The sequence below is a fragment of the Oceanobacillus arenosus genome (assembly GCF_003369575.1).
GTDB classification, from domain to species: Bacteria; Bacillota; Bacilli; order Bacillales; family Amphibacillaceae; genus Oceanobacillus; species Oceanobacillus arenosus.
The window spans coordinates 241,171-298,841 of record NZ_PIOC01000014.1; the positions used below are offsets into that span (position 1 = coordinate 241,171).

General features: G+C 37.1%; 59 protein-coding genes, 1 other RNA gene and 2 other annotated features (2 of these 62 only partly in view). Of the genes, 7 read left to right on the forward strand and 53 right to left on the reverse strand.

Going from position 1 to position 57,671, the window contains the following annotated elements; translation table 11 throughout:
- The 16 genes from floA to gpr form a co-directional block, all read right to left on the reverse strand.
- On the reverse strand, nucleotides 1–571 hold the 5' portion of the coding sequence (gene floA, locus CWR48_RS09360; protein WP_115772966.1) for a flotillin-like protein FloA. Its footprint begins 425 nt before the window's first position; the window shows 571 of its 996 coding nt (coding positions 1–571); the start codon lies at nucleotides 569–571; its stop codon lies off the left edge, out of view.
- Between the two features lie 27 nt (nucleotides 572–598).
- Nucleotides 599–1,933, reverse strand: coding sequence for an NfeD family protein (locus CWR48_RS09365; protein WP_115772967.1), 1,335 nt, complete (start codon nucleotides 1,931–1,933; stop codon nucleotides 599–601).
- A 262-nt stretch (nucleotides 1,934–2,195) separates the two neighbouring features.
- Nucleotides 2,196–2,642, reverse strand: a complete 447-nt coding sequence (locus tag CWR48_RS09370) for a GatB/YqeY domain-containing protein (protein ID WP_115772968.1) — start codon at nucleotides 2,640–2,642, stop codon at nucleotides 2,196–2,198.
- Between the two features lie 15 nt (nucleotides 2,643–2,657).
- On the reverse strand, nucleotides 2,658–2,834 hold the full coding sequence (gene rpsU, locus CWR48_RS09375; protein ID WP_010650937.1) for a 30S ribosomal protein S21: 177 nt from the start codon (nucleotides 2,832–2,834) through the stop codon (nucleotides 2,658–2,660).
- 144 nt (nucleotides 2,835–2,978) lie between these two features.
- Nucleotides 2,979–3,650: a deoxyribose-phosphate aldolase gene (deoC, locus tag CWR48_RS09380; protein WP_245976775.1), complete on the reverse strand. Its 672-nt coding sequence runs from the start codon at nucleotides 3,648–3,650 to the stop codon at nucleotides 2,979–2,981.
- A 29-nt stretch (nucleotides 3,651–3,679) separates the two neighbouring features.
- Nucleotides 3,680–4,444 carry a 16S rRNA (uracil(1498)-N(3))-methyltransferase gene (locus CWR48_RS09385; RefSeq protein WP_115772970.1) on the reverse strand — a complete coding sequence of 255 codons (765 nt, stop codon included), beginning with the start codon at nucleotides 4,442–4,444 and terminating at the stop codon, nucleotides 3,680–3,682.
- 35 nt (nucleotides 4,445–4,479) lie between these two features.
- Nucleotides 4,480–5,421, reverse strand: a complete 942-nt coding sequence (gene prmA, locus CWR48_RS09390) for a 50S ribosomal protein L11 methyltransferase (protein ID WP_115772971.1) — start codon at nucleotides 5,419–5,421, stop codon at nucleotides 4,480–4,482.
- Between the two features lie 63 nt (nucleotides 5,422–5,484).
- Nucleotides 5,485–6,618 carry a molecular chaperone DnaJ gene (gene dnaJ / locus CWR48_RS09395; protein WP_115772972.1) on the reverse strand — a complete coding sequence of 378 codons (1,134 nt, stop codon included), beginning with the start codon at nucleotides 6,616–6,618 and terminating at the stop codon, nucleotides 5,485–5,487.
- A 352-nt stretch (nucleotides 6,619–6,970) separates the two neighbouring features.
- Nucleotides 6,971–8,812, reverse strand: a complete 1,842-nt coding sequence (gene dnaK, locus CWR48_RS09400; protein WP_115772973.1) for a molecular chaperone DnaK — start codon at nucleotides 8,810–8,812, stop codon at nucleotides 6,971–6,973.
- Between the two features lie 30 nt (nucleotides 8,813–8,842).
- Complete coding sequence (grpE, locus tag CWR48_RS09405) at nucleotides 8,843–9,397, reverse strand: nucleotide exchange factor GrpE (protein WP_115772974.1); 555 nt, start codon at nucleotides 9,395–9,397, stop codon at nucleotides 8,843–8,845.
- A gap of 128 nt (nucleotides 9,398–9,525) precedes the next feature.
- Nucleotides 9,526–10,557: a heat-inducible transcriptional repressor HrcA gene (hrcA, locus tag CWR48_RS09410; protein ID WP_115772975.1), complete on the reverse strand. Its 1,032-nt coding sequence runs from the start codon at nucleotides 10,555–10,557 to the stop codon at nucleotides 9,526–9,528.
- 90 nt (nucleotides 10,558–10,647) lie between these two features.
- Entirely contained in the window at nucleotides 10,648–11,808 is a 1,161-nt protein-coding gene (gene hemW / locus CWR48_RS09415) for a radical SAM family heme chaperone HemW (RefSeq protein WP_115772976.1), read from the reverse strand.
- A gap of 441 nt (nucleotides 11,809–12,249) precedes the next feature.
- Nucleotides 12,250–14,058, reverse strand: a complete 1,809-nt coding sequence (gene lepA / locus CWR48_RS09420; protein ID WP_115772977.1) for a translation elongation factor 4 — start codon at nucleotides 14,056–14,058, stop codon at nucleotides 12,250–12,252.
- Nucleotides 14,059–14,148: 90 nt separating this feature from the next.
- Nucleotides 14,149–14,460: a hypothetical protein gene (locus CWR48_RS09425; RefSeq protein WP_115772978.1), complete on the reverse strand. Its 312-nt coding sequence runs from the start codon at nucleotides 14,458–14,460 to the stop codon at nucleotides 14,149–14,151.
- 12 nt (nucleotides 14,461–14,472) lie between these two features.
- Nucleotides 14,473–15,648: a stage II sporulation protein P gene (spoIIP, locus tag CWR48_RS09430; RefSeq protein ID WP_115772979.1), complete on the reverse strand. Its 1,176-nt coding sequence runs from the start codon at nucleotides 15,646–15,648 to the stop codon at nucleotides 14,473–14,475.
- 102 nt (nucleotides 15,649–15,750) lie between these two features.
- Nucleotides 15,751–16,848 carry a GPR endopeptidase gene (gene gpr / locus CWR48_RS09435; RefSeq protein ID WP_115772980.1) on the reverse strand — a complete coding sequence of 366 codons (1,098 nt, stop codon included), beginning with the start codon at nucleotides 16,846–16,848 and terminating at the stop codon, nucleotides 15,751–15,753.
- Nucleotides 16,849–17,255: 407 nt separating this feature from the next.
- Here gpr and rpsT point away from each other — a divergent pair, with 407 nt between their 5' ends.
- The gene (gene rpsT / locus CWR48_RS09440; protein ID WP_115772981.1) at nucleotides 17,256–17,522 is read left to right on the forward strand and encodes a 30S ribosomal protein S20; all 267 of its coding nucleotides are present in this window, start codon (nucleotides 17,256–17,258) and stop codon (nucleotides 17,520–17,522) included.
- 41 nt (nucleotides 17,523–17,563) lie between these two features.
- Here the strand turns inward: rpsT and holA are convergent, their stop codons facing one another.
- Entirely contained in the window at nucleotides 17,564–18,577 is a 1,014-nt protein-coding gene (gene holA / locus CWR48_RS09445; RefSeq protein WP_115772982.1) for a DNA polymerase III subunit delta, read from the reverse strand.
- A gap of 335 nt (nucleotides 18,578–18,912) precedes the next feature.
- Here holA and CWR48_RS09450 point away from each other — a divergent pair, with 335 nt between their 5' ends.
- Entirely contained in the window at nucleotides 18,913–19,047 is a 135-nt protein-coding gene (locus tag CWR48_RS09450; RefSeq protein ID WP_115772983.1) for a YqzM family protein, read from the forward strand.
- 223 nt (nucleotides 19,048–19,270) lie between these two features.
- Here CWR48_RS09450 and CWR48_RS09455 read toward each other — a convergent pair whose 3' ends face one another.
- The 11 genes from CWR48_RS09455 to CWR48_RS09505 form a co-directional block, all read right to left on the reverse strand.
- Nucleotides 19,271–21,568 carry a DNA internalization-related competence protein ComEC/Rec2 gene (locus tag CWR48_RS09455; RefSeq protein WP_115772984.1) on the reverse strand — a complete coding sequence of 766 codons (2,298 nt, stop codon included), beginning with the start codon at nucleotides 21,566–21,568 and terminating at the stop codon, nucleotides 19,271–19,273.
- A 14-nt stretch (nucleotides 21,569–21,582) separates the two neighbouring features.
- Nucleotides 21,583–22,149 (reverse strand): ComE operon protein 2, encoded by a 567-nt coding sequence (locus CWR48_RS09460; RefSeq protein WP_115772985.1) that lies wholly within the window; start codon nucleotides 22,147–22,149, stop codon nucleotides 21,583–21,585.
- 143 nt (nucleotides 22,150–22,292) lie between these two features.
- Nucleotides 22,293–22,895, reverse strand: coding sequence for a helix-hairpin-helix domain-containing protein (locus CWR48_RS09465; RefSeq protein WP_115772986.1), 603 nt, complete (start codon nucleotides 22,893–22,895; stop codon nucleotides 22,293–22,295).
- Nucleotides 22,896–23,049: 154 nt separating this feature from the next.
- Nucleotides 23,050–23,799 carry a class I SAM-dependent DNA methyltransferase gene (locus CWR48_RS09470; protein WP_115772987.1) on the reverse strand — a complete coding sequence of 250 codons (750 nt, stop codon included), beginning with the start codon at nucleotides 23,797–23,799 and terminating at the stop codon, nucleotides 23,050–23,052.
- A 5-nt stretch (nucleotides 23,800–23,804) separates the two neighbouring features.
- On the reverse strand, nucleotides 23,805–24,161 hold the full coding sequence (rsfS, locus tag CWR48_RS09475; protein ID WP_115772988.1) for a ribosome silencing factor: 357 nt from the start codon (nucleotides 24,159–24,161) through the stop codon (nucleotides 23,805–23,807).
- Between the two features lie 266 nt (nucleotides 24,162–24,427).
- Nucleotides 24,428–25,000 (reverse strand): bis(5'-nucleosyl)-tetraphosphatase (symmetrical) YqeK, encoded by a 573-nt coding sequence (yqeK, locus tag CWR48_RS09480; protein ID WP_115772989.1) that lies wholly within the window; start codon nucleotides 24,998–25,000, stop codon nucleotides 24,428–24,430.
- The gene (locus tag CWR48_RS09485) at nucleotides 24,987–25,556 is read right to left on the reverse strand and encodes a nicotinate-nucleotide adenylyltransferase (protein ID WP_115772990.1); all 570 of its coding nucleotides are present in this window, start codon (nucleotides 25,554–25,556) and stop codon (nucleotides 24,987–24,989) included. Before CWR48_RS09485 ends, yqeK begins: the two co-directional genes overlap by 14 nt.
- 38 nt (nucleotides 25,557–25,594) lie before the next feature.
- Complete coding sequence (gene yhbY, locus CWR48_RS09490; RefSeq protein WP_115772991.1) at nucleotides 25,595–25,885, reverse strand: ribosome assembly RNA-binding protein YhbY; 291 nt, start codon at nucleotides 25,883–25,885, stop codon at nucleotides 25,595–25,597.
- Nucleotide 25,886: 1 nt separating this feature from the next.
- Complete coding sequence (gene aroE, locus CWR48_RS09495; protein ID WP_115772992.1) at nucleotides 25,887–26,732, reverse strand: shikimate dehydrogenase; 846 nt, start codon at nucleotides 26,730–26,732, stop codon at nucleotides 25,887–25,889.
- 13 nt (nucleotides 26,733–26,745) lie between these two features.
- The gene (gene yqeH / locus CWR48_RS09500) at nucleotides 26,746–27,843 is read right to left on the reverse strand and encodes a ribosome biogenesis GTPase YqeH (protein ID WP_115772993.1); all 1,098 of its coding nucleotides are present in this window, start codon (nucleotides 27,841–27,843) and stop codon (nucleotides 26,746–26,748) included.
- A gap of 2 nt (nucleotides 27,844–27,845) precedes the next feature.
- A complete protein-coding gene (locus tag CWR48_RS09505; protein ID WP_115772994.1) occupies nucleotides 27,846–28,361 on the reverse strand; it encodes a YqeG family HAD IIIA-type phosphatase in 516 nt (171 codons plus the stop codon).
- Nucleotides 28,362–28,764: 403 nt separating this feature from the next.
- Between CWR48_RS09505 and CWR48_RS09510 the strand changes: the two genes are divergently transcribed.
- Together CWR48_RS09510 and sigK are read left to right on the forward strand one after the other, a co-directional pair.
- Nucleotides 28,765–28,911 carry a sporulation histidine kinase inhibitor Sda gene (locus CWR48_RS09510; RefSeq protein WP_115772995.1) on the forward strand — a complete coding sequence of 49 codons (147 nt, stop codon included), beginning with the start codon at nucleotides 28,765–28,767 and terminating at the stop codon, nucleotides 28,909–28,911.
- 311 nt (nucleotides 28,912–29,222) lie between these two features.
- A complete protein-coding gene (sigK, locus tag CWR48_RS09515) occupies nucleotides 29,223–29,927 on the forward strand; it encodes an RNA polymerase sporulation sigma factor SigK (protein ID WP_115772996.1) in 705 nt (234 codons plus the stop codon).
- Nucleotides 29,928–29,979: 52 nt separating this feature from the next.
- Here the strand turns inward: sigK and mtnN are convergent, their stop codons facing one another.
- The 18 genes from mtnN to cymR all read right to left on the reverse strand — a co-directional run bounded on the left by mtnN (nucleotide 29,980) and on the right by cymR (nucleotide 46,974).
- Nucleotides 29,980–30,669, reverse strand: coding sequence for a 5'-methylthioadenosine/S-adenosylhomocysteine nucleosidase (gene mtnN, locus CWR48_RS09520; protein WP_115772997.1), 690 nt, complete (start codon nucleotides 30,667–30,669; stop codon nucleotides 29,980–29,982).
- 27 nt (nucleotides 30,670–30,696) lie between these two features.
- The gene (locus tag CWR48_RS09525; RefSeq protein WP_170140731.1) at nucleotides 30,697–31,374 is read right to left on the reverse strand and encodes a YrrS family protein; all 678 of its coding nucleotides are present in this window, start codon (nucleotides 31,372–31,374) and stop codon (nucleotides 30,697–30,699) included.
- A 73-nt stretch (nucleotides 31,375–31,447) separates the two neighbouring features.
- Nucleotides 31,448–31,705, reverse strand: a complete 258-nt coding sequence (locus tag CWR48_RS09530) for a hypothetical protein (protein ID WP_115772999.1) — start codon at nucleotides 31,703–31,705, stop codon at nucleotides 31,448–31,450.
- Nucleotides 31,706–31,868: 163 nt separating this feature from the next.
- Entirely contained in the window at nucleotides 31,869–32,345 is a 477-nt protein-coding gene (gene greA, locus CWR48_RS09535) for a transcription elongation factor GreA (RefSeq protein ID WP_115773000.1), read from the reverse strand.
- Between the two features lie 128 nt (nucleotides 32,346–32,473).
- Nucleotides 32,474–33,115 (reverse strand): uridine kinase, encoded by a 642-nt coding sequence (gene udk, locus CWR48_RS09540; RefSeq protein ID WP_211316729.1) that lies wholly within the window; start codon nucleotides 33,113–33,115, stop codon nucleotides 32,474–32,476.
- On the reverse strand, nucleotides 33,099–33,767 hold the full coding sequence (locus CWR48_RS09545) for an O-methyltransferase (protein ID WP_115773001.1): 669 nt from the start codon (nucleotides 33,765–33,767) through the stop codon (nucleotides 33,099–33,101). Before CWR48_RS09545 ends, udk begins: the two co-directional genes overlap by 17 nt.
- 41 nt (nucleotides 33,768–33,808) lie before the next feature.
- Nucleotides 33,809–34,927 carry an endolytic transglycosylase MltG gene (gene mltG / locus CWR48_RS09550; protein ID WP_115773002.1) on the reverse strand — a complete coding sequence of 373 codons (1,119 nt, stop codon included), beginning with the start codon at nucleotides 34,925–34,927 and terminating at the stop codon, nucleotides 33,809–33,811.
- Nucleotides 34,928–35,144: 217 nt separating this feature from the next.
- The gene (locus CWR48_RS09555) at nucleotides 35,145–35,429 is read right to left on the reverse strand and encodes a DUF1292 domain-containing protein (protein ID WP_115773003.1); all 285 of its coding nucleotides are present in this window, start codon (nucleotides 35,427–35,429) and stop codon (nucleotides 35,145–35,147) included.
- Nucleotides 35,430–35,443: 14 nt separating this feature from the next.
- Nucleotides 35,444–35,857: a Holliday junction resolvase RuvX gene (gene ruvX, locus CWR48_RS09560; RefSeq protein WP_115773004.1), complete on the reverse strand. Its 414-nt coding sequence runs from the start codon at nucleotides 35,855–35,857 to the stop codon at nucleotides 35,444–35,446.
- The gene (locus CWR48_RS09565) at nucleotides 35,858–36,124 is read right to left on the reverse strand and encodes an IreB family regulatory phosphoprotein (RefSeq protein ID WP_115773005.1); all 267 of its coding nucleotides are present in this window, start codon (nucleotides 36,122–36,124) and stop codon (nucleotides 35,858–35,860) included.
- Between the two features lie 176 nt (nucleotides 36,125–36,300).
- Nucleotides 36,301–38,943 carry an alanine--tRNA ligase gene (alaS, locus tag CWR48_RS09570; protein WP_115773006.1) on the reverse strand — a complete coding sequence of 881 codons (2,643 nt, stop codon included), beginning with the start codon at nucleotides 38,941–38,943 and terminating at the stop codon, nucleotides 36,301–36,303.
- Between the two features lie 54 nt (nucleotides 38,944–38,997).
- Nucleotides 38,998–39,211 (reverse strand) — a binding site (T-box leader).
- A 51-nt stretch (nucleotides 39,212–39,262) separates the two neighbouring features.
- Complete coding sequence (locus CWR48_RS09575) at nucleotides 39,263–40,336, reverse strand: AI-2E family transporter (RefSeq protein ID WP_115773007.1); 1,074 nt, start codon at nucleotides 40,334–40,336, stop codon at nucleotides 39,263–39,265.
- A 47-nt stretch (nucleotides 40,337–40,383) separates the two neighbouring features.
- Entirely contained in the window at nucleotides 40,384–40,566 is a 183-nt protein-coding gene (locus CWR48_RS09580) for a hypothetical protein (protein WP_211316730.1), read from the reverse strand.
- Nucleotides 40,567–40,696: 130 nt separating this feature from the next.
- On the reverse strand, nucleotides 40,697–43,018 hold the full coding sequence (gene recD2, locus CWR48_RS09585) for an SF1B family DNA helicase RecD2 (RefSeq protein WP_115773008.1): 2,322 nt from the start codon (nucleotides 43,016–43,018) through the stop codon (nucleotides 40,697–40,699).
- Nucleotides 43,019–43,037: 19 nt separating this feature from the next.
- Nucleotides 43,038–43,706 (reverse strand): tetratricopeptide repeat protein, encoded by a 669-nt coding sequence (locus tag CWR48_RS09590; protein ID WP_115773009.1) that lies wholly within the window; start codon nucleotides 43,704–43,706, stop codon nucleotides 43,038–43,040.
- Nucleotides 43,707–43,920: 214 nt separating this feature from the next.
- Entirely contained in the window at nucleotides 43,921–45,033 is a 1,113-nt protein-coding gene (gene mnmA / locus CWR48_RS09595; protein ID WP_115773010.1) for a tRNA 2-thiouridine(34) synthase MnmA, read from the reverse strand.
- 16 nt (nucleotides 45,034–45,049) lie between these two features.
- Nucleotides 45,050–46,189, reverse strand: coding sequence for a cysteine desulfurase family protein (locus tag CWR48_RS09600; RefSeq protein ID WP_115773011.1), 1,140 nt, complete (start codon nucleotides 46,187–46,189; stop codon nucleotides 45,050–45,052).
- 365 nt (nucleotides 46,190–46,554) lie between these two features.
- Nucleotides 46,555–46,974 carry a cysteine metabolism transcriptional regulator CymR gene (cymR, locus tag CWR48_RS09605; protein WP_115773012.1) on the reverse strand — a complete coding sequence of 140 codons (420 nt, stop codon included), beginning with the start codon at nucleotides 46,972–46,974 and terminating at the stop codon, nucleotides 46,555–46,557.
- Between the two features lie 151 nt (nucleotides 46,975–47,125).
- Here cymR and CWR48_RS09610 point away from each other — a divergent pair, with 151 nt between their 5' ends.
- Both CWR48_RS09610 and CWR48_RS09615 read left to right on the forward strand, forming a co-directional pair.
- Entirely contained in the window at nucleotides 47,126–48,409 is a 1,284-nt protein-coding gene (locus tag CWR48_RS09610; RefSeq protein ID WP_115773013.1) for a replication-associated recombination protein A, read from the forward strand.
- Between the two features lie 170 nt (nucleotides 48,410–48,579).
- Nucleotides 48,580–49,248, forward strand: coding sequence for an RsfA family transcriptional regulator (locus CWR48_RS09615; protein WP_115773077.1), 669 nt, complete (start codon nucleotides 48,580–48,582; stop codon nucleotides 49,246–49,248).
- Nucleotides 49,249–49,455: 207 nt separating this feature from the next.
- Here CWR48_RS09615 and ssrS read toward each other — a convergent pair.
- From ssrS to CWR48_RS20410, 4 genes are all read right to left on the reverse strand, one after another.
- Nucleotides 49,456–49,647: non-coding RNA, 6S RNA (gene ssrS / locus CWR48_RS09620), on the reverse strand.
- A gap of 108 nt (nucleotides 49,648–49,755) precedes the next feature.
- Nucleotides 49,756–51,525, reverse strand: a complete 1,770-nt coding sequence (gene aspS, locus CWR48_RS09625; protein ID WP_115773014.1) for an aspartate--tRNA ligase — start codon at nucleotides 51,523–51,525, stop codon at nucleotides 49,756–49,758.
- Nucleotides 51,522–52,808 (reverse strand): histidine--tRNA ligase, encoded by a 1,287-nt coding sequence (gene hisS / locus CWR48_RS09630; RefSeq protein WP_115773015.1) that lies wholly within the window; start codon nucleotides 52,806–52,808, stop codon nucleotides 51,522–51,524. Before hisS ends, aspS begins: the two co-directional genes overlap by 4 nt.
- Before the next feature lie 69 nt (nucleotides 52,809–52,877).
- Nucleotides 52,878–53,096, reverse strand: a binding site (T-box leader).
- An 82-nt stretch (nucleotides 53,097–53,178) separates the two neighbouring features.
- A complete protein-coding gene (locus CWR48_RS20410) occupies nucleotides 53,179–53,352 on the reverse strand; it encodes a hypothetical protein (RefSeq protein ID WP_170140732.1) in 174 nt (57 codons plus the stop codon).
- A gap of 108 nt (nucleotides 53,353–53,460) precedes the next feature.
- Between CWR48_RS20410 and CWR48_RS09635 the strand changes: the two genes are divergently transcribed.
- Nucleotides 53,461–54,504: an N-acetylmuramoyl-L-alanine amidase family protein gene (locus CWR48_RS09635; protein ID WP_170140733.1), complete on the forward strand. Its 1,044-nt coding sequence runs from the start codon at nucleotides 53,461–53,463 to the stop codon at nucleotides 54,502–54,504.
- A gap of 104 nt (nucleotides 54,505–54,608) precedes the next feature.
- Here the strand turns inward: CWR48_RS09635 and dtd are convergent, their stop codons facing one another.
- The 3 genes from dtd to CWR48_RS09650 form a co-directional block, all read right to left on the reverse strand.
- The gene (gene dtd / locus CWR48_RS09640; RefSeq protein ID WP_115773017.1) at nucleotides 54,609–55,055 is read right to left on the reverse strand and encodes a D-aminoacyl-tRNA deacylase; all 447 of its coding nucleotides are present in this window, start codon (nucleotides 55,053–55,055) and stop codon (nucleotides 54,609–54,611) included.
- A gap of 37 nt (nucleotides 55,056–55,092) precedes the next feature.
- Nucleotides 55,093–57,294, reverse strand: a complete 2,202-nt coding sequence (locus CWR48_RS09645; RefSeq protein WP_115773018.1) for a RelA/SpoT family protein — start codon at nucleotides 57,292–57,294, stop codon at nucleotides 55,093–55,095.
- Between the two features lie 195 nt (nucleotides 57,295–57,489).
- A protein-coding gene (locus tag CWR48_RS09650) for an adenine phosphoribosyltransferase (RefSeq protein WP_115773019.1) crosses the window boundary here: on the reverse strand, nucleotides 57,490–57,671 show its final stretch. It continues 334 nt past the right edge of the window; the window shows 182 of its 516 coding nt (coding positions 335–516); the start codon falls outside the window, past its right edge — the gene reads right to left on this strand; its stop codon occupies nucleotides 57,490–57,492.

Below are 57,671 nucleotides of genomic sequence, written 5' to 3' on the forward strand. Positions count from 1 at the left end.
TATGTGTCTCCGAACTACCGATTGTACTTACTACCCCTTCACCAACACGGGCAATAACTGTCTCTTCACCAGCACCACCGACAAGTCGATCAATATTGGCACGAACAGTAATTCTCGCTAGTGCTTTCACTTCAATCCCATCCATTGCAATTCCTGCAATGAATGGTGTTTCGATTACTTTTGGATTTACACTCATTTGAACTGCTTCTAATACGTCACGTCCCGCTAAATCAATGGCAGCGCCACGTTCGAATGGCAGGGCAATATTTGCTCGGTGTGCAGCGATTAGAGCATTTACAACCCTATCTACATTTCCACCTGCTAAGTAATGGCTTTCTAATTGATTCGTTGTCACATTTAATCCAGCTTTATGTGCTTTAATAAGTGGATTGATTACTCTGCTTGGAACAACCCGACGTAAACGCATCCCAATTAAAGTGAATATACTTACCTTAACCCCTGCCGCTAATGCACTAATCCAGAGTGCAACTGGTACGAATGTAAATAATATCGCTATTGCAATAATAATAACAGCAATAATAATTAACGGTATAATCGTTTCTAAATTCATCCAAATTCCTCCCATATGATCTATTTTTTAGATAACTTCTTTCACAACAACCCGAATTCCCTCTGCTTTTATGACTTTTATCGGTTTGTCTTTGTCAATAAAACTTCCTTCTGTTACAATATCTATCCTTTCATCATTAAACAATCCAATGCCAGAAGGACGCAATGGTGTTACTGCAACACCTTCTAAACCAATTAATTCTAAACGACCTACAGATGATACATAGCCAAGCTCTGTTGTTGTCTGATCCCGCAAAATAATATGTTTAAAAACACCTTTATCCAGACCAATTCTTCTAAACAAAATTACACCAACAATGATTGCGACAATAAAGGCGATTGCTATACTCATCGCCATATGGCTAATACTATAGCCCGACATGAACAACGACCCTAATATTGCAGCAGTTCCTAGTAAGCCAACAATTCCACCGGGTATAAAGAGCTCAAGGATAATCAATCCAATACCAAGAAGGAGTAATATTACTGCTTCCATTCCTGCTAACCCTGCGACAATATGTCCATAGAAAAATAATAGTAGTGCAATAATCCCCATTATTCCTGGAACCCCAAAACCAGGTGAATATAATTCAACGATAAGTCCTAAGCTAGCTACAGATAACAGGATTGGAATTACTATCGGATTCGTGATGAACCTTGCAATTTCATCCGCAATCGTTGGTTTTATTTCCACAATAGTTGCGCCAGATAAACCTAGCTCATGTAATAGCTCCACCCTATCATTGACAATTCCATCTGCATAACCTACTTCCAATGCCCGATTTGGTCCCAATGTTAGATACTCCCCACTAGGTGCGTCGTATTCTGGAAGATCAATAGTAGGATCTGCCATTGCAGCTGCATAAAGCGGATTTCTTCCCTTCGATTCTGCAGCACTTCGCATCGCAGCAAGCCAGGCAGATTGTGCTTTATCATTAGCAGCATTTCCATCACTCGTGATGACACCTCTCGCCCCCATTGTTGCATTAGGCTTGAAGTATATATAATCCATATGTAACGCGATGTATGAACCAGCAGAAAGTGCTTCATGTACAATGAAGGATGTTGTAGGGATGTCAATACTCTGTAGCAGTTCACCAATTTGTCCCGCTGAATCGACTCTGCCTCCGGGTGTATCAATTTCGAAAATGATATGATCTGCTCCTGATTCAATCGCTTCCTTGACAGTTCGGGTTAGAAATCCTTCTAATCCACGCTCAACTTCTCGTTCAATCGGGATTACATAGACTGTTTTTCCACTATCATCATCATTTTCCGCCTGAATTAAAATTAAGTTCGTTTGAAATGCCATGAAAGTAACCGCAATTATTAGAATACTCATTGTAATTCTTTTACCTGGCATTATTTATCACCCCCTTTTTGCTTCTGCTTAACTAATATTACGAACAAAATATGAAATGGTTTCATTTTTATTAGCATAAGAACAACTTTCATCATTGAGGGCATGATGAATATGCAGGTAAACTACTAACACTATCTAGATAGTATCATAATCAACCGGTCAGCGAAACAAATAACAACATATTCAGTTGAACGAACAATTACATACGGGATAAAATAATGAAAAGGTCCTTATTAATTACAATAAGGACCTTTTCATAACGTTAATTTAATTGTTGTAATACAAGTTCATTTATTTGAGAGCCATCTGCCTTACCTTTTACCTTAGGCATAACTGCGCTCATCACTTTACCCATATCTTTCTTGGATGTAGCATTAACTTCCTGAATCGCTTGCTGAACAATTACTAATAAATCTTCCTTAGTAAGTTGTTCGGGCATATATGCTTGAACAATAGTAAGTTCATTTTCAACCTTGTTAACAAGATCATCGCGTCCAGCTTTTTTAAATTCATGGAGGGAATCTTTACGTTGTTTAACCTCTCGTGACAAAATTGTTAATTCTTCATCTTCTGAAAGTGTCGCTTTACCTAGATTGATTAATTCATTTTGTATGGAAGCTTTGACCATACGGATAACACTGAGGGTCTCTTTGTCTCTCTGTTTCATCGCTTGCTTCATATCTTGATTTAATCTATCAAGTAATGACATTTAAATGCACCCTCTTTAGAATTTACGTTTTCTAGCTGCCTCAGATTTCTTCTTACGTTTAACGCTAGGTTTTTCATAGTGTTCACGCTTACGATATTCCTGTAGTGTACCGCTTTTTGACACACTACGTTTAAAGCGACGAAGAGCATCTTCAAGAGACTCGTTTTTACGAACGCGAGTTGTATTTGACATGCTAATTTCCCTCCCTCCGAAGCATAAAACAAGATTATACAGACATATGCATTCAATTATCATATGCCTGTTTAAAGTATAATATATTCTTACTTATAGGTCAACAAAATATTTTGATAGCAATTATTCTGAAAGAAGCAAGGATCAATAATCAGATGAATCCCCGCTGCCATTCACAATTGCAATTCCTGCACTAGCACCAATTCTAGTGGCACCAGCAGCAATCATTGCTTTTGTTGCTTCAAGGTCACGAACACCTCCAGATGCCTTTACACCCATCTCAGTTCCTACTGTTTCACGCATTAATTTAACATCCTCGATCGTTGCACCGCCACCAGAAAAACCAGTGGATGTTTTTACAAAATCTGCGCCTGCTGCTTTTGCTAATTCACACGCTTTAACTTTTTCATCGTCCGTTAATAGAGAAGTTTCGATAATTACTTTGACAAGTGCCTTTTCTTTTGCAGCGTTAACTACTGCAGCAATATCTGCTTCCACAACATCATAGTTAGCCGATTTCAGTTCACCGACATTGATAACCATGTCAACTTCATCTGCACCGTCTTTAATCGCTTGTTCTGTTTCAAATACCTTTGTATTCGTAGATGATGCACCTAATGGGAAACCAATAACGGTACATACTTTAACAGATGTATGTTGCAACTCTTCATGACAATATGGAACCCAGTATGGATTCACACAAACTGAAGCAAATTCATATTCTTTTGCTTCATCTACAATTTGTTTAATTTTTTCTTTTGTTGTTTCAGGCTTTAATTGTGTATGATCGATATATTTTGCTAATTTTTTGTCCAATTCCTTCATTCCCTTCTATTTAATTCAAATTATACATTATTACCGTTCAATTCCTCAAAATGATAGGATAAACTTGCCAATACATATAATGAAGCCGTTTCTGTTCGTAATATTCTTGGCCCAAGCCTTACAGAATTAAAGCCGTACTGCTTTAATTGCGCTGCCTCCTGATCAGAAAACCCACCTTCTGGACCAATACAAACGAGAACACGTTGTTTAGGAGCAATCCGATTTACGATTTCAGCGAATGACTGATGTGCCTCCACCTTTGCTTCTTCTTCATAGGCAAAAATTTTCACATCATAGTTTGTTGATTCATTGATTAACTCTAGTATCGTTAATGGTAACGTAACTTCTGGAATTTTATTTCGATGACTTTGTTCACTCGCTTCTTTTACAATTTTCGCAAAACGAGTCAATTTCTTTTCTGTTTTCTTCCCGTCCCACACAACAATAGAACGGTCCATTTTAACTGGGATAAACGCATGTGCACCGAGTTCTGTCCCTTTTTGTAAAATCAGTTCAAATTTATCGCCTTTAGGTAATCCTTGCGCAATTGTGACGTCAATCGGCAACTCCACTTCTTCATGTTTCCATTCAATCACAATGGCGGCAACATAATGTTGATCAAGCAATGTGATTTCACAAATCGCTGCGCTGCCGTTTTCATGATTACAAATAATTTGATCGCCGACCTTATTACGCATTACACGGGTAATATGATGTGCGTCATCACCTTTAATCCTTACTTCATTACCTTCCCAATCTGTTTGCGGAATAAAGTAACGCTGCATAGTCTGCACCTACTTTTAATCAATTCAATACGATATTAGAGGGTTTTCTTCGCAATAATGGAAATCCAATCTTCCATTTCATTAATTGCAAGAATCTCAAAGCCACTCTCTTTCAGGCGATCAAATACAAGTTGTTTTTTACCTTGAATAATACCAGAAGTAATAAATAGACCTCCGTCTTCAAGGTTGTCCCATGCCTCATCAACAAAACGAACAATAATTTCCGCTAAAATGTTAGAAACGATAATATTTACCTTTTTATTTACCTGATCCAACAAGTTATTTTGCTTTGCAATGATTTTATTGTCTACTTTGTTGATTTTTGCATTAATCGTCGTACTTTTAATTGCAATGTCATCTAAATCGAATGCATGTACTTCACTTGCGCCAAGCAGTACGGATGCAATACTTAAAATACCGGAGCCACTCCCGACATCAATTACGGTATCTCCTTCTTTTAAATATGCTTCTAACGCTTGAACACTAAGTACCGTTGTTGGATGTGTACCAGTACCGAATGCCATACCGGGATCCAGTTCAATAATAATTTCATCACTATCTACTGGGGTATACTGTTCCCATGTCGGAGTAATGGTAATCTTCTCAGAAATCTTTGCCGGTTTATAATACTTTTTCCACGCAGTCGCCCATTCTTCTTCATGCACTTCACTTAATGTTACATGGTTTTGGCCGATATCTATATCGTAAACCAATAAATTATTAATCGCCTGTTTAATTTCTGCGACAGTTTCTCCTAAGAAACTATTCATTGGCAGATACGCCTTAATTCGTACCCCTTCATCTGGAAAATCATTTGGATCTAGTTCATAAATCTCTCCAAACGGGGTATCTTCCATATTCACTAATTCTAATGGCTCTTCAATTACAAGACCACTTGCACCTGTTTCATGTAAAATATTAGAAATTGGCTCAACTGCTTCATTTGTTGTGTGAATACAAATTTCAGACCATTTCAAGCTGCTTCCTCCTTTCATAATGATGGTTCATATATGTAGACGACGTTGCGATTGCAACGATCGTTAATCATTATTTTTAAATGCGTTTTTAAACTTTTGGAAGAAAGAACCATCTTGCTCATCTGTCGACTCATTCCCACCAATTTCATTGAATTCACGTAATAATGATTTCTGTTTATCAGTTAAGTTAGTAGGTGTCATTATTCTAACTTTAACATATTGATCCCCTTGACCGCGTCCACGAACATTTGGCGCACCTTTTCCTCTTAAACGGAAGGTTTTACCAGTTTGTGTTCCTGCTGGCACTTTAAGCTTAACTTTTCCATGGACAGTTGGCACTTCCATTTCATCTCCAAGTGCTGATTGCGCAAAGGTTATAGGTAATTCACAATAGATATTATCCCCATCACGTTCATAAAATTCATGGGATCTAATTTGGATTACAACAAATAAGTCTCCTGCTGGTCCACCGTTCAGACCCGCTTCCCCTTTTCCTGAAACACGAATTTGTTGTCCTTCGTCGATGCCCGCTGGGATATTAATGTTGATCTTCTTATTCTTTTTAATTCTTCCACTACCACCACATGTATTACATTTTTCAGGAATAATTTTACCTGTTCCTTGACAATAATGACAGACTCTTCGATTTACTACTTTCCCGAATGGTGTGTTCTGTTCTTGGTTCAATTGACCTGAACCATTACAGTGTGAACATGTTTGTGCTTTCGTACCTGGCTTTGCACCAGTACCGCTACAAGTATCACAGTTCTCCTCTTTCGGAATATTAATATCAACCTGTTTTCCAAAAATTGCTTCTTCAAAATCTAATACCATTGTATATTGAAGATCTGCACCTTTCGCTGGGGCATTTGGATCACGTCTTCTTCCACCACCGCCGCCACCAAAGAACATATCAAATATATCACCAAATCCACCGAAGTCTTGTGCTCCACCAAATCCGCCAAAGCCTTGACCACTTGCGCCAGCATGACCAAATTGATCATATTGTGAACGTTTTGTATCATCACTTAACACTTCATATGCTTCTTTTACTTCGATAAATTTTTCTTCTGCGCCTTCTTCTTTATTAACATCTGGATGGTATTTTCTTGCTAGCTTTCGATATGCCTTCTTTATTTCTTCCGGTGTTGCATTTTTTTCTATTCCGAGTACTTCATAATAATCTCGTTTACTCAACTTTCATCACTCTCCCGATACACGATTGCATAAGTTTAATAATAGCATCTTTTATTCATTTAAAGCAAATGAGGTATAAACTTGGATTTTATCCAGCTTTAAAGGGTCGATCAATGACGCACCTGTTAGCTATGAATGCCATTCGAGAAAAAAGTCAAAGTCAAGAGAATCCTGACTTTGACTCATTCATAGCTTAGGAAATTATATAAATATTAGTGTGGATCATCTTTAACTCATTATTTGCCATGTACAGAGCAAAAGCTAAAGCGTTGGCGCTATTTTACTCACCTTATGACAATCTAAGTCAACATTGAATCGCCTATGCTTTTGTTCTGTTCATCAAAAGTCGATGTTATTTATTATCTTTATCGTCATCGACTTCTTGATAATCTGCATCAACCACATCATCATTTTGTGAAGCTGAATCATCTTGTGCGCCCTCAGCGTTTTGTTGTGCTTGTTGAGCTTGTTGTTCATATAGCTTCACTGATAATTGTTGTACTTGCTCTTGTAATGCTTCTTTTTTCGCTTTGATTTGCTCAACGTCGCCAGACTCTAATGCTGTCTTTAACTCCGTTTTCGCCGCTTCAGCTTTTTGTTTGTCATCTTCTGAAACTTTATCAGCTAAATCTTTAATTGTTTTATCTGTTGTAAAGATTAATTGATCTGCTTCATTACGAAGATCAATTTCTTCACGACGTTTCTTATCATCTTCTGCATTTTCTTCAGCTTCTTTAATCATCTTTTCTACTTCTTCATCTGATAAGCCTGAAGATGATTTTATTGTAATGGATTGTTCTTTGTTTGTTCCTAAATCTTTCGCACGAACATTAACGATACCATTTGCATCAATATCGAAGGTTACTTCAACTTGAGGTACGCCTCTTGGTGCTGGTGGAATATCCGTTAATTGGAAACGACCCAAAGTTTTATTATCTGATGCCATTTCACGTTCTCCTTGAAGGACATGAATATCTACAGCCGTTTGATTATCAGCAGCAGTTGAGAATACTTGTGAATGACTTGTTGGGATCGTTGTATTACGTTCGATTAATTTAGTAAATACAGAACCCATTGTTTCAATACCTAATGAAAGTGGTGTAACGTCTAATAATAATACGTCCTTAACATCACCTTGAAGTACGCCGCCTTGAATTGCTGCACCTAATGCAACTACTTCATCCGGATTTACGCCTTTGGAAGGTTCTTGTCCAAGTTCACGTTTAATTGCTTCCTGTACAGCGGGAATACGTGTTGAACCACCAACTAAAAGAACTTTATTAATTTCGCTTTTTGAGAGTCCAGCATCTGATAATGCTTTACGAGTTGGAATCATTGTTCTTTCAACTAATTCTCCTGATAATTCTTCAAATCTCGCGCGAGTTAGTGTTAATTCTAAATGTAATGGTCCTGCTTCCCCAGCAGTGATAAATGGTAATGAAATTTGCGTTTGAGAAACACCTGATAGATCTTTTTTCGCTTTCTCAGCAGCATCTTTCAAACGTTGTGTAGCCATTTTGTCTTTAGAAAGGTCGATCCCGTTTTCTTTCTTAAATTCTTGTACCATATAATCGATGATTACTTGGTCAAAATCGTCTCCACCTAGGCGATTATCACCTGCAGTTGCAACAACCTCAAATGTACCATCACCAATATCTAAGATTGATACGTCAAAGGTACCACCACCAAGGTCATATACTAAAATTGTTTGATCTTGATCTGCCTTATCAATACCGTAAGCTAAAGCCGCTGCAGTTGGCTCGTTAATGATACGTTCTACTTCAAGACCCGCAATCTTACCAGCGTCTTTTGTTGCTTGACGTTCTGCATCATTAAAGTATGCAGGGACAGTGATTACTGCTTTATCAACTTTTTCACCAATATAGTCTTCTGCATATGATTTGATATGTTGTAAAATAATTGCAGATACTTCTTGTGGTGTATATTCTTTATCTTCTATTTTAACTTTATAATCTGTACCCATATGACGTTTAATTGATTGGATTGTGTTCGGGTTTGTGATTGCTTGACGTTTCGCAACTTCCCCGACTTGTCTTTCGCCATTTTTGAATGCTACAACAGATGGTGTTGTACGACTACCTTCTGGAGTAGGTATTACAACGGCTTCTCCACCTTCAATAACAGATACACATGAATTTGTTGTTCCTAAGTCAATACCAATAATTTTACCCATAATCCTGTTTCCTCCTTGACTACTGCCTCATTATTTATTTACTTTTACCATTGCAGGTCGTATTACTCGGTCTTTTAACAGATACCCTTTTTGTAATTCTTCTACAACAGTATTTGATGCAATACTTTCATCTTCAATCTGCATTACTGCATGATGTAAATTAGGATCGAACTCTTTTCCTTCTGTTTCAATGGGTTCTACACCTTGTGACTTCAATGCATCCTGGAATTGGCGATACACCATCGTTATCCCCTCAACCAAGTTAGAAGTTTCTGGTGTTGTTTCCACCTTTAATGCTCGCTCGAAATTATCGAGTGCCGGCAAGAGATCCACAACGACATCTTGTGATTTATATTTACGATCCGCATCTTTCTCTTTTTGTGAACGTTTCTTATAGTTATCAAACTCTGCTTGTAATCTTAGCAAACGCCCATATACTTCATCTTTTTCTTGCTTTAACGCTTCAATTTGCTTATTGGTTAATTCCTGATCGTTCATAGATTCTTCTTTTTCATCTGAAACAGCGTCAATCACTTCTTCCTGTTCCAAGGCTTCATCTTGTATTTTTTCTTTGTTTTCTTCCAAATTTGCCACCTCCAAAATCACTAAGTAAAACTATAACACGAATAATCATCGAAATAAAATTTCACCGCAAAAAAGTGGTAGGCGGGTTTGCTCCCACCTTACCGCAGTTTTCGTTATGGCATTATTTCTTATTCATCTAATTGATACCATTTGTATAGAGCATTTGTCATTTCCATTGAAAGACCATCTAATAATGAAATCACTTTTCGATATTCCATTCTTGTTGGACCAATTAAAGCAATGGTTCCCATTTGATCATTATTCAATTGATAGGAAGCAGTGATAAGACTTAAATCTTTAATTGCCTCAACTTCGTTCTCATTGCCAATCGTAACTTTGATCCCATGCTGCGAATTTCTTAGAAGGTTAACCACTTCATTTTCATTTTCCATCATCGTGAAGAAGGTACGTATTTTACCAACATCATTAAATTCTGGTTGCATTAAAATATTTGATTTACCGCTTATATATAACTTAACCGGATGATCATAAACGAAGATTTCTTGTAAATATTCATATGAACGATCATAATCGCGAATATACATTTTCATCAATTGTGCAACCTCATGATGAAAAATTTCATTCAAGCGGACAATTGGTACACCTGTTAAGCGGTCATTTAAAATATTTACCATTTTCTCCATATCTGATGGATTAATCACAGTTGGCACTTTAAATGATCGATGCTCCACATGCCCTGTATCTGTAATTAAAATAGCTACAGCAGTTTGTGGAGATAGTGTAACAATTTGTAATTGCTTCAGCTTTGTTTCCATTAACTCTGGTCCTAAAATAATGGATGTATAATTCGTAAGCTCAGATAGAATCTCCGCTGACATTTGAACGATTTGTTCAAACTCATAAAAACCTTCTTCAATAATGCTTTTAATGATTTTCACATCTTTATGCAATGGATTTGGAGCAATTAAATGATCTACATAATAGCGATATCCCAATTCAGAAGGGATACGGCCTGATGAGGAATGTGTTTTTTCTAAAAAACCCATCTCTTCTAAATCTGCCATCTCGTTTCTAATTGTCGCAGCACTATATGGTATTGTTCCTTTCTTGGAAATTGCTCGTGAGCCGACTGGATGAGCCGTCTCGATGAATTCATCAATAATAACCTGTAATATCAATAGCTGCCTTTCTGTCAACATGATGTTCACCTCTGTTAGCACTCGAGTGACTTGAGTGCTAATACTATTATTATAGTATCAAATTCTCGTTTTTAGGTCAATAATCTTGACCTAAATCCCTACTAAGTCGGAATCTTCTAACATAAATTTCTCGAACACTTGATTCGCTAATAACATTCCTTTGTCTGTTAATTGGATTGTTGTTTCTGACTCCTTTAGTAACTCATGGTCGACAAGGTCCGTAATCTCCAGCTTGTACAATTTTTCTGGTGGGAAACCATATTTCTGTGTAAAAGATTGTTTATTGATCCCAGCTATTTTTCTTAATCCTAAAAACATTTCTTCCTCTAATTTTTCCTTCAGTGTAATTTCTTCGGTTTGTAATATTGGTCTTCCACTAGTCATTGCTTCTTTCTTGTATGCTGGCAATGGTCTTAAATTCGTTATCCGCTGATCCGGTAAGTATCCATGCGCCCCCGCGCCAAAACCATAATAATAGCCGTTGCTCCAATAGGTTAAATTATGTTTACTTTCATATCCTGGTTTCGCAAAGTTACTTATTTCATATTGGCGGACACCATTTGCTTTCATCGTTTGTTTTAAAATTTCATACATGGTTATTTCATCATCTTCTGAAGGACGGTGGAGTAGTCCTTTCTTATGGCGCTGGTAAAATACTGTCCTTGGTTCGATTTGAAGGCCGTATGTTGCATAATGCGGTAAATTAAATGCGAGTACCTCATCCAATGATTGTTTAAATTGATCTACCGTCTGATTGGGCAAAGCATAAATCAGATCTAAGCTAATATTGGAAAACTGATGTTTTGTTAATAAATCTACCGTATGATACACATCACTGACACGATGTATTCTTCCCAATTCCGTAAGTAATTTATCATCCATAACTTGTACACCAAAGGAAATACGCGTTATACCAAAGTCTTTCAGTAATTTTGTTTTTTCATCATCGATGTCTCCTGGGTTTACTTCAATGGTGAACTCTTCACAGCTCGCAATATCAAATTTCGTATCAATAATCGTGAGCAATGAACGTAATTGCTGTAAATTAAGCGCAGATGGCGTTCCCCCGCCAATGTAAATTGTTCTTATTTTATTCTTTGTTCCTGCAATATTCGTATTGATTTCATTTGCCAATGCCTCTATGTACTCTGTGGCGAGTTTTTCATTATAAAAGTATTTAACAAAATCACAGTAATGACACATTTGCTGGCAAAACGGAATATGAATATAGACAGATTGTACCTCGTTCATATATTTTTGCTCCTTACATATATACTTAGATAGCTTCGTCATCCATAAATAAAATATTAATCATATCGATTGTCGTTATTTAGAAAAAATGCGACACAACTTGTGGTGTGACTGCTCATTGGCCAGTCGCTCCAGAAATACACTACGCTGGGGAAAGTGCAAAATCTATCACAAAGAATAACTATCGCTAACAATCGAATTTGAGCGTGACAAAAGATTGGTATTAAAGATTGAATAGCAACTACTGTCCAAAATTGAAATCATAATTAACGATTGTTCGCAGTATATCCCAAATAAATGCTATACTCATTATCTTTTTTTAACAACATGTCTCATTGACGGGACATGTAACTTCTAAATCATTTTTAGGAAAGCCCTTTATAAATAGAGTACGGGGGAGCTTTAGCAAATGAATGCTTGTAAGCTCCCCCACAAATTGATTTAATCATCATTCATTTGTAATACAGCCATAAATGCTTCCTGTGGTACTTCTACAGAACCGACCATTTTCATTCGTTTCTTTCCTTCTTTTTGTTTCTCTAATAATTTACGCTTTCGAGAAATATCTCCACCATATAATTTCGCGGTTACGTCTTTTCTGACTGCTTTAATAGTAGACCTTGCTACAATTTTATTGCCTATTGCTGCTTGAATTGGTACTTCAAATTGTTGTCTAGGTATTAGTTCTTTCAACTTTTCAACAATTTGTTTTCCGCGGTGGAATGCGAAGTCGCGGTGAACAATGAACGATAACGCATCAATTGTGTCACCATTAAGTAAGATATCCATCTTCACTAGATTTGACCGCTGATAGCCAATCATCTCGTAATCGAAGGATGCATATCCCTTCGTATTCGATTTCAATTGATCAAAGAAATCATAAACAATTTCTGATAGTGGAATATTATAAATAACATTTACACGAATATCATCCAGATATTGCATATCAACAAAAGTGCCGCGTTTTTTCTGTGAAATTTCCATTACCGCACCAACATATTCGTTCGGTACCATGATGGTTGCTTTTACATACGGTTCGCGAATTTCCTGAATGGATTGTGGATCCGGCATACTTGCGGGATTATCGATTGTGATCGTATCACCATTCGTTGCCACTACTTCTAATATTACACTTGGTGCAGTCGTAATTAAGTTAATATCAAATTCACGTTCGATCCGCTCTTGGATTATTTCCATATGGAGTAATCCTAAGAAACCACATCTAAATCCAAAGCCTAATGCTTGTGATGTTTCTGGTTCATATTGTAATGCTGCATCATTTAATTCCAATCGTTCAAGCGCTTCTCTTAAATCATTATAATCATTGGAATCGACTGGATATAATCCGCAATATACCATTGGATTTAATTGGCGATATCCTGGAAGTGCTTCTGTAGCTGGACGACTTGCATTTGTAATCGTATCGCCAACATGGGTATCACTAACATCCTTCATCGACGCAGTAATATAGCCAACATCCCCAACCAATAATTCGTTTCTCGGTGCGATTTTCGGTGTAAATACCCCCACTTCATTCACTTCGAATTCCTTACCTGTCGCCATCATTTTAATTTTATCGCCGACTTTTACAGAGCCCTCTTTAATACATACATAGGCAATTACACCACGGTATGAATCATATAAAGAGTCAAACACTAGCGCTTTCAGTGGCTCATCTGGATCACCTTTTGGTTCAGGAACAACCTCAACGATGCGCTCTAAGATTTCATCTATTCCAATATTTGCCTTAGCTGATGCTAAAATAACATCATCCTTATCAATACCTAAAATATCTTCAAGTTCCTGCTTCACCCGCTCTGGATCTGCACTTGGTAAATCAATTTTATTAATAACAGGAATAATTTCCAACTCATTTTCCATTGCAAGGTACACATTCGCCAATGTCTGTGCTTCAATTCCTTGCGCAGCATCGACAACTAGGATTGCTCCTTCACATGCAGCAAGACTTCGTGACACCTCATATGTAAAATCGACATGTCCAGGTGTATCGATTAAATGGAAGATAAATTCTTCGCCGCTCTTACTTGTATATTGAAGCTGTACAGCATTTAATTTAATTGTGATGCCTCTTTCACGCTCTAAATCCATTGCATCAAGCAGCTGTTCTTTCATTTCTCGTTTCGTTACGGTTTGTGTATTTTCCAAAATTCGATCTGCAAGTGTCGATTTTCCATGATCAATATGTGCGATGATCGAAAAATTACGTACATTACGATGCTTATTCCCCATTCTTGCTGTTCACTCCTACATGTTATTTCAAGGATAATTAATATGATGATTATAGCAATAGAATCAAGGATATTCAATGATAATAATCCGCTAAAAAAATATTTGAGCAATTTGATAAAGAACCTCGACAACAATTTCATAGAACCCTGTTACTGCTCCTTCAAGAAATGAAGCAACTTTAGGGATAAGATGGTCCTGTTTACCCATCTCCATTATATTTCCAGTTACTACTTCACTCACAACCTCTGACTCCGTTACAATGGGTTCTTGCTTTATTGTTGTTTGTTCAATGTTTTCAGTTGTTTCGTTGTTCATAGTAATCAGATTTCGGTCGGTACCATATAGTGTGCCAGCGAGAAAAAAAACAGCAAGTAATAGGATAACAATAAATGTGCGTACCATCGATTCTACCTCCTATTGGGCTGCATTTACTGCTTCCGCATCCCAGTAATAATCACTAAACACTTCTGCTACAGCGTCTGCTGAACGATACAATTCCTCTAATGTATTGTCCACACCACCAAACTCAATTAACATTGCATTGTCCGTTAAATCCTGATTATAGACGCCATTACTACCGGGACCTCCCTTAGAAAGTACGCCTCTACTTAAACCAGGATATTTCTTTTCTATCAATTGATCCAGTTTTGTAGCTAATTCAGTGTTTTTATTGAAATTCTTACTATCACTTCCGACTACAAAAATGATTCTCGCATAGGATTCACCATTAATTTCCTTCGTCGTAACCTCTCGTCTTTGTGAGTCACGATGTAAATCAAATACATATTCGATTTCCTTATTCGACGCAACTGCCGCTTCCACCACTTCTCGGGATGCATCATAAGATTGCCAATACTCCATTCCTTTTTTGTTCAATATCAGACCAATATCCGTATTGTCTACTTGGGCGCCAACCCCTTTTGCTTCAAGTGCTTTCGCAAGGCGGTCACTGACATTGGTAATATTTACCTCCTGGTGAAAGGCACTATCCGAATTGGCTACATCTGGTAGATAAGGTAAGAAGGATTCACGATTATGCGTATTGTAAATGTAAACGACGTCACGATTACCGGTAGTAGGTGCGGAACTCGACGTGTCTTTCTCAATTTCCTCCCCTTTTGTAGTATCCTCATCAATCACAGCTACTCTGTCTTGTAGAATCTCCTCTAAAGGTGCAGAAGACTCGATTGGAAAATTCGTATAATCCGTTCCTACTCCAGCAATTAATGTGTCTTGATCAAATGAAGAGAAACCCGGGATTTCATTTCTTAGTAAACTCCGCGGATCATTTGGCTTTAAGCTCGTTGCAACCTGAAAGAGAATGGTTGAAAGACTTGGCAACTTACTCTCCTCTAATAGCGTTTGTTTGAATGCTCTATTTTCCATACCAATTAAATTCATAAAGATAGAGGAATCGATATCACTTGTGAAATTTGCAATTGTTTTCGATGAAAATCGGTATGTTGGTTGTACCGTTGTAAGTAAACCAATGACCACAAAAAGAACGACAATACTGATAAGATATATTCCACCTTTTTTATAGAAAAGCTTCCCATTATTATTTTGGTACTGCTTCTTTTTTAACTGCATGATTCCACCCTTTCTAAAAATCACCCATATTAAAATCTATGAGTGACGGTTAAAAGGTAGAACTAAAAACATTATGAATGATGATTATTTAATAGAGCAGCGTTATCTTGTGTACGATGCAAAATTTTCGACATCCACCTTTTGGTGAAGTGCCGCATTAATCCCGTTTGCTATTACATTTGACATATCAATCATGAAGCCGTCCACCTCTTTAGGTGTAACCATTAAATTATGTCCAATTGGGGTTAATACCTCATCGATTAACTTTCTTTTTTCGTCTTCTGATAGAGTTCCGACAATTCCTAGAAAGGTTTTTCGCTTATTTTCATCAGGAAGATCTTCTTCTGTAAACTTTTTCTCACCAAATGATAGCCCAGCTGGTGCGAGTGATTTGGATGGTCGATCCTTCTCATTCCATTCCCTTCCGAAATGCTTTAGGATGAAATCTATCGTATCACTAGTAATTGTAACGGCATCGACAACGGTAGGAACTCCAATAGCAATCACCGGGATACCAAGGGTTTCAATGCTGATTTCCTTCCGCTTATTACCCACACCTGATCCTGGATGAATTCCAGAATCAGATAGCTGAATCGTTTCATTGACACGTTCGATTGATCTTGAAGCAAGTGCATCAATCGCGATGACAAAGTCAGGATTGAATTTCTCAACAATACCATGGATAATATCACCTGTTTCAATTCCCGTTACCCCCATTACACCAGGAGTAACCGCAGCCACCGGTCGATATCCTTCACTTACCGTTTCATAATTAAGTTTAAATAAGTGGCTTGTGACGAGTACTTTCTCTACTGTCATTGGTCCAAGAGCATCTGGGGTCACATTCCAATTCCCGAGACCGACAATTAATCCGGTACTATTCTCTGCGATGTTATTTTTAGCTATTAATTGTTCCAGTTCCTTTGCCAAGATTCTAGCTGCAGCCTCTTGTCTCGCAGTATCTTGTTTCTTTACACCATCCGCATAAATCGTAATGTATGTACCTTCTTTTTTACCTAATAATTTTGCACCTTCCGCATCAATCTCGACATAGGAGATCCTGACATCCTGCTCTGCTCTTTCTTTAAATGTTACACCTTTAATCTGGCTCTCCTGTTTTTCTTCCGACTCCACATACATATCTCTTGCTTCTACCGCCAAATCTGTTCTAACTTGGTATGCCTTGTTTCTATCTTCCATTTCTAACGCACTCCTTCGTTTTATTATTTGGCTCAATTCCTAATGAATGTTGCACTTACCGTATCTGCTAAATATACCGCGAAATTACTTAGGATGATTCTTGTTTGCCGAAATGCGGCAGCGAAAATCAACTAATGCAGTCACCTTAAAACATGTTGGCAATCGGTTTACTAATATAGCAACAAGTATTTTGAAAACAGCCTATTGTTAATCTTAGAATGGTCAACTTAGGAAAAAACATACAAATTCATCGATTAAATGATAAAAGTATTGAAATCATGAGGTTCCTTTGGTAAAATAACTTTTGTCCACTTTAATGTAATTGCATATATTCCTAGTTCGTACTAGCGAATATTTATCTATGCTAAAAATTAATTTGAATTATTTCCTTTTTAGGAGGTGAAAAAATGGCTAATATTAAATCAGCAATCAAACGTGTTGAAATTAACGAAAAGAAACGTGTGCTAAACCAATCTAAAAAATCAGAAATGCGTTCAGCAATCAGAAACGTTGAAAAATTTGTTGAAGCAAACGACGTTGAAAGCGCAAAAGTTGCATTGAAAAATACAACGAAACAAATTGACAAAGCTGTTCAAAAAGGACTTATCCATCAAAACAGTGGTAACCGTCAAAAGTCTCGTCTAACTAAGAAAGTTAATAACTTAGGCGCATAATAAAAAAAACGATCCGTTATTGGATCGTTTTTTTTTGCTTATTATTTGATTAAATCAAATAATAAAAGTTCAAATGCAAGCCCCTTCTCCATTTTCCCCTGCTTCATTGTCTGATCTGCATCTGCTAGCCTAATCATAATGTTTTCTAATTTCTCAGTAGAAAATTTATTTTCTCTGCTTAATGCAATTTTAATGACATATGGGTGGAGGCCCAATTGTTTTTGCATCTGAAATTGTGAGTACCCCTTTAATTTCAACAGCTTAACACGAAGAATTGTCCTGAACTGAAATGCGAGTAATCCAATCAAGGCAATCGGCTCTTCTTTCATCTTTTCAAGATCCTTAAAAATCGCGATTGCTTTATATAAATTTCTATCGATCACTGCATCAACGAGTCGTAGTGCTGAGCTGTTCGAAGTTGGAGCAATTAACTTCTCGGCAATTTCCATTGTTACGATTCCATTTTCCCCTACATATAAGGCGATCTTTTCCAGCTCTTCCTTTAATAAACGAAGGTTCGTCGAGAGCTCTGTTTCAAGCAAATCATATACGTCATTTTCTAGTGTAATTCTCAAATCATCTGCGAGCATTTTAATCCATTTGGCTACTTCTTTGTCCTTAATTGGCTCGCAATTTGCGACAACAGTATTTTTCTTCAATAATTTACTAATCTTTTTCCGTTCATCAATCTTTTCATATGGGGCAATAAGCACAAGAATTGAATAGTCCACAGGGTTTTCGATATACTTTGCGAACGCTTCTAAATCATGCTCAAATGGTAATTTATCTGGTTTTGCCTTTAAAAACACAGGGTTAGATGCGATGATTAGCTTTGTTCCACCAAAAAATGGATAGGTTTCAGCATCAGCGACTACTTCTTGAATCGACGTTTCTTCTAAATCATAAGTAAATAAGTTCACTCGATCGTTCTTCAAAATATTTGCAATCATCTGTGTTCGTAAACGGTCAGTAAAATATGCTTCCGATCCATACAAAAAATAAACAGGTGCGAATTGTTGTTTCTTTACTTGCTTCATTACTTCCATAAAAGACATTATTTTTCACCTCAAACGTGTATATCATTAATGGTAAAGCGGAACATCGAGAATAGCAAGCAATAATTAGCGGGAAGCCTTCTTCAACAGAAAGCTTCCCGCTAGTTTCTATATAAACGTTCAACAACAAGCCCTCGAAACGAGTTGTCAAACGAAATTTTATTAGGCATAGTTTACGCTAACTAAGTAAAAGTATCGCAGTTAAGTTTTACTATTAATGGGGAAATAATCGAAGTTAACCATTTAATACAGATAGAAAGAAATTCATTTTTCATTCAATGGTGGATTTTTTTTTGAATTTACTTTATACTATGATTGATATAGGAGGGGTAGATATGAACGAATTTGAGAAAGATCCACAATCCAAAGGAAATGACGTAGTAGATTCCATTCACGGATTTGTTTGGCCATTTCTTTTCTTTGTTTTCATTTTCGCAATTGGGGTAGTAATTAGCGTTGTTGGACATTAGATATCTCTACATAGGACGATTTATTTGAAAGGGACTGTAAGCGCAGTCTCTTTTTTAGTTGCTTTGGAAACTATAAAATTTGGACGTTGTGGATAACTTAATTACCGAGGATAGCCACGTCCTGTGGGGCGCAGTCCGTACACAGCTCAAACGGGCGCTTCAGCTTTTGTTCTTAATAAAATTCCCTTATACCACGTCCAGCTATTAATTACAACAATATATTCTATGGTAAGTACGTGAAGAATGTTCCCTTATTGTTCTTAAATCGATACTGGACTGCACCATCGGTATCTGTACGTAAGACTAAGCTTCCCACTGCCGCTAGGGAATCCAATACCTCTTGTGTTGGGTGTCCATACGTATTATTTTCTCCGACCGAAATCAAGGCGGTATTGGGATTCACCTTTTGCAAAAATTCCGTATCACTTGATGTATTGCTCCCGTGATGTGCAACCTTTAATACATCCACCGTTAAATCTGGATATGTTTCGATTATCTCTTTCTCCTGCTGTTTACCAGTATCACCAGTAAACAACCAGCCCTTTCCACCCAAAATCGTATATAAAACGAGGGAATTCTCGTTTCCAGATTGATGGTTATAATTCGGTGCAATGACATGAAATGGTTGCCCCTGAAGTACTACAGAATCATTTCGAGTCACACGTTCAATCCTGATATTTTGCTTTTCAAATAGCTGCATTTCTTCACCAGTCAGTTGATAAAAGTCACTGACAATAATCCTTTCTATCTTAAAGTCTTCTACCATATACGGAACACTTCCAGCATGGTCGATATCCTCATGTGTTAAAAAGATTGCGTCAATCTTGTTAATGCCTCTTGAATATAAATAGGGTTTAATAATTTGCTTCCAAACGGTATTGGTTGCTTGCATATCATCAAAGTTAAACCTTGCCCCAGCATCGATCATGATAACCCCTTTTCGGTAAGGGAGCTCAATAACAAACGCATCTCCCTGTCCAATATCAAGCATCGTAACCGTACCAATTGGTGATAGATACGGACGAATTGCAACCAAGCAGATTAGAATAGACAACATTATGCTAAGAAGAAAGGATTGCCTTAATTTTTGGCGTGCTAGCCGGTCCATGAATGTAAAAAATAATACAAAGTAAATGATCGTGAATAGGATCGAGACAGCGCCTATAATAAACGGATAATCCGCAATCCCATCAATCCACCAGACAAAGTTGACGACATTGCTATGGATGTAAACAAATACAGAATCAATAATGTGAAGGAATGATTTTGGCAAAAAGGATAGGGGCAGCAAAATATACATCAATGGAATTGCAAATATAGAAAAGTATGGAACGATGATGACATTTAGTACAATTGATAAGGGCTGGAGCATCGAGAAATAGGAAAATTGCAACGGAATAATGATCATTTGTGAAACAAAGCTCATTTGTAATGTTTGCATGAGCAAATGATTCGTATCCGCAAGCAAGTCCCTTGAAAGCAATAGGCCAAAGGTGACAATAAATGATAACTGAAAACCAACATGATAAATAATATATTTATCAACAAGAATGAGGATAATAAATGTAATTGAAAGTACATCTGTAATACTGAATTTCAATTTAAATTCATTGATCAATATAAATAGCATCACCATGACACATGCACGCCAAACAGAGGGCTCACCACCAGCAAGAATTCCATAAACAGGCAGGAAAAGCAAGACGATGAATTGTGCTTTTTCTTTCGTTACAAGATTGAGCTTGATTAACAAGAAATATAGAAGCGCGAGCAGCAGTGCGATATTCGAACCAGATATTGCGATAATATGCGATAGGCCCCAGCTTTGAAATAATGCTACCGTGTCCTCCGGTAATTGGGAATCATCACCAAGTACTAATGAAGTTAACCATGAAGATGTATCCACACTTACTCTACTCTCGACGAAAGATATTAAATCTGAACGGAGTTGATAAAAGCGATGGATAATGCTTGACCCTTGACAATCGATTGCATCTAAGGAGTTTACGATAACTTGATGGGTAATTCCTTTTGATAATAGATATGCTTGATAATCAAATTGTCCAGGATTTCGGCTTGCATTCGGAAGCTCCAACTTTCCTTCTATCATACAGGATGCTCCATTTTTTAACATATAGAGTTCATTTTTGAAATCTGCTTGTTTGGAATTTGGTTTAGGAAAGAAAAGGATAAGAAGATTTGTATTCATCCGTTGTTCATGGAATGAAAATTCTATTTTTTTATCTGTGACTGACATATCACTTTTAATGCTGCCGATGAATTGTTGATTAGTACGTGAATTTACGTCTTCCATATCTGCTTGCATGTCAAGTTGAGGAAGATAGGATAGGAAAAAGAGGTAGGTGGTTAAGGAAAGAAGAAAAGGGATTTTCCTTAACCGACCATCATAATATAAATAGCCTAACCAAAGGAAGAGGCCAATAAAATAGAATGGGCTAAATTGGATTGATAAACAGGCCATGGCTCCAGAAATTGCAATAAAATGCCAATATCCTCTCAATTTTCTAGACCTGCCTAATGATTAGAAAATAGCTTTTCAGCTTCTTTCTTGTATTCCGTTATTTCATCTTTATCGATAATCGAATCATCTAATTTCTCAATTAACTGTTCTACAAGTGCTGCTTTCTTTTGATAGTTCGTATCAACCGCTAAGTAATTTAACTTTACTTTCTTTGTTTCTACTCCAGCCTCCTTAAATAGCTCTACCGCATATGAATGATTATGATAATCTTCAGCATAGTAAACAAATTTGATACCACTTTGAATCAGTTGTTTACAGCATTGGAGACATGGAAAATGAGTGACATAGATGGAGGCATTTTCTGTCGGCACACCAAATTTTGCGCATTGTAATAATGCATTTGCCTCCGCGTGAACCGTTCGTACACAGTGACCATCAATGACATAGCAGCCCTCATCAATACAATGCACACTGCCTGATACACTACCATTATATCCACCAGCGATAATCCGATTATCGCGAACGATTGTAGCACCAACCATCAATCTCGTACATGTGCTTCGAAGTGCTAATAAATGACTTTGCGCCATAAAATACTGATCCCAAGAGATTCTTCCCATATGATTACTCCCCTTTACATTGTCCCTATTAGTTTACATGCTATTGTGAAATTCCGTCAATTCGTGAAGGAAATCCAATCCATTCTTTCTTATACAAAGACTAATTGCTATACGATTATTGTTTTTACTAAGAACTTTTTTACTTATGGCACCTGGAGATTATCTTTCATATTCTCTAACGTTTTTTCGCCAATACCAGATACTTCAAGTAGATCTTCAACCGTTTGGAAAAATCCATGTTCATCGCGGTAAGCGATAATCGCTGCTGCTTTTGATGGTCCAATTCCATTTAAGCTTTCGATTTCCTCTTGAGTCGCATAATTTATCCTTATTTTTCCCGAATCATCACTTGTGCCACCTACCATCGTTGCCTGCTCGCCGATCTTTGGTATGACAAGGACCATTTCGTCTTGAACTTTTTGTGCAAGATTTACTCCAGTTTGATCTGCATCTGTCATGAACCCTCCCGCCTTTTGAATCACATCAATAACACGAGAATCGATATTGATTTCATAAACGCCTGGTTTAACTACAGCACCTTTCACATCTACGATTGCAATAGTGGTGTCACTCACTGTTTGTTCTGTTTTAAGCAAATCTCCACCTGTTTCTGCATCTACAGTAGTGATTACAGCGTTCAATTCCCCACCATCCTCTATTTCATCGTCATTTGTGAAGATGAGAAATAAAATAATGATAACGCCAACTATAATAAGAAAGGCATACTTCTTGAGTATTTCTATCATCTGGAGTCACTTCCTTTTACATCATTGATAAGTAATTGGGGATAGCACCGTTGAAGTTATGGGGTAATCGAAGACAATACTCGCTACTAATTACTATTATTCGACAAGCAATTTATAATTCCTGCTAACAAAAAAAGATCGGATAATTGGATTATCACGACCTTTTTTCTGCTATAAAGAAGATTCTTTCTGACTGTTCATTAACATTTTGCTCTTTTAAAGAAAAATCAGCATAGATTTTTATATTTTCAAAGCCAGTGGCTTCTAATAATTTTTTATAAAAGTTTATTGAATAGGTCCGTTGATGATGATATTCATCGAAACGAGCATAGTGATCCCCATCTAATGCGAAGAAAGTTAACTCATGAAACATTTCTCCGGGTTGGTCCCCTTCCGAGCAAAACCAAATGTAAGATGCATCGTCTGTAACATCTGCAAAGGTTTGGTTCACATAGTTATTCTCAACATGCTGTAATGCATGCACATCAAACATGAACAAGCCGCCAATCATTAACGAATCAGCAACCCTTGCAAACACTTGCTTGATATCTTGCTCATCGGTAATATAGTTGATTACATCACAGTAGCTAATTGCAACATCAAGATCCGTTAGCCCTGCTAGTTCCTTTAAATCTTGATGGAGCCACTGGACAGAGACATTTCGTTCGCTTGCCTTATGTTCCGCATATGCAAGCATGTCCGTGGAGAAATCGACGCCAGTCATCACGTAGCCTTGCTTCGCTAATTTCGTCGTTATCTCTCCGGTTCCACATCCGAGGTCGGCAATATGTTTTACTTGCTTGCCTGATCTGTTAATTGCTTCTACCGTAAAATTAATCCAAGCTTCATAGGGAGCTTCACTCATTAATTTATCATATACATACGCCATTTGTTGATACGCCATGATACTTACCCTTCTTGCCCAATTCGTAATGGCACTCTCGAAGCGTCTCCCCATAAACGTTCTAAATTATAATAATTCCGTTCTTCTTTATGGAAGATATGACAAACAACATCGCCAATATCGACTAAAATCCAGCGAGCTTGTTCAAATCCTTCCATTCGTTTTACATTGATTCCTTCTTCTTCCACGCGATCTTGAATCCCTCTTGCTATTGCTTGAACCTGTCTTTCCGTATTTCCATGACAAATTAAGAAATAATCCGCAATTAGCGATACTTCCTTCATATCCAATGCGACAATATCCTCTGCACGTTTGTCATCAGATGCTTCCGCAATTATTTGTATTAATTCTTCATTTTTCATCTCATTCATTACCTCCATTTACTTTGTTGTCCAACTCCAGCACTAAAGCGTTAGCGAGACTTCCCTCGCCTCCGTACGATAAAGAAGACTTGCCGATTGGTTACACATGAGGCCTAGTCGCACTTATACCCTTGTGGTGAAAGCCAACATCGACTCCTGTATTTAATGAAGACCGACTAAAAGCAGGCCTCCTCAACGTCGGCATACCCCTATAGTGAAGGGCATGTTTCCTTTATTTCAAATGGCAAGGGAAGTTCGTACACAGCTCAAACGGGTGCTTGCACTTTTCTACTAAAATCATTATATGCATGAAACGAATCAGGGTAGATTGTGGCGTTTTTTTTCATCAGGTAATTTATTGTATTTTTGGAAACCAAAAAGCATGCATGTAATAAATCTCCTTCTGCTGCTTTCCTTACTTCATCAAGTCCAGGGAAACTTCTCCCAGGCTCAATATAGTCTGCCAAATAAATAATCATTTCGAACTTACTCATGTTGGCTCTACCGGTTGTATGATAATAAATTGCATTTTTGATATCTGCGTCCGTTATTCCATATTCTCGTTCAATTAATAATGATCCAACTGGTCCATGCCATAGTTCATGATGATAGTCCAATAAATCCTTTGGCAATGTACTTTCTTTTATCCAACGGGCCATCTCATCTAATGATCGGTACTTTGCATAATCATGAAAAATTGCTGCAAGTTCCGCCTTTTCTTCAGATTCACCGTATTGCCTTGCCAGATTTACTGCTGTTTCTGCTACTCGTAATGTGTGGTCCATTCTTGCTTTTGTCAAATGGGGTTTGACAATATTAATTGCTTCATTTTTGTCCATATAACCGATTCTCCCTAATGTAGTTCGTTACCACATCTGGAACTAAATATTTAACCGATTGCTTGGCACGCAATCTATTCCTTAACATAGATGATGAAATATCGATTAACGGTATATCTACTTCAATGACAGGATATTCCGTTTGCAGCTTATATCCAGAACGCTTCACACCAACAAATTGCACCATATTAACTAATTCATCTATTTTATGCCAATGCGGTAAATATTCGACCATATCCGCACCAATAATAAAGTAGAATTCATCTTCTGGAAATTCATTTGTTAACATGCTCATGGTATCAAACGTATAGGATTTTCCTAAACGCTCGATTTCAATCGAATTGATTTTGAAGAAAGGATTGCTTTCTAATGCCTGATCCAGCATATGAATTCGATCCGTCGCACTCGTTTTCGATTCATTTTTATGTGGTGGTGTATATGTTGGAATAAACCATACCTCCTCCAACGCTAATGTTAAGCGAACCTCTTCTGCAATTAATAAATGTCCCAGATGTGGTGGATCAAATGTTCCGCCCAATATACCGATACGTCTCATGATAAACTCCTTTAGTTAACATATCTCTCAACAACCGATTATGGTAGCTGTAATTCCTTATGTTCTTCCGATTCTCGATACAAGACAATACTATTACCAATTATTTGCACGACCTCTGCAGCAGTGCCCTCTGACAACTCTGTTGCGACCGTATCTTTATCATCTGCGCAATTTTGAAGTATGCTTACTTTTAATAGCTCTCTTTTTTCTAATGCTTCGCCAATTTGTTTCACCATATTTTCATTGACACCTTCCTTACCAACCTGAAAAATTGGTTTCAAATGATGTGCCTTTGAACGTAAAAATCTTTTTTGCTTCCCTGTTAACATATTATCTTCCTTCCAAAATAAGTTGTAATTCATGATCTAAATTTTCCGTAGAAACTCGTTGTCCGGTCCAAATCTCAAATGCAAGTTGTGCCTGATATAACAGCATGGAATGACCATAATGTATTTGTGCTCCCGCATTCTCCGCCTGTTGTAGAAAGTTCGTTTTTAACGGCTGATAAACGATATCACTAACAATGATTGGTTTATTTAATGATGCAAGCGAAATAATCGATTGATCTATATTTGGCTTCATGCCAACAGATGTTGTTTGGATAATTAAATCGTAATGATTAATCAATTGCTCTGCTTCCTCTAATGATAGAATCTGTGTGCTAGTCTTATCGTTCGCAAGCTTCGCTATATCTTCTGCACTCGTCATCGTCCGGTTTGCAATATCAATATGCATGTAACCTTCCTCTGTAAGCGCACAATAAATGCCACGCGCTGCCCCACCCGCGCCGAGGATTAGGATGTGAATTGATTTATCATGACCAAAAGCAGAGAATTTACTTTCTAGCGATCGTAAGTATCCTTTCCCATCTGTATTATAGCCTTTCCAAGTCCCATTTTGATTCACAACTGTATTCACTGCCCCCATTTTCTCAGCAATGATATCCACTTCATCTAAATAAGAAATAATTCTTTGCTTATATGGTACCGTAATATTAAAGCCGTCAATTTGTTTTGCTTTCATCTCGATTATTTTCCCTGAAAATGAATCATTTAGTTCAATTTCATTTTTTATATATGTTCCTTGTAACTTGCTTCTTGTAAAGAACTGCTCATGGATCCAAGGTGAAATCGAATGCTTAATCGGAAATCCGATAAGCTCAAATTGATACCCCATCGCTCTTCTCCCCCTAAAGAAGTGATTTTCTAATCGATACTGCTACACCCTTTGGACTATGAGCAATAACGGTAGCATCATCAGCGATACTTACCCAGCCCAATCCTGGAAATACAATATCCGTTTTCTCCCCAGAAATACGAAACGTGCTTTCAGTTAGCTTCGGTAATCTTGCTAACGACTTTTCATTCGGTGGCGATAGTAGCTCCCCAACATGATTCTCGTACAATTCATCCGCTTTTTCTACCTTTGTCCGATGAATTGGTAATTCATTAGAGAAATAACAAACCAATGATTGTCTGTCACCTTTAATAAAGTCTATTCGAGCTAACCCTCCAAAGAACAGGGATTGTCCACTATTCAATTGATAGATTCTTGCCTTAATTTCACTCTTTGGTGTAATTAATTTTAAATCCTCTTTGGAAACATAATGGGCAATTTGTTGTTTATTCACAATACCCGGTGTATCGATTAATGCTGTATCATCATCAAGTGGGATTTCAATAAACCCAAGGGTTGTCCCTGGAAAATAAGATGTCGTAATGACATCGCTGAAACCTGTCGTTTGTTTAATTAATTGATTGATGAACGTTGATTTTCCAACATTTGTAGTTCCAACAATATATACATCCTGATGATTTCGGTAGTGCTCAATCTTCCCCATTAATTCTTCTATTCCATGCCCTTTAACAGAAGAAATTAAAAATACATCCAACAGCTTAATTCCGGCATCTTTCGCTTGTGTTCTTAGCCATTGCATGAGTCGGCGCTTGTTCGTTGATTTCGGTAATAAATCCATTTTATTTCCAACTAGAATAATAGGGTTATCTCCCGTGATTCTTGGAAGACTCTTGATCAAACTTCCATTTACATCAAAAATATCAATCACATGAACAATTAAGCCCTTTGATTTTTGAATCGAGCTGACCATCTTCAAATATTCATCATCTTTCATCGAAACATCTTGAATTTCATTATAATGTTTTAAACGAAAGCATCGTTTACACAAAACTGTATCTTTATCTAATGATGATTTCGGTGTATATCCGAGTTTGTCCGGATCGGTCGTTTGAATAAGGACACCACACCCTTGACAATAAATCTTTTCCAAACTTATTCCTCCCAACTTATTTTACCCTTTTTCCGCATATAATTTAAAATAATCCGTTCTATCGTACGATTTATTTTAGTCATTTTACTATCCGTTTGTACAATTGGTACAACCAAAATCGTATAGAATCCTGCTGAATTACCGCCAAGAACATCTGTTAATAATTGATCGCCAATCACAACGATCTCTTCCTTCTTGAGATTCATTTGTTTAGCAACTGTCTTAAATGCACTACCAAGTGGCTTCCTCGCACTATATACAAATGGCGTCCCAAGTGGCTCGGAAAATGCGCTCACTCTTTCTTGATTATTATTAGAAATGATAGTAACACCAATGTCATGCAATTTCATTTGCTCAAACCAATTAATTACTTCCGGGGTTGCATCACGAACATCCCAGGCAACTAATGTATTATCTAAATCGGTTATGATTCCTTTAATTCCCTTTTGTTTTAATTTTGCTGGTTGTATATCAAATATACTTTTTACATGCTCATTTGGCAAAAAATTACCAAACATCATTAACACCTCATTTACCCATTCATCGCTGTATCGTTTATTACGAATAACCATTATAACCTATTCTTATAATATATGACTACATGTTTAAAGGAAAGCTCTCGATTAAATTCTATTCTGAACCTTATTTTAAAGTAGTAATGCGTGATGAAAATTATATAAGCGATACACAAATATGCAATAATTCGTTCGACAAATAAATTCCTTTTTCTCATTGTGGATAACATTACTCACATTTCCAATCCCGATATCATTACTACTTAGGTGTTTATTCTCTATTTATTCACAAGTTATCTACAGATATCTGTAGATAACTTCGACCTTGTCCAACGATAGGAAACATGTTAAGTTATTAATAGCTTAACATTTAAAAGATTATTCGACATTTAGGAGGGCTGTATGGATGGAACATTTATCGGATGAGCTACTATTAGAATCCTATTATACAGCGAATGAATTACAATTAAGCCCAGATTTTATCTCTTTAATTGAAGAAGAAATTCATAGAAGATATTTGTCGCATAAGATTAAACACTCTAAATTAGGTTGAACATCATATTATTGAAGAGAAGTTTCAAATAACTCCTATCGTTTTGGTAGGAGTTATTCTTTTTTTAGTAAGATAACCAGAACAAAAGCTTAAAGCTAGTTTAGCGACGTGCGGACTGCGCCCCACGGGACATGGCTGTTATCCGCAGCGCCCAATTTTATTGTTTCCTAAGCAATTAGAAAACTTGGTTGCACTTATGTAGTACTAAAAAAGATCCAGCGGGACAGACACGAAAACCCTTCTGCCTACATAAAGATGTAATATAGGCAAAAACCCAAACATCATGATTGATGCATAGGAGGTGCATGTATTTGTCCGGGATCTTAACTGCACTCACGTTTCTTATTAAGGAAGCGCTCTTCTTTGTTTCCTATGTTAAAAACCACGCTTTCCCCCAACCATTGCCACCTGACGAAGAAGCAAAGTACATTCAAGAAATGCAAAATGGTAGTGAAGTAGCTCGAAATAAGCTCATTGAACATAATTTACGACTAGTTGCACATATCGTCAAGAAATTTGAAAATACCGGGGAGGATATGGAGGATTTAATCTCTATTGGTACTATCGGATTAATTAAAGGTGTTGAAAGCTTTTCCAGTGATAAAGGAACGAAACTTGCAACGTATGCCGCTCGTTGTATTGAAAACGAGATTCTCATGCATTTAAGGGCATTAAAGAAGGTGAAGAAAGACGTCTCGTTACATGATCCGATTGGCCAAGACCGGGAAGGAAATGAAATTAGTTTAATTGACATTTTAGAAGCTGAAAGTGACAATATCATCGAATACATTCAATTAAATATGGAAATCGAGAAAATGCAAGAATACTTCACAATCTTAGATGGTCGGGAACGTGAAGTGATTGTCTATCGTTATGGATTAAATGATACCCAGGAAATGACGCAAAGAGAAATAGCTAAAAAACTAAATATATCGAGGAGTTATGTTTCACGAATAGAAAAACGTGCATTAATGAAAGTATTCCACGAATATTATAAAAAAGAGCGGAGGGGTTAATTGTAGAACGCGAATGACGATTCCCCTCATTCGCGTTCCGCATGAACATTTATTATATTTCTTCAATAATCGCCATGATTAATTGTGCTGCATGTTTCGCTGCTTGATCCAAGAATGTATCAAATGAAATGGATGACGCTTTACCAGCGATATCAGATAATGCCCGGATAATGACAAATGGCTTGCCATACTGATAACAAACTTGAGCAACTGCTGCAGCTTCCATTTCGGAAGCAATCATCTGAGGAAACTTTGCTCGTACAAATGCTACTCGCTCAGGATCCTCCATAAATGAATCCCCTGTTGCAATGATACCTTCCTCATAATTAATTGCTAAATCTTTAACAGCTGCTATTGCTTTTTCCACTAGTGCTGGATCTGCTTCATACATATCCGGAAGTCCTGGTACCTGACCATAAGCGTAGTCGAATGCTGTTACGTCCACATCATGATGGACAACCTTCGTAGAAATAACGATATCTCCTACATTTAGTTTTTCCGAGAATCCCCCTGCTGAACCTGTATTTATCACATGGCTCGGCGCAAAACGTTCGTGCATAATGGTCGTTGCCATTGCCGCGTTTACTTTACCAATTCCTGACTTTAATAAAACAACATCCTTCCCTTGCAGCTTTCCTTCAACAAATAGACAATTTGCTACACGAACTTCCTGCTTCCCTGTCATATTATCTAATAAAAGTGCTACTTCTTCATCCATTGCACCAATTATTCCGATTTTCATGATATTCCTCCGTTGATTACATATTGCTTATCGATTATTTCGATCATTTTCAATTAGTTTTTCCACTTTCGTTGGCTGCCATCCTTCACCATCATTCCAAGATAAGAATACTCGATATGTTGCGGTTTGAGCATTATCAGAAACCGTTGCAATTACTTTCTGGTCGCCACCATTCTCATACCACCATTCAATCATATCAGTTGTAGCTAATCCAGTTGCAACCGATACAGCCTGTTTCATTTCTTCACGGTCTGCTGTACCTTCATCATATGTCGTTGTATGTGGACCAGTTTGTTCCGTTCCTACAGGCTTCCAATCTCCTGCATATGCTTCTTCTACATTATTATCTGATGGTTCAGCAGGTTCCGTTTTTACTTTTTCATTATCTATTTCGGTATCCTCTTCGTCATCTATAGTTGGAGAATCTGATTCTTCATTAGTAGCATCCTTGTCTTCTTTTGTATTACTATTTTTTGATTCATCATTCGACTTTGAATCGTCGTTTATTATAATCTGTGATGACTCCTCAAGCGGTTCTTCTACTGTGTTGTCCGATTTGTTGCTTCCTCCACCAAATAACCAAAAAGCGAGAATCACGACGATAAGAACTGCACCAACAATTAATAAAATTGTAATGGACTTTGTCGTTTTTCTTCTCTTATCAAATTTATTTAACCGTGTATTTTTATCCATATCGCTCATCATATCTACCCCCTATACTATTCTATTATATTACCATATTTCCTATGTATAATAGTATTATAGGAACATTACATTTTTAATCATCATTTGAATCATTGCCCCCACCATATACCCGGATGGGACCTAATAACCATCCTACCAGTAAAAGAAAAATGGTTAATATTATAATTACAGCAATCACTGTTGCAGTTACTACATCATCCGTAATTCCAGTGTCAAGCAGAAAGTTTTTGATTAAATCTATTATCCATAACACTGTTGTAAATACAAATTTTGCAATAGAGTCATAAGCAGCCTTTAAAATATTTATTAACGGTGAAAAGAAGTTTTCCATTTATTGGTATCCTCTTCTGAAATTAATTTCAATTTGCTAGCAATTTTGACCTAAATGTCGCTATTATATACTAGATAAACGGTATGCATAATTGTATACTAATGGCAAGGAATATGATAATAACTAATAAAAGCGAGGGGAATCCCTCGCTTTTATTAGTTATTTAATCTACTTTCACGATTTTCACTTGAATGTCTCCACCTGGTGTTGCTACTGCGACTTCTTCACCAATTTCTTTTCCAATTAAACTTTTTGCCATTGGGGAGTCATTTGAAATTTTACCTTCAAATGGGTCTGCTTCTGCACTTCCGACAATTGTATATGTTTCTTCCTCGCCATCTGGCAATTCAACAAACGTTACGGATTTACCTAGAGAGACTACATTGGGAGAATTATTATCATTTTCAATAATGATAGCATTACGAATCATTTTCTCAACCTGTGTAATTCGTTGCTCAACGAAAGCTTGTTCATCTTTCGCTGCATCATACTCTGAATTCTCAGACAGGTCACCGAAGTCACGCGCAATTTTAATTCGCTCTACAACTTCTTGTCTGCGATCCGTTTTCAAAAATTGTAATTCTTTCTCTAATTTTTCTTTCCCCTCTTGAGTCATGTAATAACTTTTCTCTACAGCCATTAAAAACACTCCTTTTCACTCTTCATAAACAAACGAGCGATGCTCCAAAACACGCTCATACATAACACTAAATAAATATACTATTCCATACTATGGCAGACTTTAAATAATTAATCAATACTTTTTAATTATCTTAGGCGATTTTTTGCTAATATGCTTTCAATTTTAGAAGCTAAAATATCAATTGCAACATGGTTTTGGCCACCCTCTGGGATGATAATATCAGCATAACGTTTCGTTGGTTCAATAAATTGTAAATGTGATGGCCTAACATTGTCAAGGTATTGATCGATTACGGAATCAATGGTTCTGCCTCGTTCTTTAATATCTCGTAATAACCGACGAATGATTCGTAAATCAGCATCTGTATCAACAAATACTTTAATATCCATTAAATCCATCAACCTTGCATCGTCTAAAATAAGAATACCTTCTACAATAATAACTTCCTTGGGTTCCACATGGATTACTTCTTGTGATCTTGTATGATTTTTATAATCATATACTGGCTTATCGATTGCCTTCTGATTTAGTAAATCCTTTAAATGCTCGATTAGCAGATCATTATCAAATGCTAATGGATGATCATAGTTTGTATTCAATCTTTCCTCAAATGCTAGATGACTTTGATCTTTATAATAATAATCCTGTTCGAGAACAAGGATAGTTTTATCTGTAAATTGTTCGTAAATGGAGCGTGTAACGGAAGTTTTTCCACTACCACTTCCACCAGCGACACCAATTACTACTGGCTTATCTTTGACCAACATTTTGACCTCCTAAGTATTCACTAACTGCAACACCATCACCTATAGGAATAATCGACGAGGTAAAATCCGGATGGTTCATAATGAATGCATTATACATCCTAAGTTTCTCAACCATGGTTCTAAAACGTTTCGGGATATCTTCCGTATCATCACCAGCAACATATCCTCTAAAAAGTACATTGTCTGTGATAATTAGCCCCTCATCGATCACCAATTGGCTCGCAAGATCAAAAAAACGTTTATATTGCCCTTTCGCAGCATCAATAAAGATCAAATCAAATCGTTCTCCATCTCTGACAAATTGCTCCATCACGACTAGCGCATCATCATGAATGACATGGATTTTTTCTTGTCTATTTTGATTTGCGATATTTTTAAGTGCCTGTAAATATCGCGGTTCATCACGTTCAATCGTAACAATATCAGCCTCGGAATATGCCTCATTCATTCTTAATGCAGAATATCCGATTGCAGCACCAACTTCTAATATTCGCTTCGGTTTCTTAAGGAGGATTAGCTGCATCAAGAAATGAATACTAACCGAATCCATAATTGGAATTTGGTCCTGCTTGGCCTGTTCTTCAAGCTGTAAAACCCACTCTTGTTGAGTAGGCAAGGTTTGTTGCAAATAATGATTTAATTGTTTGTCCATTGTACAGGCCTCTTTCTTCAGTTACACTATACCATCTTCATTTAATTAATATATTCATCTCGATTTTTGAGATGCGCTTCATATGTTTCTGCATAATGTATTTCGCCTTCACTGTCATGTAAAAAATATAAATAATCCGATTCCGCAGGGTTTAGTGTTGCAATCAATGAACTCTCCGAGAAATTCGCAATGGGACCAATTGGCAGTGTGCTTATCTTATACGTATTATATGGTGAATCCACTTCTAAATCCTCATATAATACTCTTTCTTGATGCTTGCCAAGTGCATATAATACAGTTGGATCTGTTTGTAGTGGCATGTCAGTTTCTAATCGATTATAGAAGACACTAGAAATTTCACTTCGCTGTTCTTCACTGCTTGCTTCTTTTTCCACTAATGAAGCAAACGTAACAGCCTCATGAACGTTAAGCCCTTTTTCCTTAATGGTTTCCAAATATGGGGTAATAACAGCAAGCGACTGATCTAACATGGATTCAACAATCGATTCAATTGATGGCTCTTCTTCAAAGAACTCATAGGTCGAAGCATATAAATAGCCTTCTAAAGGTGTTCTAATCTCTTCATTTAATATGTCATCTGAAAGTATTGCCGAATATTTATCAATAAGCTGTTCGATATATGCCTTGTCATTAACTACAGCTAGAAAATCTGCTTTTTTAATGTTTAGCTTCTCAGCATAAATTCCAGCAATTTGATCAACCGTTAATCCTTCTGGAATCGTAATGCGATGTACTGGCTCAGCTACAACCTTCCCTGTCTTCAGTGATTCAATAATCTCATCCATGGTTAAAGCAGGAGTAAAAGTATATTCACCAGCCTGAAAATCGCCCTCATTATTCAATTTTAGGTAAAGACGGAAAAACAATCCATTTTTAATAATTCCATTTTCTTCAAGAATATCTGCAATTGTCGTACTTGAGGAACCAATTGGTATTTCCACTTTTATATTTTCATTACTAGTTGGGTCAACAGGCTCTAATGCAGATTTCACATAGAGAAATCCTAATATGCCTCCAATAGCAAGGATGATAATTAGAACAATCAATATCGTAAACACAATTTTTCTAACTGATCTTGCTTCATTACTACGTGCAACGAGATTGTCTCTAAAATTCCCACCGCTTTTTTTCTTGGACATGCAATATCCCCCTTTCATCCGACTCATTATACTAAAAAAAGACATGATAATCCATTAATTTAGTGATTTTATCGCTATTTATGGAAATAACGTGCAAAAGGAGTCAGCGTAAAGTAACAACCAGGATCGAAGACATCACACTAGTTTTAACATTTACTAACCAAAATATAAAAGCTGATGTCTAATTGACATCAGCTTTTACGTAAAATTGTGAAGCTTATTCCTCTTCTTCGTCCGCTAATGTTGCAAGCATTTCTTCCACAATGTCCCATTCCTCATCCGTCTCAATTGGGAATAATGCGAGATCATCGTCATCATTTCCGTTTTCTTCGTAACGAAATGCATATACTTCGACTTCTTCATCCTCCGATTGTTCTACTGGAACAACCGCAATATAGGATTGATTCGTTTCATCTACGTCAAAGGTAAACAGAACTTCGAATAGATGTTCCTCACCATTTTCGTCTGGCACGATAATTCTTTCTTTATCTTCAATTGGCATGTCTTTCACCCCTCTTATTTTCGATCTAAATAACCTTGCAGAATCATAACTGCAGCCATTTTATCGATTACTTTCTTTCGCTTCTTTCTACTCATATCTGCTTCTAGTAATACTCTTTCGGCAGCGACGGTTGTTAGTCTTTCATCCCATAAGTCTGTTGGGATATGAAAGATTTTTTCAATATGGACTGCATATCGTTGTGAAGCTTCACCACGTTCACCAATTGTACCATTCATATTTTTAGGAAGTCCAATTACAGCCTTCTCAATTTCGTATTCTTTTATTATCTTTCCCAATTCTTCATCAGCTGAATGAATGTCATTCTCATTCCACAGGATTGTTGTTTTTCCCTGTGCAGTCCAACCAAGTGCATCACTTACCGCAACACCAATGGTCTTGGAGCCTACATCTAATCCAATAATCTTCATTTAATCCGCCTTTTTTTGTTTTAAGTAAACTTTCACTAATTCCTCGATTACTTCGTCTCTTTCTACTTTTCGAATTAAATTTCTCGCATCCTTATGTCTCGGAATATATGCCGGATCGCCAGATAATAAATAGCCCACGATTTGATTAATCGGATTATATCCTTTTTCTTTTAATGCGTCATGAACAGTAAAAAGAATCTCCTTAATATCTTGATCGAATGGTTCCTCTGAAAAATTAAATTTCATCGTTTTATCAATTGAACTCATCTTGACACTCCGTTCTAAGGAATTAGCCCATCATTCGTCAAAATAATAGATACTATATTCCTTCATTAATTTCAAATAAAACCATAGTGGTTGACGAACTAGTAAATCCTACTGCATACATCTTACCATGTTTTTCAACAATATTATAATTTTTTTGCTAAAATAAGACAAATTTATTACTTATTGCTGATTTCGTTGACATATTCTTTAACAACATCAAGTGCTTCCATTATCTTCGCAGGATTCTTCCCACCAGCTTGTGCCATATCTGGACGGCCACCACCGCCACCACCACAAACAGTTGCAGCCTTTTTAATCAGATTCCCTGCATGATATCCTTGCTCAATTAAATCTTTAGACACACCTGCAGCAAGCTGTACTTTTCCGTTACTTTCAGCAGCTAATAAGATAATTCCTGTAGCAAATTTTTGTTTTATATCATCCACCATATTTCTTAGTTGATTCATGTCTTTCACATTTACTTTTTGTGCTAGCACCGGAACACCTTGTACCTCTTCCATTTGATCTAGAATAGAAGATGCTTCTAAATTCGCCAGTTTTGCACTTAAGGATTCATTTTCCTTTTGTAGTTCTTTTAGTTCATGCTCCTTACCTTCAATTCTTTCTGGAACATGATCTTCATTTGTCTTTAATAAATGTGCAGCAGTTTGTAGTACTGCCATTTTATTATTTACGAACTCATATGCATACTTGCTTGTTACAGCTTCAATTCTTCTCGTACCAGCACCGATTCCACTTTCCGATACAATTTTTAATAGGCCAATATCTGATGTCGTTTGTACATGGCACCCACCACATAATTCAAGACTGTAATCGCCCATTTTAACGAGACGAACAATATCACCATACTTCTCACCAAATAATGCCATTGCCCCCATTGCTTTTGCATCTTCAATCTTTTCTTCCGTAATGACAACTGGTAGTGCAGCCCAAATTTGTTCATTCACGATATGTTCAATCCGTTCTAGCTCCTCTTTTGTAATTGCACTGAAATGTGAGAAGTCAAAACGAAGGCGTTCTGGTGTTACTAATGAACCTGCTTGATTTACATGTGTACCAAGTACATCCTTCAATGCTTGATGCAATAAATGCGTACCCGAGTGATTCTTAATCACGGATGAACGGAATTCCGTATCAACCATTGCTTTTACGGTAGTTCCAACCTTTAGTTCACCATCTTTGACGATGACACGATGGATGTTCTGACCATTTGGAGACTTTTGTACGTCTTGAACATATGCGGATGCATTGTCAGTATAAATCCACCCATGGTCCGCAATTTGTCCACCACTTTCAGCATAGAAAGGGGTTTTATTTAAGAAAACATATACTTCTTCATCTTTCTTCGCTACTTCAACCGTTTCTTTGCCACTAATAAGAACTTCTATCTTCGTTTCAACTTCAAATTGGTCATAGCCGATAAATTCGCTATCTACTTGCAGGTCACCTAAAATACTGTCCTGAACCTGCATGGAATCCACTTTTTGGCGTGCATTTCTTGCGCGTTCTCTTTGTTGTTCCATTTCCATGTTATAGCCAGCTTCATCAATTGTAAATCCTTGCTGTTCGACGTATTCAGCTGTTAATTCTTTCGGGAAACCGTACGTATCATATAAACGGAACACTTCTTTCCCTGGGAATACAGTTTTTCCCTCTGCTTTTTCTTTTTCAATAACAGTTGTTAGAATTTCTAATCCATCATTTAGGGTTTCATGGAAGCGTTCTTCTTCTACTTTAATAATATTTTTAATGAAATCCTTTTGTTTCGTTACCTGTGGGTAAAATTCTTGCATGATTTCCCCTACCGTATCAACTAATTCAAACATAAACGGCTTTTCAATGCCAATTTCCTTCGCGAAACGAATTGCTCGGCGAAGTAGTCTTCTAAGCACATATCCCCTGCCTTCATTTGATGGAATTGCACCATCACCGATTGCAAAGCTTACCGTGCGGATATGGTCAGCAATTACTTTAAATGCTGTATCGTTTTCTGCTGCCTTGCCATATTTCACATTAGCCAATTCCTCTGTTTTCTTTATGATTGGCATAAATAGATCTGTTTCAAAGTTCGTAGGGACATCTTGAATGATGGATACGATTCGTTCAAGTCCCATTCCAGTATCAATATTTTTCTTAGGAAGTGGTGTGTACGTATCATCAGGATTATGATTAAACTGAGAAAATACGAGATTCCAAATTTCTAAGTAACGATTATTTTCCCCGCCCGGATATAATTCCGGATCATTCGGGTCATTCCCGTATTTTTCACCACGATCATAGAAAATCTCCGTATTTGGTCCACTTGGCCCTTCCCCAATATCCCAGAAGTTTTCTTCTAAGCGAATGATTCGCTCCTTCGGTAATTTAATCTCTTCTAACCAAATATTATATGCCTCATCATCTTCAGGATGTACCGTAACCGATAGTAAATCCGCATTAAGATCAAGCCATTTTTCACCTGTTAAAAATTCCCATGCCCATTCAATCGCTTCCTGTTTGAAATAATCGCCAATCGAGAAATTTCCGAGCATTTCAAAGAAAGTATGGTGTCTTGCCGTATAGCCAACATTTTCAATATCATTTGTTCGTATTGACTTTTGTGCATTGACAATTCTCGGATTTTCCGGAATTACGCGTCCATCAAAGTATTTCTTTAATGTCGCTACACCACTATTGATCCACAGCAATGTTGGATCATCCTTTGGCACAAGTGATGCACTTGGTTCTTGGCGATGACCCTTTTCCTTAAAGAAATCAATAAATAGTTGTCTTACTTCAGCTGAATTTAATTGTTTCATTTGATATCCTCCTGTTTTAACATAATAAATAAAAAAATCCCCTCTCTGCATATACGCAGGGACGAGATTTGTTCGCGGTACCACCCTAATTATGAATAATTATTCGACATTATTCATCACTTTATCATTGTAACGGTATGAAACCGACGGGGATTAACCGTACTCCAGTTTAGCTTTCCAAGTCTCTTATTTAGGATTTCTTGCAGCCAAATGGAAATCCCTCTCTTGAAATAGAGGATCATGTACTTATCACTATCAACGTTATATAAATATTTAAGTAAGATAGAATTGTTTCTTACAGTATAAAAAATAATTGTCGCTATGTCAATGGTCCACCGCGAAAGCCCCATAGATGTTTCACGATTACTTTCATGATGGTCAGAATTGGTACAGCGAGAATCATACCGATTACGCCGAATAATTGTGAGCCAACTAATAAAGCAAGAATAATTGCTACCGGGTGAATCGCAATGCTCTTCCCTACAATATAGGGTGATAAAAGATTTCCTTCAATCGTTTGGATTACAAATACCGAAATAATTACAAACAGAACCATGCTTCCAGAGGTTGTCGCTGCAATCGCAACAGCAGGAATCGCGCCAATAATCGGTCCAAAATATGGTATTAGATTGGTTATTCCTAAGATTACTGCGAGTAACAACGCATATTCGATATGTAATAATTTAAATATAATGAGTGCTATAATCGTAATAATTAGGCAAATTAGAAGTTGCCCACGAATATAGCTTCCTAAGTTTTCATCGATTGCATGTACCATTTTACTTACCTGTACTCGATATTTATTGGGAATAAACCGTTTAAAGTACCCTTTCATCTTGTCATAATCCTTTAAAAAGTAGAAAACAAGTACAGGGATTACGGTGATGACAATAACCATATCGAATATCTTTGTAAACCCACCAACCAATTTATTTAACACACTGTCCAATGAATTCTCCATCCGATAAATAAGTTGATCCATCTTATCATGAACTGTTTCTGGAAGAAAGGATGTATACTCATACACATTTAGAATCATCCTTTCATACAAATCGATAATCTTCGGAAAATTATCAGCCAAATCGCGTACTTGTAACACTATCATTGGATAGACTCGATAAATAAGATAGGCAATCCCACCAAAAAACAAGACATAAATTAATAATATCGCAATCCCCTTATGAATATTATAGCTGTGGATCTTTTTTATAATCGGATATAAGAGATATGCGATCAGTATGGCAATTAAGAATGGAATGGATAATTTCCATAGAAAGGAAAAAAAACTACTATAGAAAGGGAAGGATTTCACAAGTAAGTAAATAAATAAAATGAATAATATACCAGTAATGATCCAGTAGAGAAAGTTTAATCGCTTATTTCCAGGAAACATGAATAACCCTCCTTTTCTCACGTTCTAAAAATAAAAAAGGAGGCTTATTATAGTTTCCGTTGCTCTTCAGTAAATAAATCGTTTAGCGAGCTTAGACTTCCATCTGCTTCAATCTGATGTAAGGTCAGCTCATTATTTAAGATTGTCATCTCTACAAAACATGTCCAACAATAATAATTTTGCGAACCAATTTTGCCAATATCCTTGCCATTACAATTCGGGCAGCGCATAATCATCATAACACCTCATTTTTAGAAAGCTTGGTTGCATTTATGCAGAACGATATTATGAAAACTATCTAATCTGCTAAAATACATTACGATGTTATGCTTACCCGAATTTCAATATTTTATACATTCCTTACATAAAGTCATAAGGGGAAATCTCATCTTCTTCACTATTATCTGCTAATGGTAGCGAGGTTTCTTCTAATCTTCCTGCTAGTTGCTCCTGTAATGACGTATAACGATTATTCGTATCAATTGTTTGAATTCCTTTAAAAAAAGCTTGCATTTCTCCGCAAATAATCAACGATTCTTTACTTCTAGTAATTGCGGTATAGAGTAAATTCTTCCTGAGCATGCGATAATAGGCAGACACAACTGGAAGCACGACAATCGGAAATTCACTCCCCTGCGATTTATGTATGGAGATACAATATGCATGCATGAAATTATCATAGTCTTTTCGAACATACACAACTTCACGATCATCAAATGCAATGACGAGCTGTTCAACATTTTCCTTATTCTCATCCTCTTTAAATATCGCAACAACCTCACCAATATCCCCATTGTAGACCCCGTCTTCTGGCTGATTGACAAGCTGGATGACTTTGTCACCGACACGGTAAATGAGATCATTCACCTTTACTTCCCGCTTCGTTTTGGTTTTTGGATTGATTAATTGTTGTAGCTCCTTGTTAATCATCGTTATCCCAGCCCGCGAGCGATACATTGGTGCGAGCACTTGAATGTCTCTTAGATCGATTCCCTTTTCCTTAGCCTTCTTAAATATGATTGTGACTACATCAAGCATTTGGTATTCATTACAAGAAATAAAGCTGAAATCTTTATCATTTTGTAATGAATCAACTGTACATGTATCATTTTTGATTTCATGTGCCAATTGAATAATTTTTGATCCTTCTTTTTGCCGGTATACTTCATTCAAACTAACAAGCGGGATATGTCCACTTTTCAATAAATCTGCGAGCACCTGGCCAGGCCCTACGGATGGAAGCTGGTCTTCGTCACCGACAAGCAATACTTGCATATCATCTGGGATAGCTTTAAAGAGATTATTTGCCAGCCAAATGTCGACCATCGAAAACTCATCGATAATTAGGAACTTACCGTCAAGCTGTTCATGCTCATCCTTATCAAATCCATTAGCACCATTCCAACCAAGTAATCGATGGATTGTTTGCGCTGGTAATCCTGTTGATTCATTTAATCGTTTTGCCGCACGACCTGTAGGTGCGGCTAAAACAAACGGAAAATCAGACTTATTTACATAATCTTTCTTATCCAAGGAAACATCATGGATGGCACCATATGCCTTTAATATCCCCTTAATTACGGTCGTTTTCCCTGTACCAGGTCCACCAGTTAAAATCATCACTTTAGAATGCAATGCCTTATCAATCGCCGCAAACTGCTGTTTCCCATAGCTCAATACTTCTGATTCTTCGATTTCACCAGTTATCTTCAGTAAATCGGCTAAAGGGGTTTCTACTTCAATTTGTTTTTCGATTACTCGTTTCAAGTGGGAAGCAAAACCATCCTCCGCATAATAAAGGGATGGCAAATAAACATTTCCATTCTGGACGATAACTTTCTTTTCCGTATTTAATTCATCGAGTCTATCAGCAATCATTTCTGCAGTTAATTCATCCCTGGTTGATAGTAGTGAAAGCACCTGAGATACGCAGTAATCTAATGGCAAATACACATGTCCATCATTAATACTCCGCTGCAGGACATAAATACATCCAGCACCAATTCGATTTGGATGTGTTAAGGAGAGACCATTAAGCTTGGCAATTTCGTCTGCTGTTTGGAATCCAAGTCCTTCAATATCAAAGACGAATTGATATGGATCTGCTTTTAGCTTTTCAATGGTCTCATCTTTATACTGCTGGTAAATTTTTTGTGCCAATTTCAGCCCAATATTATATTTTGATAGCTGTACAACAACATGTTCAAACCCCTGGTTCTCTTGTAAGCTCTTCACTAATTGCTCTGTCGTTTCCTTCTTTATTCCAGGTATATCAGCAAGACAATCGGGATTATTAAGAATTTTTGAGACTGCATTCTCTCCTAAATAATCCACAATCCGGCTAGCCGTTCGTTTCCCAATTCCATAAAACAAATCACTAGAGAGATATGCAATAAGACCGTCCTTTGTATCTGGAATAAAAGTTTGATAGGAATTCACTCGGTATTGCAGACCAAATCTTGCATGCCTTTCAAAATCTCCGTAGAAGTAGTAGGTTGTTTGTTCTTGTAGATTGGAGAAATAGCCTTTTGCAATAACCTCTTTTTCATTAAACTCCTCATTGGTTTCCTTTACTTTAATCTTCACGATTGAAAAATGCTCCGATTCATTATGGAAAATCGTATGAAGGAGTTCTCCTTTAATATAGCCCTGTACTTCTTCTGATTGTTGGTCTTTCTCCATCTATAACAACCTCACTATCTTACCTATCTTTATCTTTCAACAGTTCTTCAATATTGTGCTTGCCATTCGCTGCTAATAAATGGTCTGGTTGGATACGTAATGCCTCATTGAAATGGGCTAATGCCCCGTCGATATTCTCATCGTATATTGATATTATCCCTAGATTATAATGTGCATCACTATGCTCTGGATTTATTCCAATCACATTTTCAAACGTTGCTTTCGCCTCTTCAAGATGGTTTGCTTGCGCAAGCGAAAGGCCATAAAGAAAAAGGATCTCTTCATCATCTGGCGAAAGTTCTGCCGCTCTTAATAAATATGGAATTGATAGCTTAAATTGTTCTTGGTTTTGTAAGCATAATCCAAGCATATAGTATACGTCACTTTCCTCAAGCCCTAATTCCATCGCTTTCTGAAAATTCTGTTGTGCAGGTTGAAAAAGTGATTGTTCAAAGTATACATTGCCTAAGCCATAATATGCGGTTGCAGCACTGGCATCCAGTTCAATTGCCTTATTAAAAAACCTAGTTGCATGTTCAAAATCTTTCATATGCATTAATAGATTTCCGAAATTAATATAACCTACTGGATCGTTTGGACTTTCTTCAATTACCTCATTGAATAGCGATGCAGCTTCTTCAAACTTTCCTTCTTGCATGTACATGATGCCCTGTGTGTTCTTATCCATTGTAACGCTCCTTATAAGGAAATCCAAAAAGTCCGATAAAAATGACACATCGATGTTTCTAGTTGGCTTTCTTTTCCGTTCCTTGGAAAAGAAAGCAGCTTTTCCTGCGTGCTAGATCGTTTGCTCACGTATTAATTGCATACGATCCGCTACTTAAAGCTACGCCGCCTCGAACTTCTCGGTCCTTTTTATCCTTCTTTTTGAACAAATATTATTAGCCAACATATTGAAGTTTATTTTCTTGCTTGATGATTTCATCAATTGTGGCCCCACCTAAACAAACATCACCATCGTAAAATACAACTGCTTGCCCTGGAGTAATTGCTCGTTCTGGGTTTACAAAATCAACCCTTACTCTACCGCCATCAAGTAGTGTAACTTTTACATCACTATCCTTTTGACGGTAACGGAACTTAGCAGTACATGAGAAACTTTCTTTAATTGCTGCTTCATTAATCCAGTTAATGTCTGTTGCAATTAAGGCATTGGAGTATAAATAATCATTCGAGTAACCTTGTTCAACATAAAGAATATTTTCCTTTAAATTCTTGCCAACAACGAACCATGGATCCCCTTCGCCACCGATGCCAAGTCCTTGACGTTGACCAATCGTATAGTACATTAACCCATCATGCTTTCCTTTAACAATACCATCCAAGGTTTGCATTTCTCCTGGTTGTGCAGGTAAATATTCGCTTAAAAATTGCTTGAAATTACGTTCACCGATAAAGCATATTCCGGTAGAATCTTTCTTCGTCGCCGTTACGAGTCCAGCTTCTTTCGCAATTTCACGTACCTTTGTTTTTGGCATATGTCCTAATGGAAACATTACTTTGCTAAGCACATCTTCCGATAATTGATTTAAGAAATACGTTTGGTCTTTATTATCATCTACTCCACGTAGCATTTGTGTATGTCCATCAACTTCTCTTACTTGCGCATAATGTCCTGTTGCAAGGTAATCTGCGCCAAGTGATAATGCATGATCTAGAAATGCTTTGAATTTAATTTCTTTATTACACATTACATCCGGATTTGGTGTTCTACCAGCTTTGTATTCAGCTAAAAAGTAAGTAAACACCTTATCCCAATATTCCTTCTCGAAGTTAACTGAATAATACGGAATATCGAGTTGATTACATACTCGAACAACATCATCAAAATCCTCTGTTGCAGTACAAACTCCAAATTCATCGGTATCATCCCAGTTTTTCATAAAAATTCCAACAACATCATAGCCTTGTTCTTTAAGTAGCAATGCGGCTACCGATGAGTCGACACCACCACTCATTCCTACAACAACGCGGATATCTTTATTATCTTTCATTATTTTCACTTTCCTTTTATATTAATCTTTTAATGATCTTCGCAACTCTTTCTGCTGCTTCCATCACATTTTCCGTTGTATTAAATATCCCAAAACTAAAACGAATTGAATTGGTTGTACATGGATTATTCTCACCAAACATCGCGGTTAATACGTGGGAAGGTTCGACACTTCCAGCCGTACATGCACTGCCGCTTGAAGCTGCAATCCCATCGAGATCGAAGTTCGTCAGCATTTGTTCCACATTTGCACCAGGAAAGCTAATATTTACAATCGAAGCAATTTGTTCTGAGCGTTCTCCATTTACTTGATATTCCACACCATGATTCGTTAATTCATCTAAAAATAATTGCTTATAATGTTGATACGTCTTAACACGCTCAGCTCTATGCTCCATTGCCAGCTCCACTGCTTTTTGAAAACCAACAACACTTACAATATTTTCTGTTCCAGCACGACGCTTCCGCTCTTGTTCTCCACCAAACTGCAAAGGATTCATTTTAACATGTTCCTCAGCATATAAAAAGCCAATTCCTTTTGGCCCATTAATTTTATGAGAAGATACTGAAAGCAGATCAATATGCATTGCTTTTACATCGATATCAATTAACCCATATGCCTGCACTGCATCTGTATGGAAATATGCTTGATGATCTTTCAGCAGCTCACCAATTGCTTTAATAGGCTGAATGACGCCCGTCTCATTATTGACATACATGATCGATACAAGAATCGTTTCATCGCTCAATGCCGCTTGTAAATCATTTACATCTACTTTGCCGTTCACATCAACTGGTAAATACGTGACATCAAATCCTTGTTTTCCTAGAAATTCTGCTGTGTGTAGTACTGCATGATGTTCCTGAACAGTCGTAATAATATGATTTCCTTTATGACGGTTTGCTAGTGCCGTACCAATTAACGCAAGATTATCTGCTTCTGTTCCACCACTTGTATAAATAATTTCCTTCTCATTTGCATGTATACTCTTTGCCATGACACGTCTTGCGGCATCAAGGTGTTGCCTTGCTTTTCGACCGAATGAATGGACACTTGACGGGTTGCCAAAGGTGTCCTTATATACCGGAAGCATCGCATCTATGACTTCATTACTCATTGGCGTTGTTGCTGCATGATCCAAATAAATTGGTTCCATTTCTAATTTTCCTTTCAATTATGAATCGTATTATTTAATAGGCTGTAAATTTATTGTTTATTCCTTATTCAAGTAATGCTTGTTTGATGTAATGTGCGGACTTGTGACAATTTTAAATTCAGATCTAGACAGTAATTGCTATTCACACGTGAGTTTGATTTTTTCACTTCAATCAATATTGTTTGTCAGTGGCAAGGCACTCTCTTATATATGACTCCTCCAACCCCAGCGGAAGAAATACACGTAGACTTCTGCTCCCCTAAGGTGCGCAAAGTGTATTTCTGGAGCGGTAAGCCTGTGAGCAAATCATCATTCTAAGTTAGTCCGCAGGTTATATAAAAAAAGACGACTTGTTCATTACTGGCCTAAATATAAAACATATAAGCGTCTTGTGGTTCGTCGCTGTCGTGATTTGCGAGTGTCTCCAGTGTTGTATTGTCCAATACGTTTTTAATTGCGTCACGGATTTTTATCCATAATGCTTGTTGTGCTGGTTTTTCGTCTTCAATTCCTTCAACGATTGTTATCGGTCCCTCGAGCACTCGGATAATATCGCCAGCAGTAATTTCCTTCACTTCTTTTGCTAACACATAGCCGCCATACGCTCCGCGGATACTCTTGATTAATCCAGCATTTCGCAGTGGAGAAGCAAGCTGCTCTAAATAATGCTCGGATAAATCATTTTCTTTTGCAATTGCTTTTAATGACATTGGACCTTCCCCATGATTTTTTGCTAATTCAATCATGATTGTTAATCCATAACGTCCTTTAGTAGATATCTTCATTAAGTACACCTCTATTTTACGACACAACAAATATGCATCGAGCCTTTTCATTTTTAATATTAAATATTATAGCATGAATTGCATGCTTCTTGCATTTAAGCAGATTTGGAATTAAGCTTAAATGTAACATTATATATAAAGGACGATAAAAATGAAACTAAAACCACTCGCATTTCGAATGAGGCCTACCCATATTACAGAAATCATCGGACAAGAACATCTTGTTGGCGAAGGAAAAATATTAAATCGCATGGTACAGGCAGAACAACTTGCGTCGATGATCCTGTTTGGTCCTCCTGGCACAGGGAAAACATCAATGGCAACCGCATTAGCAAAAAGCTTAGGGTTACGAGTAAAAATGCTGAACGCCGTGACAGATAAGAAAAAGGATATGGAAATTGTCGTTGAAGAAGCAAAAATGATGGGGAATATCGTACTGATCTTAGATGAAGTACATCGTTTAGATAAAGCAAAACAAGACTTCCTCCTTCCCCATTTAGAAAATGACTTGATCACCTTAATTGGATGTACAACTAGTAATCCATATCATTCGATAAACCCTGCCATTCGAAGTCGTTGTCATTTATTCGAGTTACATGCGTTAACACCAGAAAATGTGAAGACCGCTTTAGTTAGAGCCATTAACGATGAAGGAAATGGCTATGGCAAACAGGAGATTATCATTTCAGAAGAAGCATTGGATCACTTCTCCAGTACGGCAAATGGAGATATGCGCTCAGCATTAAATGGCTTAGAATTAGCTGTTTCATCTACACCCAAAAATCAGGATAATCAAGTTGTTATTGAGTTAGAAACAGCGGAAGAATGTATGCAGAAGAAAAGCTTTTCCCATGACAAAAACGGTGATGCGCATTATGATGTCTTATCCGCATTCCAGAAATCAATCCGTGGGAGCGATGTCGACGCTGCACTCCACTATTTAGGAAGATTGATTGAAGCTGGAGATTTAGATAGTATTGGTCGAAGAATGGTCGTAATCGCCTATGAGGATATTGGACTTGCAAATCCACAAGCGGGGCCACGAGCATTAGCGGCAATTCAGGCGGCGGAAAGGATTGGTTTTCCAGAGGCAAGAATTCCGCTTAGTGTAGCGATTATTGAATTATGTCTTTCACCAAAATCAAATACAGCATACAAGGCGCTTGATGCTGCCTTGGCAGATATTCGTAGTGGCAAAGGTGGTGAAATACCAGCACATCTAAAAGACTCCCATTATCAGGGGGCTAGTAGTCTTGGACGTGGAGTTGGATATAAATACCCGCATGATTATGAGGGTGGATGGGTTCAGCAGCAATATTTACCCGACTCTATAAAAAACAAACACTATTATAATCCTAAAAACTCAGGAAAATTTGAACAAGCTATCAAACAAGTGTATGAAAAAATTAATAAAGATAAAGCCAACCATGTATAAAACTATTCCAAGCGGTAACAATACTAGTAGAGATTCTACAAATTAGGTTTTCCACCTTGATAAAATAGAGGCAATTCTTGATAGATGTGAATAGTAGTTTACCTATGATTCGTGATTCAAGAGATATGGAGGACCAATGTGATGCTGCGACGGAAAAGGAGTTGAATGGATTGGTTAAAGTTAGACAAGATGCATGGTCACATGAGGATGACCTATTATTAGCGGAAACAGTTTTACGCCATATTCGCGAAGGTAGTACCCAATTAAATGCATTCGAGGAAGTTGGCGACAAATTAAATCGTACTTCGGCTGCTTGTGGGTTTCGCTGGAATGCTGAGGTAAGAATGAAGTATGATAGTGCAATTGATTTAGCGAAAAGACAACGAAAAGAAAAGAAACGAGCCATTGCAAAGCAAGCACAAAAACCACGGAATCCGGTTATTTCACTTCCACCTAGTTATGAGGAATATATCGAGCCGCAAGAACAAAGTACATTAATTATTGAGGAAGCAGCACCAACAATCACGATGGATATGGTGATTCAATATTTACATGAAATAAAGAAAGACTATTATGCTTCTAATCAATCAAAAGTATCACTGGAAAGCGCCCATAAGGAAAATACATTATTAAGGGAAGAAATTAGCAAGCTAGAAAAACAATTATCACAAACAGAAACGCAACTTGCTACGATTCAAGAGGATTATCAAGCATTCATTCAAATCATGGACCGCGCAAGAAAAATGACGGTACTTGATGACCATGGAACAATGAAAGCACCAACATTCCGCATGGATAAAAACGGCAATTTACAGCAACTGGCACAGGGCTCAAATTAAGAACGGAACTTGAATCTAGTAGAATGTGATGCTATGCCAAAAATAATACCCAGTCCTGGAGCTGGAAGAGGCTATTCTCGGTAATTAAGTTATCCACAACGTCCAAATTTTTAGTTGCACTTATGTAGTGAGAAAGTTTTTATACTCTCTTATCTACCCAAAAAAAAAACTGACTAGATTTAGTCAGTTTTTTTGCTCTATGTATTGCTTTATCCCGATTATGCCGTCTATTTTGAGTTTTGATCCCGCTTTTAGCAGGTGGGTGCTATGTTTTATGTGTATTATACTTCCCCATTCACGCTTGGGGCATGTATGCACCATAAAAACGATATTAGTAAGCTCCCAAGTAAACTGTTGTTCGGTCAAAATACGTTTAATAAACAAACACATCAGGATTAAGCAACATGTATTAATTTGTAAATTTATTTTAACATATGATGATCGTTTTTTCAATATTTACAAATATATATTTTTGAGAAAATTTCCTTCCTATAACAATTGAAGCATTTAATCATTTTTCTTTGCTAATTGAATCGAAAGTTCTTCTAGTTGTGCATTACTAACTTCACTCGGTGCATTTGTTAATAAATCAGATGCAGAAGCTGTTTTAGGGAATAGAATCGTATCACGTAAATTTGTTCTACCAGCAAGTAACATAATCATTCTATCTAATCCGAGTGCTACTCCCCCGTGTGGCGGCGCACCGAACTCCAATGCTTCTAACAGGAAGCCAAATTGTTCTTTTGCTTCCTCTTCTGCGAACCCTAATACTTTAAACATTTGATCCTGCTGTTCCTTCTTATGATTACGGATTGATCCTCCACCTAATTCATATCCGTTTAACACGAGATCATACGCGTTTGCACGGACACTACCTGGGTCAGTTTCTAATTTATCCATATCTCCTTCAGCAGGTGATGTAAATGGATGATGCGCTGCAAAATATCTACCTAGCTCCTCATCATATTCTAGTAACGGCCAGTCCGTAACCCAAAGGAAATTGAATTTCGATTCGTCGATTAAGTTTAATTGCTTCCCAAGCTTTAAGCGAAGTGCTCCTAAACTATCATATACAACCGCATTTTTGTCGGCTACAAATAATAATAAATCACCATCCGCAGCATCTGCACGTGAAACAAGTCCTTGTTTTTCTTCGTCGGTGATGAATTTTGCAATCGGTCCTTTTAATTCGTCGCCTTCAACCTTCAACCATGCAAGTCCTTTGGCATTGTAAACTTTAACAAAATCGGTTAGCTTGTCAATGTCTTTACGAGAGAAGTTCGCTGCCTCTCCCAACACATTCAATAATGCAACCTTGCCACCAGATTCAATTGCACTTTGGAAAACTTTAAACGTTGAATTCTCCAAAATATCGGAAACATGGATTAGTTCTAGTCCAAATCTCGTATCCGGTTTATCGGATCCAAAGCGATCCATTGCTTCATCATAAGGCATTCTTGGAAGTGGCAATTCAATATCAAGCTGTTTAACTTCTTTGACAACCTGTTGCATCATTCTTTCGGTCATTTCCATAATTTCATCACTTGTCATAAATGATGTTTCAATATCGATTTGTGTAAATTCTGGCTGACGGTCTGCACGTAAGTCCTCATCACGGAAACAACGGGCAATTTGGTAATACTTCTCAAAACCACTCATCATAATTAACTGCTTAAATAATTGTGGTGATTGTGGTAATGCATAGAACTCACCCGGATGTACTCGGCTCGGTACTAAATAATCCCTTGCACCCTCTGGTGTACTCTTTGTTAAGATTGGTGTTTCCATTTCTAAAAATCCTTCATCATCTAAAAATTTATGGATTGCTTGGGTTGTCCGATGACGAAGCTTAAATGTTTCTTGTAGTGGTGCTCTACGTAAATCCAAATATCGATACTTAAGTCGCAAATCCTCTGATACATCTGTTTCGTCTTGAATTGCAAATGGCGGTGTTTTTGACTTATTTAAAACAGCAATTGATGTAGCCATTACTTCAATCTTCCCTGTTGCCATTAGTGGATTTACGGTTGACGCATTACGAGCAACAATGACACCATGGATTTCAACGACATATTCAGAGCGGATTGTTTCTGCAATTTCTAAAGCAGCTTTCGAATTATCTGGATTAAAGACAATTTGTACAAGTCCAGATTTATCGCGAAGATCAATAAAAATTAATCCACCTAAATCACGACGTTTTTGTACCCAACCTTTCAGTAAAACTTCTTGATCAATATTTGTTTCTGTAAGAGTTCCTGCTAAAATTCTTTTACTCACGCTTCGTTTCCTCCCTGAAGTTTTACTTGTATTGTTTCTACTAATTGTGTTAAAGGCACTTCCACTTGCTCGCCATTATCCATTTGTTTCAACATTACGACTTGCTTGCTAAGCTCTTCTTCACCTAAAATGAGTACAAGCTTTGCCTTATAGCGGTCTGCAGCTTTAAATTGACCCTTCATTTTGCGATCTTGATAATCTTTATCAGCTTGAATTCCATTTGCACGTAATTCATGGACAATCCTAACTGCTTCTTTTGCAGTATCTTCGCCAACTGCAACAAGGAAGCAATCGAGTCTATCCTCGATTGGAATCTCAATATTCTCGGCTTCCAGCGCCATTAGCAAACGCTCAATCCCCATACCAAAGCCAATTCCAGGTGTATTTGGTCCACCCAACTCTTCAATTAGCCCGTTATAGCGCCCACCACCAGCAAGGGTTGTGATTGCCCCGAATCCTTCTGCCTCACTCATGATTTCAAATGCGGTGTGATTGTAATAATCAAGTCCACGAACTAAATTTGGATCAACGACATATTCAATCCCCATTGCAGTAAGATAATCCTTCACCTTTGTAAAATATGCTACCGATTCTTCATTTAAATAATCTAAAATCGATGGAGCGGTTTTCATTGCCGGATGATCCTTGTCCTTCTTACAATCCAATATACGTAAAGGATTTTGTGTTAATCTCAACTGGCAATCGGCACATAATTCTTCTTTATGTGGAGAGAAATGTTCAACTAAAGCTTGACGATGTGCATCTCGACTTTCTTTATCTCCTAATGAGTTAATGACAAGCTTCAATGACTTTAATCCAAGTGCCCGATAACTTGTCATCGCTAAGTCAATCACTTCTGCATCGATTGCTGGATCTGCACTCCCTAATACTTCAACACCAAATTGATTTAACTGACGCATTCTTCCTTTTTGTGGACGTTCATAACGAAACATCTGTGCAAAATAGTATAATTTTACGGGTTGGTTTGGTTCACCGAATAACTTATTTTCAACATATGCTCTAGAAACAGCTGCTGTTCCTTCTGGTCTAAGTGTTAAACTTCTCCCACCACGATCCTCGAAGGTATACATTTCCTTTTGAACAATATCCGTTGAATCACCAACACCACGTTGGAATACTTCTGTATGTTCAAATAATGGTGTGCGAATTTCTTCAAAGTGGAATGTTTCACAAATACTTTTTATTTTTGATTCGACATATTGCCATTTCTTCGCATCTTTTGGTAACGTGTCAACTGTACCCCTTGGCGCTTTTAAACTCATGCCTAATACCTCCCAAATCTCGCTTCAATTTTCATTAGATAAGAAAACACAAAAAACCCCCATCCCTAAAAAAGGGACGAGAGTTCACCCGCGTTGCCACCCTAGTTGATACTAAAATAGTATCCGCTCTTCACAGTTAACGCCTGCAAAACGTTTATACCTACTACAATTCGATATAAATCCTAAGGATCGTCATTCATTAGGCCATCTATGCATAGTTGCTCTCAGCTATCGCATCTACTCTCTTTGCATCTGGGTTCTAATTACTTTTTCCCTCAACGGTTTATTGTATTTACATTAAATGTTAATTCACTATTACTTTAGTCTAATAACTCGATTGTATTTATAGTAATCTCAACGGCTTGGAAAGTCAAGTTCGATTTATTTTTTTCTTCAATCTTTTCACTTCACCGCTTGAAATCCCCAATTCCTCGGCTATTTCAAAATAATTCGTTTGATCTGAAAGCTCCATGGATTGATCGGGGTTTACACCGAATATATCCTTACTACTCGTTGAATTCCAATGTTTATCCTGTAAGCGCACAATTTCCCCTCCTTTTAGTCCTAGCTTCTACCTCTAGCTTTGCCTAAAAAGAGAATCTTTATTATACTGGTGATAATGTTTTATTCTAGATTGGTGGGAGGATTTTTTTTGAAGCTTAAAAGCTATTTCACTTTATTGCTTGGTGTCATCATGATTTCTATGCTGTTCTCACATGATGTACAAGCAGAGGAAGCGTTAATTAATGAAGATAACTTAAATATTCGCAGTGGACCAGGTAAAGAATATGAATCGATTGGTAAAGCAAATGCTGGTGAAACATATCCTATTGTTCAAGAGCAAAATGACTGGGTAGAAATTCAATTACAAACTGGAACAGGCTGGGTTACATCAGAGTATATTACGATAGATGGTGCTACTGCAGAAACAAAGACAGCGAGCAAAGTCGACAAAATCGTGATTCAGCATGGTAATACACCATTGCGTGATGGTCCATCAACATCGTATGATATCGTACATTTAGCTGAAAAAGATACCGAATATGATGTTATTTCCGAATCAAATGGCTGGTATGAGGTGAAGCGTGATGATCAATCTGGATATATATTCAAGCAATTACTTAATAAAAAAGAAGCTTCTGGAGATCTGAGCTTCCGTAATAAAACAATTGTAATCGATGCCGGTCATGGTGGACACGATGTCGGAGCAATTGGTGCAACTGGAACCTATGAGAAGAATTTCACATATTTTACAGCTCAGGAGCTCCAAAAGGAACTTAAATCACTCGGCGCGAATGTATTAATGACGCGAGCTGACGATGACTTTATTTCCCTTGCAAGTCGTTCAAGCTATGCAAATTACGAAGATACGGATGCCTTTGTTAGTCTTCATTATAATAGCTTCCCTGAACAGCCCACCGTGTCAGGAGTAGAAACTTATTATTATTACGACCAATATAAAGATCTTGCAAGCTACATTCAACAAGGGATTATTAATGCAACAGAAAACGAGGATCGTGGCACAAGCCAAGGTAACTTCTATGTGATTAGACAAACCCTTAAACCTGCAGTATTGGTCGAACTAGGGTTTATCTCCAACGATGAGAAAGAAGCGCAACTACAGACTACCGTTTATCAAAGAAAACTAGTAGCAGGTATTGTTGAAGGATTAGGAAAATACTTTTCTATGCAATAAGGAATCCAGTTTTCATCATCCAAGCTAGTTAGCAATTTAGCTTAATTGCAACATACAATAAAAATAGGAATAAGATGGCATATTGCTACCATCTCATTCCTATTTTACTTTTCCTTACTATCAATAATCAATGTCACTGGTCCGACATTTGTAAATTGGACATCCATCATTGCTCCAAATCTACCTGTTTCCACTTCGATACCTGATTCTCGCACCATCGTATTAAACGTTTCATATAATTCCTTCGCATAATCAGGCTTCGCAGCCTGCATAAAATTAGGTCTTCTTCCTTTTCGTGTATCGCCGTACAACGTAAACTGAGAGATAGACAAAATACTTCCACCAACATCAAGTAAGGAATGATTCATTTTTTCATTTTCATCTTCAAAAATACGTAAGTGGATGATTTTATTCACTAAGTAAGTGACATCCTCCACCGTATCTTCATGGGTTACACCGAGAAGAACAACGAATCCATCGTTAATTTCACCAATGATTTCTCCGTCCACTGTAACACTGGCATCTCTTGCTCGTTGAATAACAGCTTTCATTTCATATAACTCCTTATTACAAAATCTTCTTGAAGAATTAATGCACCGTTCTCGTTACCGTATAGACATCTTTAATCTGCTTAATTCGTTCAACAACTTTTCTTAAGTGGCTCTTATTATGAATTAGAATCGTTATTTGGATAATCGCCATTTTATTACGATCCGACTTGCCATTTACATGGGTCAAATTCGTCTTCATCTCGGTTACAGCTTGTAATACCTCATTCAACAAGCCGCGACGATCATATGCAGTCACTTCTAAATCGACATGATACTGCAGATTATCTGTCTGCACGTTTTCCCATTCTACTTGCAAAAAGCGTTCCTTCGCCTCATCTGTTTGCACATTCGGGCAATCTGCACGATGGACTGACACGCCTCTACCTTTTGTAATGTAACCGAGAATTTCATCTCCTGGCACTGGATTACAGCATTTTGCTAATCGAATGAGTAAATTATCAACGCCTTTTACTTGAACCCCGGAATCACGCTTCTGCGATTGTTTTTGACTTACATCTGTTTTTACTTCTTCAATCGTTGTCTCAAGATCCTGTTCCTTTTGCTGGGATTCACGAATCTTATCGGTAAGCCTAGTAACGATTAATGCGGCAGTAATGCCTTGATAGCCTACCGCTGCAAACATATCTTCTTCACTAGTAAAATTAAACCGATCAAATATCCGCTGCAAATTGTCTGATACTAACACTTCTTTTGGATCAATGTTTAATGCACGGATTTCTTTATCTACTGCTTCTTTACCTTTTACAATATTTTCTTCGCGGCGCTGCTTTTTAAAATATTGCTTGATTTTACTTTTTGCTTGCGTCGTTTGCGCCATCTTTATCCAATCCTGTGATGGTCCATACGAATGATTGGATGTAACAACTTCAATAATATCGCCGTTTTTTAATGTATAATCAAGTGGCTCCATTTTTCCATTTATCTTCGCACCAATCGTTTTATTCCCTATTTCCGTATGAATCTTATAGGCAAAGTCGAGCGGAATTGATCCGGCTGGAAGCTCGATTACATCACCTTTAGGTGTAAATACGTAAACCATATCTGAGAATAAATCAACTTTTAATGATTCGATAAACTCTTCTGCATCATGGGAATCTGTTTGCCATTCAAGGATTTCTCTGAACAATGTAAGTTTTTCTTCAAACGATTTTTTTCTACCTTTTACCTGTTTTCCTTCCTTATACGCCCAGTGAGCTGCAATTCCATATTCCGCAATTTCATGCATTTCTTTTGTTCGAATTTGCACCTCTAATGGATCCCCTTTAGGACCAATTACAGTTGTATGCAAGGATTGGTATAAATTCTGCTTTGGCATGGCAATGTAATCTTTGAATCTTCCTGGCATTGGTTTCCAGTTTGTATGAATAATGCCAAGTACAGCATAACAGTCTTTAATACTATGCACAATAATTCGAATGGCGAGCAGATCGTATATTTCATTAAACTGCTTGTTTTGCTTCACCATTTTTTGATAAATGCTGTAGAGATGCTTCGGCCGACCGGATATTTCTGCACCAATCTTTACCTCATCAAGCTGCTTGTTTAGCTCCTCCACAACTTCTTTAATATACGATTCTCTTTCTTCCCGTTTTTGTTTCATTAATTGCACGATGCGATAATATTGTTGTGGGTTTAAATATCGTAATGCGGTATCCTCTAACTCCCATTTGATTGTAGAAATACCTAAGCGATGTGCTAATGGGGCAAATATTTCGAGAGTCTCATTGGAAATTCGACGCTGCTTCTCAGGTGGTAAGTGTTTTAATGTCCGCATATTATGCAATCGATCTGCAAGTTTAATTAAAATAACACGAATATCCTTCGCCATTGCAACAAACATTTTACGGTGATTTTCTGCTTGCAATACTTCTTTTGATTTATATTTAATTTTCCCTAATTTCGTCACACCATCAACGAGCATTGCGACTTCAGGGTTAAATGCTTCTTCTAAATTCTTTAATGTAACTTCGGTATCTTCGACGACATCATGTAGAAATCCACCAGCAATCGTTTCTGCATCCATTTTTAAATTTGTAAGAATACCAGCCACTTGTACAGGATGGATAATATAAGGCTCGCCAGACTTTCTAAATTGTCCATTATGTGCGTCCTTTGCAAAGTCATATGCACGTTGTATGAACGCAATATCTTCTGTAATTAGATATTTGCTTGCAAGCTGAATGATATCTTCTATTGTTATAATTTCTTCTTTTGCCATATTATCACCTTTATATTGTATCTTAATATAGTTGAATGTAGTATATTGTCGAATAAACATACTTGTTAAATATTTTTAATTATATGCTTTTCTTATTTACATGTCCATTTATATCATGAATTTGTTTAAATTTCTAACTAATTATTGAATTATAATAATAGGCCTGACTTTTCGTCAGACCTCTTCATCATCTTATTATTTGTAGCTAAGTAATGTTAGAACATCATAATCCTTAAGTTTGTCCATACCGTCAAGATAACCTAACTCAACAAGGAATGCACAACCAACAACAATACCGCCTAATTGCTCCACTAATTTGATTGTTGCTTCAATCGTACCACCAGTTGCGAGTAAATCGTCCGTTATAAGAACACGTT

Coding starts and splice junctions, on each gene's coding strand:
- CWR48_RS09365 (WP_115772967.1), bottom strand. CDS start 1,933: ATGCCAGGTAAAAGAATTACAATGAGTATTCTAATAATTGCGGTTACT.
- CWR48_RS09370 (WP_115772968.1), bottom strand. CDS start 2,642: ATGTCATTACTTGATAGATTAAATCAAGATATGAAGCAAGCGATGAAA.
- rpsU (WP_010650937.1), bottom strand. CDS start 2,834: ATGTCAAATACAACTCGCGTTCGTAAAAACGAGTCTCTTGAAGATGCT.
- CWR48_RS09385 (WP_115772970.1), bottom strand. CDS start 4,444: ATGCAGCGTTACTTTATTCCGCAAACAGATTGGGAAGGTAATGAAGTA.
- dnaK (WP_115772973.1), bottom strand. CDS start 8,812: ATGGGTAAAATTATTGGTATTGACTTAGGAACAACAAATTCATGTGTA.
- hrcA (WP_115772975.1), bottom strand. CDS start 10,557: ATGTTGACAGAAAGGCAGCTATTGATATTACAGGTTATTATTGATGAA.
- hemW (WP_115772976.1), bottom strand. CDS start 11,808: ATGAACGAGGTACAATCTGTCTATATTCATATTCCGTTTTGCCAGCAA.
- lepA (WP_115772977.1), bottom strand. CDS start 14,058: ATGGGGAATAAGCATCGTAATGTACGTAATTTTTCGATCATCGCACAT.
- CWR48_RS09425 (WP_115772978.1), bottom strand. CDS start 14,460: ATGGTACGCACATTTATTGTTATCCTATTACTTGCTGTTTTTTTTCTC.
- spoIIP (WP_115772979.1), bottom strand. CDS start 15,648: ATGCAGTTAAAAAAGAAGCAGTACCAAAATAATAATGGGAAGCTTTTC.
- gpr (WP_115772980.1), bottom strand. CDS start 16,848: ATGGAAGATAGAAACAAGGCATACCAAGTTAGAACAGATTTGGCGGTA.
- rpsT (WP_115772981.1), top strand. CDS start 17,256: ATGGCTAATATTAAATCAGCAATCAAACGTGTTGAAATTAACGAAAAG.
- holA (WP_115772982.1), bottom strand. CDS start 18,577: ATGTCTTTTATGGAAGTAATGAAGCAAGTAAAGAAACAACAATTCGCA.
- CWR48_RS09450 (WP_115772983.1), top strand. CDS start 18,913: ATGAACGAATTTGAGAAAGATCCACAATCCAAAGGAAATGACGTAGTA.
- CWR48_RS09460 (WP_115772985.1), bottom strand. CDS start 22,149: ATGGGAAGAATCTCTTGGGATCAGTATTTTATGGCGCAAAGTCATTTA.
- CWR48_RS09465 (WP_115772986.1), bottom strand. CDS start 22,895: ATGATAGAAATACTCAAGAAGTATGCCTTTCTTATTATAGTTGGCGTT.
- CWR48_RS09470 (WP_115772987.1), bottom strand. CDS start 23,799: ATGGCGTATCAACAAATGGCGTATGTATATGATAAATTAATGAGTGAA.
- rsfS (WP_115772988.1), bottom strand. CDS start 24,161: ATGAAAAATGAAGAATTAATACAAATAATTGCGGAAGCATCTGATGAC.
- yqeK (WP_115772989.1), bottom strand. CDS start 25,000: ATGGACAAAAATGAAGCAATTAATATTGTCAAACCCCATTTGACAAAA.
- CWR48_RS09485 (WP_115772990.1), bottom strand. CDS start 25,556: ATGAGACGTATCGGTATATTGGGCGGAACATTTGATCCACCACATCTG.
- yhbY (WP_115772991.1), bottom strand. CDS start 25,885: ATGTTAACAGGGAAGCAAAAAAGATTTTTACGTTCAAAGGCACATCAT.
- aroE (WP_115772992.1), bottom strand. CDS start 26,732: ATGGGGTATCAATTTGAGCTTATCGGATTTCCGATTAAGCATTCGATT.
- CWR48_RS09505 (WP_115772994.1), bottom strand. CDS start 28,361: ATGTTTGGTAATTTTTTGCCAAATGAGCATGTAAAAAGTATATTTGAT.
- CWR48_RS09510 (WP_115772995.1), top strand. CDS start 28,765: ATGGAACATTTATCGGATGAGCTACTATTAGAATCCTATTATACAGCG.
- mtnN (WP_115772997.1), bottom strand. CDS start 30,669: ATGAAAATCGGAATAATTGGTGCAATGGATGAAGAAGTAGCACTTTTA.
- CWR48_RS09525 (WP_170140731.1), bottom strand. CDS start 31,374: ATGATGAGCGATATGGATAAAAATACACGGTTAAATAAATTTGATAAG.
- CWR48_RS09530 (WP_115772999.1), bottom strand. CDS start 31,705: ATGGAAAACTTCTTTTCACCGTTAATAAATATTTTAAAGGCTGCTTAT.
- greA (WP_115773000.1), bottom strand. CDS start 32,345: ATGGCTGTAGAGAAAAGTTATTACATGACTCAAGAGGGGAAAGAAAAA.
- udk (WP_211316729.1), bottom strand. CDS start 33,115: ATGTTGGTCAAAGATAAGCCAGTAGTAATTGGTGTCGCTGGTGGAAGT.
- CWR48_RS09545 (WP_115773001.1), bottom strand. CDS start 33,767: ATGGACAAACAATTAAATCATTATTTGCAACAAACCTTGCCTACTCAA.
- mltG (WP_115773002.1), bottom strand. CDS start 34,927: ATGTCCAAGAAAAAAAGCGGTGGGAATTTTAGAGACAATCTCGTTGCA.
- CWR48_RS09555 (WP_115773003.1), bottom strand. CDS start 35,429: ATGCCAATTGAAGATAAAGAAAGAATTATCGTGCCAGACGAAAATGGT.
- ruvX (WP_115773004.1), bottom strand. CDS start 35,857: ATGAAGATTATTGGATTAGATGTAGGCTCCAAGACCATTGGTGTTGCG.
- CWR48_RS09565 (WP_115773005.1), bottom strand. CDS start 36,124: ATGAGTTCAATTGATAAAACGATGAAATTTAATTTTTCAGAGGAACCA.
- alaS (WP_115773006.1), bottom strand. CDS start 38,943: ATGAAACAATTAAATTCAGCTGAAGTAAGACAACTATTTATTGATTTC.
- CWR48_RS09575 (WP_115773007.1), bottom strand. CDS start 40,336: ATGTTTCCTGGAAATAAGCGATTAAACTTTCTCTACTGGATCATTACT.
- CWR48_RS09580 (WP_211316730.1), bottom strand. CDS start 40,566: ATGCGCTGCCCGAATTGTAATGGCAAGGATATTGGCAAAATTGGTTCG.
- recD2 (WP_115773008.1), bottom strand. CDS start 43,018: ATGGAGAAAGACCAACAATCAGAAGAAGTACAGGGCTATATTAAAGGA.
- CWR48_RS09590 (WP_115773009.1), bottom strand. CDS start 43,706: ATGGATAAGAACACACAGGGCATCATGTACATGCAAGAAGGAAAGTTT.
- mnmA (WP_115773010.1), bottom strand. CDS start 45,033: ATGAAAGATAATAAAGATATCCGCGTTGTTGTAGGAATGAGTGGTGGT.
- CWR48_RS09600 (WP_115773011.1), bottom strand. CDS start 46,189: ATGGAACCAATTTATTTGGATCATGCAGCAACAACGCCAATGAGTAAT.
- cymR (WP_115773012.1), bottom strand. CDS start 46,974: ATGAAGATATCTACTAAAGGACGTTATGGATTAACAATCATGATTGAA.
- CWR48_RS09610 (WP_115773013.1), top strand. CDS start 47,126: ATGAAACTAAAACCACTCGCATTTCGAATGAGGCCTACCCATATTACA.
- hisS (WP_115773015.1), bottom strand. CDS start 52,808: ATGAGTTTAAAAGCGCCAAGGGGTACAGTTGACACGTTACCAAAAGAT.
- dtd (WP_115773017.1), bottom strand. CDS start 55,055: ATGAAAGCTGTTATTCAACGAGCAAGAGATGCCAGTGTTACAGTGGAC.
- CWR48_RS09645 (WP_115773018.1), bottom strand. CDS start 57,294: ATGGCAAAAGAAGAAATTATAACAATAGAAGATATCATTCAGCTTGCA.